Annotated in this window: 37 protein-coding genes and 1 pseudogene (1 of these 38 only partly in view); 20 read left to right on the forward strand and 18 right to left on the reverse strand. The window is 72.7% G+C overall.

Going from position 1 to position 42353, the window contains the following annotated elements:
- From NOD94_RS06285 to NOD94_RS06300, 4 genes are all read left to right on the forward strand, one after another.
- Nucleotides 1–289: the 3' portion of an MFS transporter gene (locus NOD94_RS06285; RefSeq protein WP_281204709.1), read on the forward strand. The gene continues 974 nt to the left of window position 1, outside the view; the window shows 289 of its 1263 coding nt (coding positions 975–1263); its start codon lies beyond the left edge, outside the window; the stop codon is at nt 287–289.
- Nucleotides 286–2187 (forward strand): alpha/beta fold hydrolase, encoded by a 1902-nt coding sequence (locus NOD94_RS06290; protein WP_281204710.1) that lies wholly within the window; start codon nt 286–288, stop codon nt 2185–2187. Before NOD94_RS06285 ends, NOD94_RS06290 begins: the two co-directional genes overlap by 4 nt.
- A 263-nt stretch (nt 2188–2450) precedes the next feature.
- The gene (locus tag NOD94_RS06295; RefSeq protein WP_281204711.1) at nt 2451–4352 is read left to right on the forward strand and encodes a RiPP maturation radical SAM C-methyltransferase; all 1902 of its coding nucleotides are present in this window, start codon (nt 2451–2453) and stop codon (nt 4350–4352) included.
- A gap of 24 nt (nt 4353–4376) precedes the next feature.
- Nucleotides 4377–5036: a DUF5825 family protein gene (locus NOD94_RS06300; protein ID WP_281204712.1), complete on the forward strand. Its 660-nt coding sequence runs from the start codon at nt 4377–4379 to the stop codon at nt 5034–5036.
- A gap of 46 nt (nt 5037–5082) precedes the next feature.
- On the opposite strand, the gene NOD94_RS06305 is transcribed toward NOD94_RS06300, so the two are convergent.
- The 3 genes from NOD94_RS06305 to NOD94_RS06315 form a co-directional block, all read right to left on the reverse strand.
- Nucleotides 5083–8832, reverse strand: a complete 3750-nt coding sequence (locus NOD94_RS06305) for a CHAT domain-containing protein (RefSeq protein ID WP_281204713.1) — start codon at nt 8830–8832, stop codon at nt 5083–5085.
- Complete coding sequence (locus tag NOD94_RS06310) at nt 8829–9794, reverse strand: hypothetical protein (RefSeq protein WP_281204714.1); 966 nt, start codon at nt 9792–9794, stop codon at nt 8829–8831. Before NOD94_RS06310 ends, NOD94_RS06305 begins: the two co-directional genes overlap by 4 nt.
- Nucleotides 9795–9934: 140 nt before the next feature.
- Nucleotides 9935–10204, reverse strand: coding sequence for a hypothetical protein (locus NOD94_RS06315; protein WP_281204715.1), 270 nt, complete (start codon nt 10202–10204; stop codon nt 9935–9937).
- A gap of 159 nt (nt 10205–10363) precedes the next feature.
- Here NOD94_RS06315 and NOD94_RS06320 point away from each other — a divergent pair, with 159 nt between their 5' ends.
- The 4 genes from NOD94_RS06320 (at nt 10364) to NOD94_RS06335 (ending at nt 14112) form a co-directional block, all read left to right on the forward strand.
- A complete protein-coding gene (locus tag NOD94_RS06320) occupies nt 10364–10990 on the forward strand; it encodes a hypothetical protein (protein WP_281204716.1) in 627 nt (208 codons plus the stop codon).
- Between the two features lie 85 nt (nt 10991–11075).
- Complete coding sequence (locus NOD94_RS06325) at nt 11076–12173, forward strand: AI-2E family transporter (RefSeq protein WP_281204717.1); 1098 nt, start codon at nt 11076–11078, stop codon at nt 12171–12173.
- Between the two features lie 245 nt (nt 12174–12418).
- Nucleotides 12419–13564, forward strand: coding sequence for a serine/threonine-protein kinase (locus NOD94_RS06330; protein WP_281204718.1), 1146 nt, complete (start codon nt 12419–12421; stop codon nt 13562–13564).
- 122 nt (nt 13565–13686) lie between these two features.
- Entirely contained in the window at nt 13687–14112 is a 426-nt protein-coding gene (locus tag NOD94_RS06335) for a DUF6003 family protein (protein ID WP_281204719.1), read from the forward strand.
- A gap of 36 nt (nt 14113–14148) precedes the next feature.
- On the opposite strand, the gene NOD94_RS06340 is transcribed toward NOD94_RS06335, so the two are convergent.
- Nucleotides 14149–16566 carry a bifunctional serine/threonine-protein kinase/ABC transporter substrate-binding protein gene (locus NOD94_RS06340; protein ID WP_281204720.1) on the reverse strand — a complete coding sequence of 806 codons (2418 nt, stop codon included), beginning with the start codon at nt 16564–16566 and terminating at the stop codon, nt 14149–14151.
- 564 nt (nt 16567–17130) lie between these two features.
- On the opposite strand from NOD94_RS06340, the gene NOD94_RS06345 reads away from it, so the two are divergent.
- The 5 genes from NOD94_RS06345 to NOD94_RS06365 are packed head-to-tail and all read left to right on the forward strand — an operon-like array spanning nt 17131 to nt 21348.
- On the forward strand, nt 17131–18537 hold the full coding sequence (locus NOD94_RS06345; protein ID WP_281204721.1) for an ATP-binding protein: 1407 nt from the start codon (nt 17131–17133) through the stop codon (nt 18535–18537).
- Nucleotide 18538: 1 nt separating this feature from the next.
- A complete protein-coding gene (locus NOD94_RS06350; RefSeq protein WP_281204722.1) occupies nt 18539–18946 on the forward strand; it encodes a roadblock/LC7 domain-containing protein in 408 nt (135 codons plus the stop codon).
- Complete coding sequence (locus NOD94_RS06355) at nt 18943–19299, forward strand: DUF742 domain-containing protein (protein ID WP_281204723.1); 357 nt, start codon at nt 18943–18945, stop codon at nt 19297–19299. Before NOD94_RS06350 ends, NOD94_RS06355 begins: the two co-directional genes overlap by 4 nt.
- Nucleotides 19280–19903, forward strand: a complete 624-nt coding sequence (locus NOD94_RS06360) for an ATP/GTP-binding protein (RefSeq protein WP_281204724.1) — start codon at nt 19280–19282, stop codon at nt 19901–19903. The genes NOD94_RS06355 and NOD94_RS06360 overlap by 20 nt, the downstream gene beginning before the upstream one ends.
- Nucleotides 19900–21348, forward strand: coding sequence for a cytochrome P450 (locus NOD94_RS06365; protein ID WP_281204725.1), 1449 nt, complete (start codon nt 19900–19902; stop codon nt 21346–21348). The genes NOD94_RS06360 and NOD94_RS06365 overlap by 4 nt, the downstream gene beginning before the upstream one ends.
- An 83-nt stretch (nt 21349–21431) precedes the next feature.
- On the opposite strand, the gene NOD94_RS06370 is transcribed toward NOD94_RS06365, so the two are convergent.
- From NOD94_RS06370 to NOD94_RS06380, 3 genes are all read right to left on the reverse strand, one after another.
- Nucleotides 21432–22463: a hypothetical protein gene (locus NOD94_RS06370; protein ID WP_281204726.1), complete on the reverse strand. Its 1032-nt coding sequence runs from the start codon at nt 22461–22463 to the stop codon at nt 21432–21434.
- A gap of 291 nt (nt 22464–22754) precedes the next feature.
- On the reverse strand, nt 22755–24557 hold the full coding sequence (locus NOD94_RS06375; protein WP_281204727.1) for a methyltransferase: 1803 nt from the start codon (nt 24555–24557) through the stop codon (nt 22755–22757).
- Between the two features lie 139 nt (nt 24558–24696).
- Nucleotides 24697–25911: a 4-hydroxybenzoate 3-monooxygenase gene (locus NOD94_RS06380; protein WP_281204728.1), complete on the reverse strand. Its 1215-nt coding sequence runs from the start codon at nt 25909–25911 to the stop codon at nt 24697–24699.
- Between the two features lie 243 nt (nt 25912–26154).
- Between NOD94_RS06380 and NOD94_RS06385 the strand changes: the two genes are divergently transcribed.
- Nucleotides 26155–26661, forward strand: a complete 507-nt coding sequence (locus NOD94_RS06385) for a hypothetical protein (RefSeq protein WP_281204729.1) — start codon at nt 26155–26157, stop codon at nt 26659–26661.
- A 74-nt stretch (nt 26662–26735) separates the two neighbouring features.
- Here NOD94_RS06385 and NOD94_RS06390 read toward each other — a convergent pair whose 3' ends face one another.
- The gene (locus tag NOD94_RS06390; RefSeq protein ID WP_281204730.1) at nt 26736–27584 is read right to left on the reverse strand and encodes an aldo/keto reductase; all 849 of its coding nucleotides are present in this window, start codon (nt 27582–27584) and stop codon (nt 26736–26738) included.
- 465 nt (nt 27585–28049) lie between these two features.
- Between NOD94_RS06390 and NOD94_RS06395 the strand changes: the two genes are divergently transcribed.
- Nucleotides 28050–29795: a putative Ig domain-containing protein gene (locus NOD94_RS06395; RefSeq protein WP_281204731.1), complete on the forward strand. Its 1746-nt coding sequence runs from the start codon at nt 28050–28052 to the stop codon at nt 29793–29795.
- Between the two features lie 149 nt (nt 29796–29944).
- Here NOD94_RS06395 and NOD94_RS06400 read toward each other — a convergent pair whose 3' ends face one another.
- A complete protein-coding gene (locus NOD94_RS06400; RefSeq protein ID WP_281204732.1) occupies nt 29945–32797 on the reverse strand; it encodes a helix-turn-helix transcriptional regulator in 2853 nt (950 codons plus the stop codon).
- A 329-nt stretch (nt 32798–33126) separates the two neighbouring features.
- The gene (locus NOD94_RS06405) at nt 33127–34038 is read right to left on the reverse strand and encodes a CDP-diacylglycerol diphosphatase (protein WP_281204733.1); all 912 of its coding nucleotides are present in this window, start codon (nt 34036–34038) and stop codon (nt 33127–33129) included.
- Nucleotides 34039–34387: 349 nt separating this feature from the next.
- On the opposite strand from NOD94_RS06405, the gene NOD94_RS06410 reads away from it, so the two are divergent.
- Nucleotides 34388–34705: an STAS domain-containing protein gene (locus tag NOD94_RS06410; protein WP_281204734.1), complete on the forward strand. Its 318-nt coding sequence runs from the start codon at nt 34388–34390 to the stop codon at nt 34703–34705.
- A gap of 431 nt (nt 34706–35136) precedes the next feature.
- Complete coding sequence (locus NOD94_RS06415) at nt 35137–35466, forward strand: STAS domain-containing protein (RefSeq protein ID WP_281204735.1); 330 nt, start codon at nt 35137–35139, stop codon at nt 35464–35466.
- 156 nt (nt 35467–35622) lie between these two features.
- Here the strand turns inward: NOD94_RS06415 and NOD94_RS06420 are convergent, their stop codons facing one another.
- On the reverse strand, nt 35623–36093 hold the full coding sequence (locus NOD94_RS06420; protein ID WP_281204736.1) for a hypothetical protein: 471 nt from the start codon (nt 36091–36093) through the stop codon (nt 35623–35625).
- A 113-nt stretch (nt 36094–36206) separates the two neighbouring features.
- On the opposite strand from NOD94_RS06420, the gene NOD94_RS06425 reads away from it, so the two are divergent.
- On the forward strand, nt 36207–36338 hold the full coding sequence (locus NOD94_RS06425) for a hypothetical protein (RefSeq protein WP_281204738.1): 132 nt from the start codon (nt 36207–36209) through the stop codon (nt 36336–36338).
- Nucleotides 36339–36368: 30 nt separating this feature from the next.
- Here NOD94_RS06425 and NOD94_RS06430 read toward each other — a convergent pair whose 3' ends face one another.
- The 4 genes and pseudogenes from NOD94_RS06430 to NOD94_RS06445 all read right to left on the reverse strand — a co-directional run bounded on the left by NOD94_RS06430 (nt 36369) and on the right by NOD94_RS06445 (nt 39690).
- Nucleotides 36369–36803: a nucleoside deaminase gene (locus NOD94_RS06430; protein WP_281204739.1), complete on the reverse strand. Its 435-nt coding sequence runs from the start codon at nt 36801–36803 to the stop codon at nt 36369–36371.
- Nucleotides 36800–37014 (reverse strand): annotated as a pseudogene (locus NOD94_RS06435) (LLM class F420-dependent oxidoreductase); the annotation flags it as partial. The pseudogene NOD94_RS06435 and the gene NOD94_RS06430, both read right to left, overlap by 4 nt.
- A 99-nt stretch (nt 37015–37113) precedes the next feature.
- A complete protein-coding gene (locus NOD94_RS06440) occupies nt 37114–37836 on the reverse strand; it encodes an SGNH/GDSL hydrolase family protein (protein WP_281204740.1) in 723 nt (240 codons plus the stop codon).
- A gap of 255 nt (nt 37837–38091) precedes the next feature.
- Nucleotides 38092–39690: a sensor histidine kinase gene (locus NOD94_RS06445; RefSeq protein WP_281204741.1), complete on the reverse strand. Its 1599-nt coding sequence runs from the start codon at nt 39688–39690 to the stop codon at nt 38092–38094.
- Nucleotides 39691–39837: 147 nt separating this feature from the next.
- Between NOD94_RS06445 and NOD94_RS06450 the strand changes: the two genes are divergently transcribed.
- The gene (locus NOD94_RS06450; protein ID WP_281204742.1) at nt 39838–40617 is read left to right on the forward strand and encodes a response regulator; all 780 of its coding nucleotides are present in this window, start codon (nt 39838–39840) and stop codon (nt 40615–40617) included.
- A gap of 9 nt (nt 40618–40626) precedes the next feature.
- Here the strand turns inward: NOD94_RS06450 and NOD94_RS06455 are convergent, their stop codons facing one another.
- From NOD94_RS06455 to NOD94_RS06465, 3 genes are all read right to left on the reverse strand, one after another.
- Nucleotides 40627–41064, reverse strand: coding sequence for an ATP-binding protein (locus NOD94_RS06455; protein WP_281204743.1), 438 nt, complete (start codon nt 41062–41064; stop codon nt 40627–40629).
- A 300-nt stretch (nt 41065–41364) separates the two neighbouring features.
- Nucleotides 41365–41718 (reverse strand): PRC-barrel domain-containing protein, encoded by a 354-nt coding sequence (locus tag NOD94_RS06460; protein WP_281204744.1) that lies wholly within the window; start codon nt 41716–41718, stop codon nt 41365–41367.
- A gap of 99 nt (nt 41719–41817) precedes the next feature.
- Nucleotides 41818–41979, reverse strand: coding sequence for a hypothetical protein (locus NOD94_RS06465; RefSeq protein WP_053676175.1), 162 nt, complete (start codon nt 41977–41979; stop codon nt 41818–41820).
- A 204-nt stretch (nt 41980–42183) separates the two neighbouring features.
- Between NOD94_RS06465 and NOD94_RS06470 the strand changes: the two genes are divergently transcribed.
- On the forward strand, nt 42184–42353 hold a 170-nt coding region (locus NOD94_RS06470), incomplete at its 3' end, for a CsbD family protein (protein WP_281204750.1).

Below are 42353 nucleotides of genomic sequence, written 5' to 3' on the forward strand. Positions count from 1 at the left end.
CTGGACCTACGGCCTGCTGCTGAGCGGGGTGTCGCTGATCGTGCCGTCCGTCGTGGTGGTACTCCAGACCCGGGCGGTGCTGGTCACCCCCGACCGGCTGCTCGCCCGGATGGGGACGGTACTGGGCACCGCCGGTCAGGGCGTCGCGGTGCTCGCCCCGGTGGCGGCGGGGGTGCTGGTGGCGGAGTACGGGGGACGCGCCGTGGCGTTGGGCTGCGCGGGAGCGTTCGCCGGGCTGGCCCTGTACGCGACCTCCAGAGCCCGTCTCGTCGTCGGGGAGGCGCTGTGACGCCGCCCCGGCCGACGGCGGCCACGCGCACGTACGGCGTCTACCGGCCCGTGCTGCCGGTGACCAGCCCCCGGAACCCGGACCGGATGGTCTACACGGGGGACGCCGAAGGCCGGTGCGAGATCTTCACGTGGGACCGCTCCAACCGCACCGGACGACAGCTGACGGACCGCCCGCACGGCACACTGCTGTGCGCCATCGACGAGGACGAGGCCGTCTGGTGGTTCGACGAGGACCCGGCCGGCAGCGGCGGCTGGCGCACCCAGGACTTCGACGGCGGCCCGGACCGTCCCGCGCTCGCCGGCGTGCCGAGCGGGCGGCCCGCCGGACTGGCGCTGGCCGCCGGGGGCCTGGTGGCCGTCGGCATCCGGACGCCCGAGGGACTCGGCGTCCACCTGGGGCGGCGGGGCGGCACCGCGGCATCCGTGCTGTGCGCGAAGGGCTCCGGGACGCTGTGCGACCTGGCACCGGACGGCGGGCTCCTGGCCGTGTCCGGACCCGCGCACTCCGACCGGGCCGTGACGCTGCTGACCCCGGACGGGACCACCGTCGCCGTGCTGTCCGGCACCACGGAACGCACCTGGGCGCTCGGCTTCGCACCCACGGGCGCGCCGTTGGCGGGTACACCGCCCTTACCCGGTCCCACACCGTTCCCCGACGCGCCTACGGCCCCCGGCCCGATGCCCTCGCCCGGCCCGGAACCGACGCCCGGCCGCACCCTGCTCCTGGTCCTGCGCGAGCGGGCCGGCCGCTACCACCTCGGCACCTGGGCCCCCGACCGGGGACTGGAGCTGCTGCCCTGGTGCTCGTTCGACACCGAGACCACCGCCCGCTGGTACCCCGGCCCGGGCCGCACCCGGATCCTGCTCCGACAGGACCGGCACGGCCGCAGCAGGCTGTTCACCGCCGATCTGGACCGCGGCGAACTGACCCCGGTGCCCACCCCGGAGGGCAGCATCCTGGACGCGGCACCCGCCGCCGACGGTGACGTGCACTTCATCTGGACCGACGCGGTGAACGTGCCGCGCGCGCTGTCGCTGTCGGGCACGCCCCTACCAGGGCAGAGCCGGTGGCGACTCCCGCGGTTCGGCCGGCGCCAGGACCTGTGGACCCCCGGCCCCGACGGGCCGGTGCACACACTGGTCACCACACCCGCCGACCGTCCCGCGCCACATCCCCTGGTCCTCCTCGTCCACGGCGGCCCGGCCGACCACGACCGCGACGCCTACGACCCCATGGTGCAGGCCCTCGTCGGATCGGGTTACGCCGTGGCGCGCGTCAACTACCGGGGCTCGACGGGCTACGGGCCGCGCTGGCGCTCCGCCTACACCGAGGGAGTCGGCCACACCCAGGTCGCCGACCTGGTGCGGGCCCGCGCCGAGCTGCTGGCCAGGGGCATCGGCCGTGAGGGGGCCGTGGGCCTGTGCGGCACGTCGTGGGGCGGCTACCTGACCCTGCTGGCCATGGGAACCCGTCCGGACCTCTGGGACGCCGGGGTGGCCGTCAAGCCGCTCGCCGACTGCGCCACGGCCTTCCGGCACTCCACGCCCGCCCTCCAGGCCCTCGACAGCAGGCTGTTCGGCGGCACCCCGGACGAGGTGCCCGACGCCTACACGCACGCCTCCCCGTCCACGTACGCGGCCGCCATCCGCTCCCCGCTGCTGGTCGTCGCCGCGCGGCGGGACGCCAAGTGTCCGCCGGAACAGGTCGAGGCGTACCTCGACGTCCTGCGCGCCGCCGGGGTGGCCCACGAGCTGATGTGGCTCGACTCCGGACACGACGGCTACGACGGCGCCGACCACCTGGCCGTGATCCGGCGGTCCCTCAGATTTCTCGGTCGCGGGCTGCCCTCGGCGCCCGCGCGGGCCGAGCCGTCCCCACACCCGGAGAGGAGGTGAACAGCATGCAGAAGGACATCATCCACGGCGACCCGCTGGAGGGCGACGAGGAGAGCCGCAAGCCGGGCGTCGGTGTCGTCGTCTACCTCCGCTCCGCGGAGGAGATGGAGGACGAGGACAAGTAGTCGAGCAGCACCGAGGGGCCGGCCACGCACCGAGTGCGCGACCGGCCCCACCGGCCCGGCCGGGAGCCCGACGGCTCCCGGCCGGACACCCGGCGGACCACCGTCACCGCGCACCGATCACATGAGAAGAGGCCAGCCATGCGCGTACTCCTGGTGAACATGCCCTGGGCCCCGATCGACCTTCCGTCGCTGGCTCTCGGAATTCTCAAGCGCAGCGTGGACGAGCGCGTCCCCAACGCCACGGCGGACGTTCTCCACGCCAACATCGAATACGTGGACTGGATCACCAAGAATACGGAATTCACCCTTGAGGACTACTCCTACTACTCGCTCGGATCCTATTTCCTGGGCTGCGGCGACTGGGTGTTCTCCTCCGCTCTTTACGACGACCCGAAGTGGCGGGTCGCCGAATTCACCGAAGCCATGAGAAGTCGGGTGCGCGGACCCCGGATGGAGATGACGAAGGCGCTGCACGAGACCGCGCCCGATTTCGTCCGACACATCGCCGAGCGCATCGTCGAACTCGCACCGGACGTGGTCGGATTCACCTCGACCTTCCAGCAGAACACGGCCGCCCTCGCGGCCGCCAAGTACGTCAAGCGCCTCGCCCCGCACATCGTGACCGCCATGGGCGGCGCCAACTGCGACGGCAAGCAGGGCGAGGCCGTCCACCGCAACTTCCCCTTCGTCGACCACGTCCTGCGCGGCGAGGGCGAGGTGTCGTTCCCCGCGCTGCTCAGGGCGCTGGACGCCGGCGAGTCGCTGTCGGAGGTCCCGGGGCTGTGCCGGCGCGACGCGGACGGCGCCTCCGTGGTCAACGCCATGAGCACCAAACCCCTGCCGCCCGCCTCGATCCTCCCGCCGGACTACGCCGGCTACTTCGAGCGCCTCGCCTCCTCCCACGCGCGGAACTGGGTCGAGCCCAAGCTGGTGGTCGAGGGCGCGAGGGGCTGCTGGTGGGGCGAGAAGCACCACTGCACCTTCTGCGGGCTGAACGGATCGTTCATGCAGTTCCGCAGCAAGAGCCCGGACGTGTTCTACGAGGAGATCATCGAACTCGCCCGCAAGCACCGGGTCCTGGACATGTACGTCGTCGACAACATCCTGGACATGGGGTACGTGAAGACGGTGCTGCCCCGCATCATCGACAGCGGCTTCGACCTGCGCATGCACATCGAGATCAAGTCCAACATGCGCCAGGGACAGCTCCAGACCCTCGCCGACGCCGGCCTGATCTTCGTCCAACCGGGCATCGAGAGTCTCAACAGCCGGGTGCTGACCCTGATGGACAAGGGCGTGACCGGCGGCCAGAACGTCCGCATGCTCCGCGACGCCGCCACCGTGGGCCTCTCGGTGGCCTGGAACTACCTGCACGGCTTCCCCGGCGAGGACGCCGAGGACTACACCGACGTGGTGGCCCAGATGGCCGCGCTGGAACACCTCAACCCGCCCGTCGGACCGTCCTCCAGGATCGCCATCGAGCGGTTCAGCCCCTACTTCAACAACCCCGGTCTCGGCTTCTCCGAACTGCGCGCCGCCGAACCGTACCGGCTCACCTACGACCTCCCCGACGCCGAGATGTTCGACCTGGCGTACGTCTTCGACGTGCCGCCGCGCGGCATCGGGGAGGACGTCGTCGAACGCCTCGACGCGGCCATCTCGCACTGGAAGCGGAACTACGCCGGCAGCCGGCTCACCCACTGCGATCTGGAGGACCGCATCGTCCTCGTCAGCAAGCGCCGCGCCTTCGACTGGACGCACCTGGAACTGACGGACCCCTTCGAGATGGCCCTGTTCCGGCTGCTCGACCAGCCGCACACGGTCAAGGCGGCCGCCCGCAAACTGCACGACGACCACGGCAGGAGCGAGGACGCCCTACGGCAGGTGCTGGCGCGATGGCGCGCGCTCGGGGTTGTCTTCGAGGACAGCGGACAGTTCGTGCAGATCGCGCCGCCCGCGCTCAACGAGGAGTTCCTGCGGATCGACTTCATGCGGCACACGTCCGCCCGCGACTCCGAACTCGCCGCCACGACCGCCTGACGACCGCCGGACAGAGGGACGACGATGACTCCAGCACTCACCGGCACCGCGCCCTTCACGGTGACCGCCTCACGGGACTACGACCCCGAGGTCGGCGCGCTGCCCAGCATGTTCCTGGGCCGCTACGAGATCGACCTCACCGGCGGTGAGGCGGCCCGTCGGCTCTTCGCCGCCGGGGCCCGGCACGTCACGCTCCCGCGCCCGGTCGACGTGACCGACCCCGCCGACGCGGCCTGGTCGGTCAGGGCGCTCAGCTTCGTGGGCGACCTGTCCAGCCTGGCCATCTCCGTCGACTGGCAACTCCATACGGGCCCGGACCCCGACGCCTGGCGCCACTACGGCCATCTCCACCCTCCGACGGCCGTCCTCGGCACCGCGGACCCGGTGGCGACGGCTCTCGCCTGGCGCAACGCGTACTACATCTGCAAGTGCGTCTTCAGGTACGGCCCCGGGTTCATCCAGGTGCGCGACCGGCGCTACGGCGAACTGCGCCGCTTCACCATCGACGAACCGGAGTACCACGACGCCATCACCGCCCTCACCGACGGCGCCCGCGCCGACGCGATCCCGGGGCCGATCCTGGACGACCTCATGGGGGAGACCCTCGTCGTCCGTCTCGGCGACCACCTGTGGTGGGCCCCGTACCGGGTCCGCCGCTGGTCGGAGGCGCCGCTGGTGATCTGACCCCCGGCCCGGCCCGCCGGGCGTCGCCGGGCCGGGTCCGGGGTGTTCAGCGGCCGACGGCCACCAGTCCGGCCCACAGGGCGGGGTCGGCCGGGTCGTGACCGGAGGCCCGCAGCGCGGCCAGCAGCTCGCGGACCGCCTCGCGGACGGGGGCGGGGAAGGCCCGCTCCACGCTCCGCCCGGGGTCGGCCATCCACAGTTGGGCCGCGCGCAGGGCCCGTACGGGGGCGTCCCCCTCCCGCATCCGGTGGTGGAAGAGGAGGTCGACGAGTGCCGTGGCGTGCAGCCGGACCGGCCACAGGGAGCCGAGGACGCTGGAGGCCCCGGCCGCCAGGAAGGCCGCCGCCATGGTGAACGACTCGTCGTGGTGGCGCCGGGCCAGGTGGTTGACGCACGAGGCCAGGGACACGCACAGCCCCGGCCCGCCGGGCGCGACGGGGAACCGCTGGGTCGCGATGGCCTGTGCGGAAAGACGGTCGGCGGCGGGGTCCGGCCCCTGGGCGCGCTCCCCTTCCGGGCGGCCGAAGGCCAGGTAGGACCGCCAGGACTCCGAGGGGTCGGGCATCAGGTGGGCGGCCACGTCCACCGTCCCGTGCTCCCGGCAGGCCCGGTGGATCTCCTGGAGCACCGTTCCGGGCCGGGTGTCCGTGTCCGGTTCGCCCCCCGGGACCAGCAACCGGCCCCGACCGCCGTACAGGAGGTACAGCCCGCGGCTGGAGGAGGCCCGTGCCTGTTTGCCCGTCAGACCGAGTACGAGCAGGGCCGATTCGCCGGCCCGGGCCGCGGGCCGGGCGGCCGCGACGGTGAACATCCGGGCCGACGGGACGGTGGACAGCACGAGCCCCTCCACCGCGGGCCGGCCCCGCCCTCCGACGGAGGGACCCGCGGGGGCGGCGGTGGCTGCCGCCCACGGCACGGCGGCCAGCGAACCCAGCGGCACGAGGACCAGGTGCGGCGGACCGGTCGGGGACGGACCGGTCGGGCCGACCGGCATCGGCCCGCCCCGGCGCCGCCCCGACACGGCGACGCCCAGAGGGCCGGTCACCGCCGAGCCGGCCCAATCGCAGAGGCCGCCGAGCGCGAGCCGCCACGTCCGCCGGGCGGACACGGACTCCGGGGAGGCCAGCCATGCCTCCAGTGCCCCCAGGTAGCCTTCGAGCACGGAGGGGTCGCCCAGCCCCGGCATCGGCTCCCACCGCACCCGCCCGTCGGAGCCGACCCGCAGCGCCCCGGCCGAGCGCGGCCCGGAGTCCGCCGGCAGCAGGTAGACCAGCTCGTCCGCGCCGGTGGCGCGCAGCGCGGCCGCGATGTCCGGCACCGGTACCGGCGCCAGCAGCCCGTCGAGCGCGCCGTGTTCCTCCAGGACGGTCCGGACCTGGACGCCGAGCTGCTCCGGCACCGGGTACCGCGCGTACGCGTCCCACGGCCCCGCCGCCTCCTCGGGCTCGGGGGCCCGATCAACCCGGCTCGCCCGCCACTGCTGCCACTGCTCCGCGAGGTCGCCCCGGCCGAGTTCCCTGAGGCGGTCCGCCACGTCGACCGTGGCCATCTCGGCGTGCAGGGCGAGCGCCCGGCCGCCCTCCAACACCTCGACGGCTTCCGCGTACGCGCCGTCCTCGACGCACCAGACCGCCACCTCCCGCGCGATGCGCCCCGCGCTCTCGGCGGTCAGGACCGCGTCGCCGGGAAACTCCTGTGCCAGCGCCCGGGAGGCCAGCATCCGCAGGACGGAACGGCCCACCTCCCGGGCGCGGGTGGCGTCGGACGCGGAGGGCCGGGAGGCTTGCGCCGGCACGGGGACCGCGAGCAGGTTCAGCAGGTGCCCGAGCGGTCCCTCGGCCACCACGGGAGTGGGGGCGGCCGTACGGTAGGCGCGCGCCAGGTGCAGGCGCAGTTGGACGGCGGCCGGGTCCACCGAGCGGGGTCGCTCCGCGCAGCGGGCCTCCAGACCGCGCAGCACCTCGGCGCGACGGGCGGTGCCCGCGCCGCCCGCGGCGGGGGCCAGTGTCGCCGAGGCGTGGGCGAGGATGCCGCGGACGATCGTCCGCAGCTCGGGCCGGGACGCGACGTCCGCGCGCTCGGCGAGACGGCCGAGGGCTTCGGTGCAGGCGCGGACGGCGGCCGGGTCCGACCCGTGCTGGGCCTCGACCGTCGCGGCGATGAGGTGGTGCATGTCGCGCCCCGCGCGGTGGGGGGAGGCCGGGTCCGTGCGCTCGCAGGCCTCCCGCAGGGCGGCGCGGGCCTCCGTGACGAGCGGGAGCCGGGCCGCCCCGCGGTGCGGCCCGGCGCCGGGTCCGTCGGGGTAGGTGGCGCCGAGCAGCAGCGACTGCCCCAGCGCCTCCAGGACTAGGGCCAGGGTCTCCGGCGCGTGGTCGGTGCGTTCGGCCGCGAGTGCCCGCGCCGTCGCCAGGTGCAGGCGCAGTTGCTGGTGCGCCCGCGCGGAATGCCCCTGCCGCTGCTCCGGGGAGGCGCCCTCGTCGCCCGTCGCGGTGCAGTCGGCGTCGTCGGCGGCCGTGTGGAAGTGGAAGCGCAGGTGGGCGGAGGCGAGGACGGTGTCGATGTACAGACGGCTCAGGGGGTCGGGGAGTTCCTCCTGGCTGATCCGGCGCAGCAGCGCCAGTCCCGAGCGGATGTCGCCGATCGATCCGCTGTGGTCGGCGCGTCGGGTGAGCAGCTGCGCGAGCGCCATCAGCAGGGGGACGAGCAGTTCGTGCCCGGGCGGCAGGACGGCGCGGGCCGCGTCGAGAGCGCGGATCGCCTCGTCCAGCTCGCGCTGCGGGCTCGTCTCGACCGCGAGGAGCTGTGCGTGGACGAGTGCCCGAACGGCTGCCGTCTCCGGGAACTCGGCGGTCTCGGGGTCCATGTCCCGCACGGCCTCGTCGAGGGCGTCGGCGGCGTCGCGCAGGACCAGGCCGGGCACCGTCGAACCGAGCTGGACGGCCCGCCACAGGTTGCCGCCGAACCGGGCGGCGGCGTGCGGGTCTCCTCCTGACTGCTGCCAGACGGCGCGGTCGCGCAGGACCAGCGCCTCGATGTCCGTCGCCCTGGACGCGTCACCCCTGGTCTTCTGCCGGGTGGCCGCGGCCGCCCCGATGGAACGGGCGAACGCGCGCTGGTCATCGTCCAGGACACTGCCCGGCTCCGCCAGGACGTCCGCGCGCGCGAGCGCCTCGTCGATCGCCGCGTCCCCGGGGCCCTCCCCGTACTCGGCGAGGCGCACGGTGGCGAGGGCGTGCCGGAGCAGCCACTGGTCCCGACGCAGGTCCCCGACGGGCAGCACGTCCAGGGCCTCGGCCGCCAGCGCGCGGTGCGCGGCGCGGCCCGTCGAGAAGCGGGCGTCCGCGTCGCGGGGGTCGATGCCGTCGCGGCGGGAGGACAGGTGGCGCCGGTGCCGGTCGGTCTCCTCGTGGACCTGGTCCAGCCAGGCCAGGAGGTCCAGGTAGAGCTCGCGGGCGCTGCCGTCGTCCGCGTCGACCGCGTCGCCGCCGTCACCTCGACGCGGGGGCAACAGGACCCGGAAGGGGGCGAGGCAGTCGTGGGCCCGGCGCAGCCATGCTTCGAGGGCGTCCAGGCGGGCGACGGCGGGTCGGTCCGCGCGCGCGTGGGAGGCGGCGCAGGCGGCGCCCACCTGCCCCACGACGTCGTACCAGTCCTCCAGGACGCGGAAGTCCTCGTCGGAGGACGGGACGTCGAGGCGGAGGACCGCTTCCGCCCGCATGCGGCTGCGGGCGAGCGTGGCGGTGAGGTCCCGATCGGGATCGGGCTGCCCGGAGGCCGGCCGGGTGTAGTCGATCACTGCGGGCTCTCCTCGGCTGCTGGTTCGGGGCGTTCGAAGACCACCGTGAACGGATCGAGATCCTTGCGCCCCAGATGGGCGGTGAGCGTCGCCCCGTCGGCCCGCTCGGCCGTGGTGTCGGGGGGCAGCGGCCAACAGGCGGCCCGGTAGAGCGGATCGCGGTGACGCAGCACGGCGGCCTCGACCGTGTCGGCGTAGTCGTCGACGCTGTTCCCGAGGCCCTGGAGCAGGATCAGCGCCACCGCGCCGGCGGCGCCGGCCGCGATGGCCGCGGGCAACGCGTCGACCCGGTCGAGGAAGGCGCAGGCCACGGCCGCCAGTACGGTGATGAAGGACCACAGGAGGTTCCGGGCCCGGCCCAGAACCTGCTCGGACGTCTGTTCCAGCTCACGTCGAGCCGGGTCGTCGAAGACCTGCTGGAGGGTGGGCCAGCAGAGGTTCACGTCGAGTCCGTGCCGTGCCCGGACGCGCTCGGACATCGCGGCGAAGCTGTTGCCGATCCGGGTCGGCAACACGGTGTCGTCGCGTTCGGGCATCCGCCGCAACGTCCCGAGCGCCCGTGCCACCGAGGCGGCCGACGCCGGGCGCGCGTCGCCGCTCTGGCCGGACAGGCGCAGCAGTCGTCTCTTGCGGGCCATGCGGCCGGCGAGCAGCAGCGCGCCCGGGGGCCCGAGCGGAACGAGGGTTCCCGACAGCAGCCGCAGCAGGGGGAACGCCAGCGCGGACACCACGAGCGAGGCCCCGACGGCCGCGACCAGCAGCAGTACGGCCGCGGCGGTCAGCGCCGCCGCGCCGCCTCCACGCAGGTCGCACGCCGCGCGGGTGAGGCCCGTCCCCGGGCAGACGCCGACCGGCGGTACCCAGGGCCGCAGCAACAGGACGAGTACGGCGGCGAAGGCGTACGCGCCACCGCTGATCAGGGCGGTCCAGCGTTTGGCCGGACCGGACGCGAGTACGGACATGACGCCCATGGCGGGCCCCCTCCATGCCGGCTCCCGTGCCGGCTCCGTGCTGTGGCTGTGCCGTGTCAGTGCCGTGCGGTGCCGTGGCCACGACGTGTCCGTGCGGTGCCTTCGCTACGAGGCGTGCGGGCCGCGGGACCTCATGCCGGCCGCCGGATCCGGTACGCGAGGGCGCCGTGGGAGCAGGTCCCGTCGCCGTGCTGGGGGAAGTCGATGCTGCCGGGGACGTCCACGACGCAGCGGTTCGGGTCGGCGAGGTCCAGCTTGCACTGCCAGCTGAAGCGGGGGCCGGCGGCCGCGGCCGAGGGCGGGGGAGCCAGGGCGAGGTGGCCGTCGGCGGCGTCAGGGTCGATGGGGCCGCCGAAGGGGCCGTCGTCGGCGAAGGGGTCGTGCTCCGGGGACTGGTCCACTGGCTTCCTCGCAGTCGGTCGACCGGGTTTCCGAGGGAAGTGTCCCCGACCATCAACTACATGGCTCATGAAGGGGAATTGGGGGCGAGGATTGCACTACGATCCTGCGCCGTACGGGTCGATCCTCTCGCCCCGTCGGGCTGAACGGGGGCTTTCCTCATGGCTGTTCCGGATCCGGCGAAGCCCGACGACGTCGTCGAGGCGATCCTGCTCACGGTGTTCGGGGGCGACAGCCTCGTCCTCCACGCGTTCGTCATCGCCTCATGGGCGCTGGCCTGGTACGCCCTGGCCGCCTCCGCCCACCGGCACGCCCGCGGCATGTACACGAGGGTGTCGCGGACCCCGGCGGCGGTGCGGTCCGCCGCGGCGGTCCGGACCGTGATCACGGCGCTGGTACAGGCGGTGTACCTCGGCCTGAGCTTCTTCGTCGCGGGCCACCTCAACCATACGATCCGCGAGACGGAGGGGCCCGGCGACGTCGACCTGACCACCTGGTTCACACCACCCGCGGACCCGCTGGGCGACCCCGTGTTCTGGATGTGGTTCACCGTCGCGGGAATCCTCGTATGGTGCGGCTGGTGGAGCGGTGTGGGCATGGACGGTGACATCACGCCCTTCCATCCGGTGGCGTGGTTCCTGTTCGCGTGCGGCGGGGTCGCAGTCCTGGTCCTGCTCCCCGTCCACAGGGAGATGGGGGTGCTGGCCCTCGTCTACGTCGTCAGCGCGGTCCTGTCCCTGTACCTGCCGAGGTCGTGCACCCGCGTATGGGGCCGACGCCCCGCCTGACGTCGGGGCCGCTCCCGCCCTTGCGGTGTTCCCCGCGCGGGGCCGGAGGGTCGGGCCGTTCGAGGGGGTGCTTAAGGTGACCCCCATGTCTGTCACATTGAGCTCCGGAAGAGCCGCCGCCGCTCTTCGCACGTCGGCACGCGTCAGTGCCGAGTCGCTGGTGGTGCTGGCGATGGCGGCGGTCACCCTCTGGATCCTCGGCCGCATGTGGTCGGTGGTCTGGCCGCTCATAGTCGCCCTCTTCCTCACCACCCTCACCTGGCCCCTGGCCTCCTTCCTACGGCGCCGCGGATGGCGGCCCGCGCTCGCCGCGACCGCGGTCACCCTGCTGTTCCTCCTCGTGGCCGCGGGCATCGTCGCGCTGATCGCCGTCCCCGTGGCCTCCCAGTCGGGCGAGCTGGTCGAAGGCGTGCGCCAGGGCATCCAGCAACTGCGGGAGTGGGCCGCCGGGCCGCCGCTGAACATCGGCGACGACCAACTCACGGGCGCCTTCGACGCCGCCATGGCCCGCCTCCAGAACAGCGTCGGCAGCGCGGTCTCCACCGTCGCCACCGGCGTCAGCACCGTGTTCAACGGCCTGGTCGCCGCTGTCCTGGCGCTCTTCCTGATGTTCTTCTTCCTCAAGGACGGCCCCCGGTTCCTGCCCTGGCTCACCCGCCAGCTCCCCGGCCGGTTCGCCACCGACGTCCCTGTCGTGGCCGCCCGCAGTTGGGACACCCTGGGATCGTTCGTGCGCTCCCAGGCCTTCGTCGGGCTCCTCGACGCCGTGTTCATCGGACTCGGACTGTGGATCGTGGGCGTGCCGCTGGTGCTGCCGCTGGCGGTGCTGACCTTCGTGTCCGCGTTCGTACCGATCGTCGGTGCCCTGTTCGCCGGACTGGTGGCGGTGCTCATCGCCCTGGTGTCCAACGGGCTGACGGACGCGCTGATCGTGCTGGCGATCATCATCGGGGTGCAGCAGCTCGAAGGAAACGTGTTCCAGCCGATGATCCAGAGCCGCAGCCTCGGCCTCCACGCGGCGGTGGTCCTCCTGGCGGTCACCCTCGGCGGCAGCCTGGCCGGCGTGGTGGGCAGCCTGCTCGCGGTGCCGGCGGCGGCGCTCATCGCCGTCTTCTGGAACTACCTGCGCGAGCAGCTGACCGAAACCGAACCCCCGACGGTGGAGGCGGCGCCGGCGACCTGAGCCGTCGACCGGGGCGGCCCGACAGGCCCCGGTCACCGGCCCTCGGCCCCGCCGCGAAGGACCCCGGTCGTCGGACCGGGGTCCTTCGCCGTTCCCACCGGTCGCCGGAACGCCGCGCCGCTCCGGCTGACAACGGCGTGCGCGGGCCACGCACCCGCCCGGCCACATCCCCGCCGGGCCGGGGGTGTTGGCCCCGCGTACCGGGGTAAGCGCGCGACACCGCCCCGAGTGGAGGAGGACCCCGCATGCCGGCCCGGCTCGTCCCCGCGTACGGAGTACAACCCGGACACGACACCCTGCTCGGTGGCCGCTACCGGCTCCGGGCGCCCATAGGATCCGGCGGCACCGCCGACGTCTTCCGCGGCACGGACGAGGTGCTGGAGCGTGACGTGGCCGTCAAGGTGTTCCGGGCCGACACGGACACGGTCACCGTCGACCGCTTCTGTGACGAGGCCCGCACCATGGCCCGGTTGTCCCACCCGGCGCTCGTGACCGTCTACGACGTCGGCTGCCACGGCCGAGCGGCCTTCATGGTCACGGAGTTGATCGACGGCGGCACCCTGCGCACGCGCATGGAGGCCGGTCGCCTCAACACCGTCCAGGTCACCCGGCTCGGCGCCGAACTCGCCTCCGCCCTCGACCACGTCCACTCCCACGGCATCATCCACCACGACGTGACACCCTCCAACGTCCTCCTCCGCGACGGTGGCGCCCCCTTCCTGGCCGACTTCGGGTTGTCCCGGGCCGTGCACGAGCGGCCGCGCGACGCACCCGACCTGCTGGTCGGCACGCTCGCCTACATGGCCCCCGAGCAACTCCTCGGACAGGGCGCGACCACGGCCAGTGACGTCTACGCCTTCGGACTGACCCTCCTCGAAGCACTCACCGGCCACCGCGAGTACCGGGGGACCCCCGTGGAGGTGGGCACCGCCCACCTCCTGCACCCGCCCCGGATCCCGGAAGGGCTCCCGGGCGAACTAGGCAGGCTGCTGAGGGCGATGACGGACCACGACCCCGACGCGCGCCCCGACGCCGCCCGCGTCCATCTCGGCCTGCGGGGCCTGGCGTGCGCGTCGGCCTCCCGGGCCGCCGCCACGGGCGGGGCCCGCGCGGAAGTCCCCCCGCGCCGCACACCGCCGACGCCCCTCGCGGTCGCCCGCTCCCACAGGCGGACCGCCCCGGCGGGGAGGAAGCCCTCCACCCGCCGGCGCGGGACCGCCATCGGCCTCGCGGCGGCGACCGTGGTCGGTGCCTGCACCCTGCTGACGGGCGGCGTCCCGGCCGGGGAAGGCACGCTCCCCGACGCGACGTTCCGTCATCGGCCGCCGACCCCGGAGGTGGTGGAGGCCGCCGACCGTGTCACCCCCGGCGCCCCGAACGGCGCGCCGTGACTCCCGCGGCCCTGAGCCGCCGCGCGAGGTCCCCGGCCGCGGAACGCCTGCTTGATCGCGGAGGCACGGGGTAGACGGTGGGCGATCGAGTGCGGCCCCGTGTACCAGGAGAGTGACCCACGATGACGGACGACGCCTACCTGTTCCTCGCGACCCCCACCGCCGGCTGGCAGGGGACGCCCCTGATCCTCGTCGGACAGCTGGAGTGCCTGGACACCCCGGCCGTGCGGGCCTGGTTCACCGCCCAGAACGTCAGTCCCGCGTCCGCCGAAGTCCGTGTGGTTCCCCCGGAGGAGACGACCCTCATCCCCGAGGGCGCCGAGCGGCTCCCGATCCCGTTGGCGGCGGAGGAACTGGAACGGGTCCGCCGCGCGGCGGCCACGGAGACCGTCGCGGGTGTCGAGGAGGACCTGGCCGCGTTCCGCGACAGCGAGGACAACCGGGACGACCTGCTGCGCCGCGCACTCGCCGCCGGAGTCCCGGCCCACAGGATCGTCGAACTCTCCGGCGTGGACCCCACCACCCTCTCCTCCGTCTCGGGCGGCTGAACGCACGGGGGAGGCGTAGGGGGCAGGCGTCAGGCGTCAGGGAGTGCTCACGCCGCTCTTCACGGCGGTCCAGCCGCCGCCCCGCACCGCGTACACCGTCAGCCGCCGGTCGAGCGTGTCCCCGTACGCGTCGAATGCGACGCGGCCGGTGACGCCGTCGAACGACAGCCCCGCCACGGCCTGCGGCATCTTCGACCGGGCGTCCGCGGGAAGGCTGCCGGCGGCGGCCACGACGGCTTTCACGCCCTCGATGACCGTCCAGGCGGCGTCGTACGCGTAGGGACCGTAGGAACCGGCCGGCTCGGGGTAGCCGGCCTCCCGGTACCGGGAGAGGAAGTCCGCTCCGGCGGACAGGTTCTCGGCGGGCACACCGATGTTGGTGGTGAGGTCGCCCTCGGCCTTCGTGTTGGTCGTGAGGAACTGCTGGTCGAAGATGCCGTCGCCGCCCATCAGGGGAACGCTCACGCCCGCCTGCTTGAGCTGCTGGGAGAGCGGCCCGGCCGTGGCGGAGTAGCCGCCGAAGTACACGGCGTCGGCGCCGGAGGCCCGGACCTTCGCGGCGAGCCCCGAGAAGGTGGTGTCTGCGGGGTCGACGCGGTCCGCGCCGACGACCATCCCGCCGAGCTTCGTGAACTCGGCCTTGAACCCGCTCGCCAGGCCGGTGCCGTAAGGGCTGTTGTCGTCGATGAGGTACAGCTTCGACTTGCCGGCCTCGCCGTGGAGGTACCGTGCGGCGAACGGCCCCTGGTCGACGTCCGTGGCGACGGTCCGGAAGTAGGACGGGTACGGACGGGATTTGCTCCCGTCGGCCCAGCGCGGGCCCAGCGTCAGCACCGGATCGGTGTTGCCCGGTGACACGTTGACCAGGTTCGCCTGGGCGAGCGGCGCCACCATGGTCCGCGCCACGGACGAGTTCAGCGGACCGACGACGCCCAGCACCTTCGCGTCGGAAATGAACAGGGCTGCGTTCGGAGCGCCCCTGGCGGCCTTCGCCTCGTCGTCCAGGGCCTTGATCTCGAACCGCACACCGGGCACGTGACGGGTCCGGTTGGCGGTCCGCACCGCCAGGTCGGCGGAGTTCTTGATGCCGACGCCCCAGGAGGACAGGTCCCCGCTGAGCGGTGCGTCGACGCCGATCACCACCGTCACGGAGGAGGACTCGGAGCCGCTGCCGGAACCCGGGCCGTCGTCGGGCGGGTCGTTGCGGACGAGGGAGTAGGTCAGGGCCGAACCGCCCGCGAGCGTGGCCACGGCCAGGCCCACCAGCACGGAACGTCGGGCAAGGGGCCGCCCGGCGGCGGGCCGCCGCCCGGTGGGCCGCTCAGCCACGGGACCGCCGAGCGCGGCGGTCGCCTCGGCGGGCCGGGCCGTGCTCCCGGAGTCCCGGGCCGTGCTCCCGAAGTCCCGGGCGGTCGCCCCGGAGCCCCCGACCCGGGAGTCCCCGACCCCGGAGTCCGCGGCCCCGGAGCCCGGGACCTCCGCGTCGGGGGCCGCCGGCGCGGTGTCCGCCACCGTGGGCGTCGGCCGGGCGTCCGGCTGCGCCACCCGCTCCGTCGGGGTGGGCTCCGTCCGCGTCGGCGCCTCCGGCCCGGGCCGGTCGGCCCCGGTGGGCGTACCCGCCGGGGGCCGGAGCGAGCCCAGCACCGACGCCAGCAGCTCGGCGGCCTCCGCGGCGCCGGCGCGCTCCGCCGGGTCCTTGGTGAGCAGCGCCTCCAACACGGGAGCCAGCGGACCGGCGTGGACCGGCGGCCGGTGGGGACGGGTGAAGACGGCCACGGCGAGGGCGTGCAGCCCCTCGGCTTCGAACGGCGGCCGCCCCTCGACGGCGTGGTAGAGGGTGGCGCCCAGTGCCCACAGGTCGTTCGCGGGAGTCGGGCGCTTGCCCTCCAACTGCTCGGGCGGCATGTACTGGGGGGTGCCGATGACGATGCCGCTGTGGCTGAGCTTGGTCGTGGCGTCCGCGAGGTGGGCGATGCCGAAATCGGTGAGGACCACGCGGTCCTTGGCCAGCAGCACGTTGTCCGGCTTGATGTCGCGGTGGACGATCCGGGCGTCGTGCGCCTCCACGAGCGCGTCGAGCACGGCGGCGCCGATCTCCGCGACCCGCCGTACCGGCAGCCGTCCCTCCTGCCGGATGACGGCGGCGAGGGACTGCCCCCGGACGAACTCCATGACGATCACGGGGGCGCCGTGGTGCTCCACGACGTCATGGATGGTGATGATCCCCGGATGGCTGAGCGTGACCGCCGCCCGGGCCTCGGCGGTGAAGCGTCCGAGCAGCGTCGCCCGGTCGTCGTCGGCCAGCCCCGGCGGGAAGAGGATCTCCTTGACCGCGACCTCGCGTCCGAAGAGCTGTCGGTCGACGCCCCGCCACACCCGGCCCATGCCCCCTTGGCCGATACGTTCGAGGAGCTGGTACCTGCCGGCGATGAGTTCGGGGTTCTGCTCGGTCACGCGCACACTCTAGGACCTGATCGGCCGAACAGGTGACGAGCCGATCGGCGGCCGCGCGAGCGACGCACCCGCTCGGCCCTCAGTGCACCCACCGGGCAGGCGTACGGGGGCCGGGACGGGGCACGTCCGAACGGACGCCAGAACGTGATCGTTTCATAGCATCTTGGGTACCTCGATTGGTCGTTTATGGGCCCGGAATAACCGGTGCGGGCTGTCCTTACCGCAAGGTCACATGGCGAACCCGAACTGACTATGCTCCCCGATGTGTTGCGCTGCGCTCACAGCGAGTCATGGACGCTGTGGTGCGCTGCGGATGGACCGTGGCCGCACAGGGGAGTGGCATCGGCGCGTTCCCGGAGTGACCCGTCGGGACGTCATCGAGCACGCGTGCGAGCGCGGGTGCCGTCCGTTGTCCCTTTCGGTGCATCGCAACACCTCAGTCCGCTCATATCAGACTGGTAGGGGACCTTGATGGTTCGTGCAGGTGCAATTTCCAGATCCCGGCCAACCGCAGCAGTCCGGGAGTGGCTGCTCCCTCCCGGAGTCCTGGCCGGAGCCACCGCGATGGCGTTGCTCCTTTCCCCTGCACACATATGGACGACGGTTGCCTGGTGCGGCGTCGCCGCCGTGCTGCTGACGGTCATCACCTCGGCCGAGACCGTGCGCCGTCTGCGCTCCGCCGAAGTCGCCCGCCGGACACAGGCGCGGGCCGAGGCGGAAGCCCACTACGCGCAACGCGAGGCCGCGCTGCTCGGGCGCCTGGCGGACCAGCGGGCGACCACCGTCTGGCTCGCCGAGGAACTGCTCCCCGCCGCGGTCGCCCGTCTGCAGAAGGGCGATTCCGCATCGGACATCCTGCAGGCCGTGAGCTTCGGGACCCATCTGGACCCGGAGTTCACCGAAGCGCTCGAAGGAGCGCTGCAGACGCTCCTGGAAGCCGTGGAGGCCGAGGAGCACACGCGGGACGCCTCCCAGCGCGCTCTGGTGGCCGTCGCGCGCAGGGTCCAGTCGATCGTGCACCAGCTCGCCAGGGACCTGCGTTCCATGCAGATCATGCACGGCACGGACGTCATCGTCTCCCGGGGCCTGCAGGACATCGACCACCGCAACGCGCTGATCGGCCGCCTCGCCGCCAGCATCGCGGTCCTCGGCGACGCCCGCCCCGGACGACAGTGGTCCAAGCCGATCCCGCTCTACGACGTCCTGCGCGGCGCCATGTCACGCATCGTGGACTATCCCCGCGTGCGACTGCAGGCGGTGGCGGAGGTGGCGGTCATCGGCCCCGGCGCCGAACCGCTGATCCACCTGCTCGCCGAACTCCTGGACAACGCGACGACGTTCTCGCCGCCGCACACCCCGGTGGAAGTGACCGCGAGCGAGGTGCCCTCCGGCATCGCGATCGAGATCGAGGACCGCGGCGTCGGCCTCACCGAGGAGGTCCGGGAGCACGTCGAACGCGTCATGGCGCGGGCGGTCACGGGCATCAACCTGGCGGGCCTGGGCGAGGTCACGCAGCTCGGCCTGCCGGTCGTCAGCAGGCTCGCCCACGAGCACGGCTGCGAGGTCGACCTGCGCACCTCCGCCTACGGCGGTGTACGGGCGGTGGTGCTCGTGCCCAGGCGTCTGATCACCACGGTTCCGCAGTCCATCGTCAGGCGGCCCCAGGAACCCGTGCGCAAGCGTCAGGGAGGCCCCGCGCTGTCCCGCCCCATGCCGGTGCGCGACGTCGCCGAGGACGCGGCCGAGGCCAGGAAGACCCTGGGCGGACTGCCTCAACGACGACGCGAGTCACCCGTCCCGACACCGGTCGTACTGGCCACCCCCACGCCTCCCGTCGCTCCGGTCATCTCCTGGGGCACCTCCGGCAGCACCCGTCAGCCGGGTCTGATGTGGGAGGCGTTCAACGGCGAGAGGCGATCGGGCGCCGAACCTTCCACTTCCCACAGCGAGCCGTCAGATGAGGTTGAGTAACATGCAGCCACTGCCCAACATGGACTGGATGCTCAAGGAGCTCGTGGGCGGTGTCCCTTACGTGCGACACGTGGTCGTCCTGTCGTCGGACGGCCTGTGCATCGGTCAGGCGAACACGGCGCCCGACACCGCCGACGCCCTCGCCGCCGCCTGCTCGGGCATCCAGAGCCTGGCGAGGGCCGTCGCGCAGATGTTCCCGCACGGGGACGGCTCGACGCGGATGGTCGGCATCGAGGCCGACGGCGGGTACTTCTCCTTGATGGCGGCCGGCCCCGGAGCCGCCCTCGCGGTGCTGGCCGACGAGGAGGTGGACGCCGGACTCCTCGGCGACCGCATGAGGACGTTGGTGGTCCGGATCGGTCAGCACATGACCAGCCCGCCCCGTGAGGATGTCGGGCAGGCGATGTGACATCAGAGAATCCGGACCCGTGGGATGAAGGCACCCCCGTTCCGCTCTACGTCATCACCGGCGGCCCGGCATCCGCGGCGAAGACCTACGACCTGGTCACCCTCATCGCGGCGAGGTCCGAGCCCGACCCCTCGATGCAGCCCGAACAGGCCGCCATCCTCTCCCTGTGCACCTACCCGCTCTCGGTGGCCGAGGTGTCGGCCTACCTGAGCCTGCCGTTCAGCGTCGTCACCGTACTGCTGTCCAAACTCGTCGACGAAGAGCGGCTCGAAGCCATCGCACCCGTACCGGTGGCTGCCTTTCCCGAACGCGGCCTGCTGGAGGCGGTGATCCATGGACTACGCAAGCTCTGAGGTGCCCGGCGCCGGCCGGCGCGACGCCGGCATGCTGCTGCCCCACGGCGCCAGGGGAGTGAAGGTGGTGGTCGTCGGCGGCTTCGGGGTCGGCAAGACCACCATGGTCGGCGCCGTGAGCGAGATCCCACCGCTGACCACCGAGGAGACGATGACGCAGGCGGGCGTCGGGATCGACCACAATCCCGGCGTCTCGGGCAAGAACACCACGACCGTCGCGATGGACTTCGGCCGGATCAGCATCAACCAGGAGCTGATCCTCTACCTGTTCGGGACACCCGGACAGGAGCGCTTCTGGTTCCTGTGGAACGGCATCTTCGAAGGCGCGCTCGGTGCCGTGGTCCTCGTCGACACCCGCACGATCGAAGTCTGCTTCGAGGTCGTCACCCGTCTCGAAGACCGCCGCGTCCCGTTCGTCGTCGTCGTCAACACCTTCCCGGAGGCCCCGCAGTACCCCCTGCCCGACCTGCGCACCGCCCTGGCCCTCAGCGACTCCGTGCCCATCGTCACCTGTGACGCACGGGACCGGGCGTCCTGCCGCGACGCCCTGCTCTCGCTGATGGTCTACCTGTGCACCCTTGCAGCCGCCCAGGAGACCGCATGACCTTCCCACCCCCCGAACACGCCACCGAGTACGGCGGTTCGGTCCCGCCCCCGGGCTGCCCGGCCCACACCGCCACGGGACCCGGCGGAGCCACCCGTCTCTACGGCCCCGCCGCGGAGACGGACCCCATGGGCCTGTACGAGAAACTGCGGGCCGAGCACGGTCCCGTGGCGCCCGTCCTCCTCGACGGTGACGTACGCGCCTGGCTCGTCCTCGGCTACCAGGAGAACCGGGACGTGGCCAGCCGCCCCACCCAGTTCTCCCGCGACCCCCGCGTCTGGCACGGCTGGAGGAGCGGGGAGATCGACCCCGCCACCTCACCCCTGGTCCCGATGATCGGCTGGCGGCCCGACTGCGTCTGCGCGGACGGCGAGGAACACCAGCGCCTGCGCGGCGCCGTCACGGCCGGCCTGAGCCAGTTCGACCACCGCGGGGTCCGCCGCCACATCACCCGCTTCTCCCACCAGGTGATCGACACGTTCAGCGAGAGCGGCGAGGCCGAGCTGGTGGGCCAGTTCACCGAGCACGTGCCCATGCTGACCCTCACCCACCTGCTCGGCATGTCGGAGGAGGACGGCCCCGGGCTCGTGCACGCCGCCCGTGACCTCTTCAAGGCCACCGAGACCTCGCTGGCCAGCAACGCCTACGTGCTGCGCAGCCTGGAACGGCTCGTCATCGCCAAGCGGACCCGCCCCGGCCAGGACATCGCCTCCGCGCTGCTGGCCCACCCCGCCCGCCTCACGGACGAGGAGGTCCAACACCACCTGCGGCTCATCCTGCTCGCCGGTTACGAGACGACCGCCAACCTCATGTCCAACGTCCTGCGGATGGTCGTCACCGACCCCCGGTTCCGCGGTTCCCTGGCGGGCGGCCAGATGACGCTCCCCGAGGCCGTCGAGCAGGTGCTCTGGGACGAGCCGCCCCTGATGGTGTGCCCGGGGCGCTGGGCCAACGGCGACACCGTCCTCGGTGGTCGACAGATCAGGGCCGGGGACATGCTCCTGCTGGGCCTGGCCGCCGGGAACGTCGACCAGACGATCCGCAGGGACCCCTCGACGCCCGTGCATCACAACCGCGCGCACCTGGCCTTCAGCGCGGGGACGCACGAATGCCCGGGTCAGGACATCGGCCGCATCATTGCCGACACGGGCATCGACATCCTGCTCACCCGGCTGCCGGACATCACCCTGGCCGTCCCCGAGGAAGCCCTGACCTGGCGCTCCTCCACCTGGGCCCGGCACCTGACGGCGCTGCCCGTGACCTTCGCGCCACGCGCTCCGCGGCCGCACGACGCCCCCGCCCCGCTACCGGCCGCTCCCGTCCGGAGCGGCGCAACCCCACAGGCGGCGCCGCCGCGACCCGTGGCCGAGCCCGTGGTGTCGCACCGGCTCCAGCCCCGCGCCTCCTGGTGGGCGCGTCTCACCGGCCTCCTGAGGGGGCGGTAGGCGAAACGACCGCGCACCGCGCGCACGGGGGAGGGGCGCCGGCAGCATTCGGCGCCCCTCGGTCGACACCGGCCCCGACACCGTCACTCCGGGAACGGCTCGTCCGCGGAGGCGTAGCGGGGCGCCCCGGTGTACCAGGCGTGCAGACCGGACAGGAAGCCGCAGGCGCCCCGTAGCCACACCTCCAGTTCCGCCCGCTCGTCGCGGTGCAGTCCGGCCCGCTGGACGAGCTGGGCGAGGTCCGTCCGCCTGAGGTGCTCGAAGTCCCGCAACCGGGCGTTCACCAGGTTCAGGGCGCCGGGCACGGCCTCGTGGAGTCCGATGCCCAGGGAGGAACCCACCACCAGCACGAGGTTGTTGACGTCGCGTTCCTCGTGCACCTCCCGCTCGTAGGACGCGATGTCGTTCGCCAGCCCCATGAAGTCCATGAAGGCGTCGAGCAGCGCCCGGACGGTCCGGCTGTGCCGGATCTGTTCGGGTATTCGAGCCCCGGTGGCCAACTCCACGGAATAGGGCGCGGTGTGGGCGGCGAAACTGTCGCGCCGGAACGAGGCGTAGTCGATCAGATGGGGAACGCGACCGCTGAGACTGTTCGCGAGTTCCTCCACCCCCGCGTCGACGTACCGCACGAGGTGCTGGTTGAACTCGCGCCGCCAGTGCGCCAGCCTCGGCGGGAACAGGCACCCCTGGAGGTCGGCGATGCCCCGCTCGACGGCGTTCGTCGGTTCCGGGAGCCGAGCGCCCGGCTCCGGACGCAGGAACTCGTGGAGCCGGGCGGTGAACACCACCGCGCCGGCGAGGTCGCCGGTCTGCTTGAAGGTGGTGGCGAAGTAGTCGTCCCAGGCCAGGGCCCAGACGTTGAAGCGGTGGTTGAGCCGCAGGTCGGCGAGCGGGGCGTCGGGGAGGGTCCAGGCGGTCAGCTGGTCGACGGTCATGGCATGGAACTTGGGCCGCGTCCAGATCGGGCGCGCGCCCGCCGGCCCGTCGTGGCCCTCCAGCATGCCCATCTCGCGCGCCCAGGACTCGTTCTCCGCGTGCAGGGCCGGCAGGTGCGGATTCACCCGCAGCGGATGGGGCATCCACAGTTGCGGGAGCTCGACGGTACGCACGGTCATGGGACCAGACTCCTTCTCTCTCCGGCCCGCACGGCTCTGCGGACCACCACGCGGGCGGCCGACCGGGGGAAGCCGGGCCGCCGCCCGGTCGTACTCACCTGGCTGCTGTGCGCCGGCGCGCGCCCTTCGGGCGGCGTGGCTGAGGGATGCGGGACGCCGCACATGTGCCCGCATGTGGTCGAAACGTCCCTTCTTGAGGCCGGATCGTGTCCATTCCGGAGCTCTCCACCCCTGCCCGCCGCGAACGGCCGGCAACCCCACAACGGTCCCTGACCTGCGGTCAGGACGTATTCACCGCCCGAACGGAACGAATTCCCCAGGAGAGACTTTTCGGACGTCCGCGCGGACGCGCTCCGCCGGCCGGGCGTGCAGGGTGTGGGCACCGAGGGGGAGGGGGGTGTGGCCGACGAGCCGGAGACCGCAGTCGGACAGCAGGCGGGCGTAGTGGTCCGCCGTACGCTCCTGGCCGCCGGTGTTGCACATCATGTGCAGGTCCCAGGCGGTGGCGAGCGACGGGGAGCCGTCCGTCGGCAGCAGACGTTCGACGATCAGGAGGTCGGCGTCCGGGGACATGGCGTCGGCGCAGTACCTCAGGATGCTCCGACACCGGTCGTCGTCCCAGTCGTGCAGGACCCGGGAGAGCAGGTAGACGTCACCCCCCGGCGGCACGTCCGCGAAGTCACCCGCCAGGTAGTCGCACCGGGCGCCGACGGAGCCCGCGGTGAGCCGGGCCCGGGCCGCGGCGAGGACCCGGGGGCGTTCGAGGAGGGTGCCGCGGAGGCCGGGGTGACGCGTCAGGACCCGCTCCAGCAGTTCCCCGGTCCCGCCCGCGATGTCGACGACGGTGCGCTCGCGACCGGTCGCGTCTGCGGCGGCGGTGAGGACGGGGTGATCGGGGAGGGGGTCGAACATGGGGGCCGAGGCCGCCATGGACTGGTCGAACAGCGCGGACAGTTCGGGCCTGTGCGCGAAGTGGTCGAAGTGGTTCTCGCCGTACAGGTGCTCGAAGCCGGGCTGACCGGTCCGCACGGTACGGGTCAGATGGGCGAAGGACTGGTAGAAGGGACCGCCGTACATCAGGGCCAGGGCCCGCATGGAGGAGGGGGCCCGCCCGTCCAGGAGCGCGCCGGCACCGGTCAGGCGGTACCCGTCCCCGTCCTCGGCCACCACGCCCAGCATGGCCAGGTAGCGCAACAGGGTCGCCAGACCTTCCGTACGGGCGCCGACCTCCCGCGCCAGCTCCGCGGTACCGATCCCGGGCCGCCGGCCGAGGGCCTCCGGGAGCCGCAGTTCCGCGCACGTCGCCAGGGCCTGGGTGGTCCAAGCGCCGGTCAACATCCGCAGGAGCGATTCCGCGGGCCCCTCCGCCGCGTCCGTCCGGTCGGCGAGGTGCTCGTCCAGAACGTCGCGGTGATCGCCGCACGCGTACAACTCCACGCGCCCGTATGCCGTCTTGGTGCCGGCGGGGGCGGTGAAGTAGAACACGGTTCCGTTCTCGTGCGGGTTGTAGCCGCCACCGTCGGGTGCGGCCCCGTGCCTGGCGAAGCTCGCCAACAGCCCGCGCAGTACGAGCGGATCGGGGCGCACGACGTCGAAGGCAAGGTGGGCCTCGTGGTCATGACGGCGTTCCCGCTCGGCGATCCGGTCGGATCCGGATCCCGGGGTCAGTGCCAGGGCGAACACCTCGACCGCCCGCTGCTCCCCGTCCGGGCCGGCGACCGCGGGCCGGAGAATCCTTACGTCAAGATCGGCGGGGTCGCGGTGGTGCCGCGCGGCGAGGCGGTCGCGGACGACCACGCTCGGCTGCGCCGCGCCGTCGCAGGCCAGCCCGCAGTCCGCGAGCCGCGCGCGCAGGGCGCCCTCGTCGGTCGGGAAGACGAGCAGGGCGGCGTGAGCGAAACGGCACCGATCGGTCAGGGCCCGCAGTTCGGGGCCGTCGAGGCCGGGCAGTACGCGCGCCAGCAGGACGGAGGTGTCCTGCTCGCGAACGAAGTCGGCCGCGGCACTCAACCGCGCCGCGTCGTCGTCGACGAGCGAGGGGGGCGCGTCGGTGGTGGGCATGGTGGGCATGGTGGAGCGGTCGTCGGAGTACATGCGGTGTCCTTGTCGGAGGAGGAGGGCGCCCCGGATTCTCGGCGCGGCCGCGATCGCGACCGCGACCGCGGGCCGCGACGGGTGCCGAAGTGGGCGTGCGAAAGGACCCCGGAGGGTCGGGCCGGGCTCCGGGGGTGGGTCAGATGCCGACGTAGTGGTCGGCGAACCAGTCCTGGGTCGTGCGGGAGTCGCGCAGCGAGGCGATGCGGGAGGACCGCAGCCGCTCCTGGAAGGGTGCGGCCGCGCCCTCCGCCCCTGGCGCCCCGTGCAGGAGGTCGATCATCCAGTGGGAGAACTCCTGGGCCCGCCAGATGTGGTCCAGGCACCGGTCCGAGTAGCGGTCGAGCGCTTCCGGGTCGCCGTGGACGAGTGCGTCGGTCAGGGCCCTGGCCAGGATCTCCGCTTCCAGCACCGCGAGGTTCGCCCCCTTGGCGGCCGCGGGACTGATCAGGGCCGCGGCGTCGCCCACCAGGAACAGCGAGCCGTACCGCAGCGGTTCGAGCACGTCGGATTCGAGATCGACGACGGCCCGCTGGAGGATCCTGCCGCGCCGCAGGGCGCCGTACTCGGCCGCGCCCATGCGGAGGGCGAGTTCCTCCCAGATCCGCTCCTCGCTCCACGCCCCGGAGTCGTGCCCGCGTTCGCACTGGAGGTAGTAGCGGGTGATCCCGGTCGAGCGCGCCATGTGCCCGGCGAAGCCGCGCGGGTGGACCGCGTAGCCGACAGCGTCCATGCTCGGCGGTGCCTCGGCGAGCAGGCCCAGCCATGACACGCCGTGGTCGCGGTGGTGACGGCGGACCGCCCCGGCGGGGAGCGAGCGCCGCCCCGCGCCGTGTCGGCCGTCGCAGGCGGCGACGTACCGGGCCCGCCAATGCCCGGTTCCGCCGTCCCGGTCACGTACCGCAACCGAGGGGTTCGGGCCGTCCGCGCCGGTGACGGCCGTGGCCTCGGCGCCGAACCGGACCCGGCCGCCGGCGTCGATGAACTGCCCCAACAGATCGCGGACCAGCTCGTGTTGGGGGTAGACGGTGTGCGGCTCGCCGCGGCCGAGCCGGCCGTAATCCAGGCGGAAGCGTCCGTCCTCGGTGCGGAACTCGCAGACGCCGTGCTCCTGCCCGCGCCGACGCAGCCCCTCGTCCAGGCCGTTGCGGGCCAGGACGCGCACGGTGTGGGCGGCGAGGAAGCCGGCCCGTGCCCGGTTGTGGAGGTGCTCGCGTTCGGCGCGTTCCAGGACGACGCAGTCGATTCCGCCCCGGAGTAAGAGGTTCCCCAGCACCAGCCCGGCGGGGCCGGCGCCGACGATCACCACGTCGGCCGAGTTCTGCGGGACTCGGGCGTGCTTACTTTCTGTCACGGAGTTGGATCTTAGGGACTGTCCGGGGGACGGACCGTCGAAGATCACCCGTATGGCCCGGCCGAAGAGAAAAGGATTCTGCCGCAGGGGCGAACGGAGGTCCGACCGAAGGCGGGGACCGCGCCCCCGGCCCCGTCACACGGTGCGGACGTCGTCGACGGAGCGTCGGGCCGGCATCGGCCCCGGCCCGTGGTTCCGTGGGGGACGCCCGTGGAACCAGTCGGAAGACAGGCAGAGTTCAGCATGCACACCAGTCGCAGGTACGCCACCCTCATCGCCGGCGCGTTGGCGGCCGTCGCCGGCGTGGCAACCGTCATCGCGCAAGCCGCCCCCGCGAGCGGCGTGTCCGCCCCCTCGGCCTGCCGCCCGGCCAACCACCTCGCGAAGATCGCACCGGACCGCGCCGAATCCGGGCACCTCCACTTCCGCGTCACGCTGACCGCGCCGAAGGGATACGCGGCGTGCCGGCTGGTCGGTTCACCGACCGACGTGGCCTTCGCGCACCACGGCACTCCGCTCGGCATCACGCCCGGACGGTACGGCGACCAGAACACCATCGTGACCTTCGGGCCGGGACGCCCCGTCCACTTCGACATCCGGGTCCCCCACCAGAGCCACGGCGCCCCGGCGGACGAGGCGTCGTTCACGCTCGGCGCCCCGGGTGGCGCGATCCCGGGCACGTCCGTGGCCGAAGGACGCTTCGAGGTGACCGCGGGCACCGTCATCGGCCCCGTCCGCCCCGGCGCCTGACAGCGGCCTCCGGCCCGCCACCTTCACGCCTGCCCGTCGCCCCCCACGACGCCGGCCGGGCGCGAAGGTGGCGGTCAGTCACCCAGGACGTGGGTGCCGAGCCGGGCGACCATGGCGGGATCGCGATGGTCGAAGAACAGGGACTCTCCGGTGTCGAGGGCGGCGACGGCCGCCATCTCGTCGGGGGTGAGCTCGAAGTCGAAGACGTCGAGGTTCTCCGCCATCCGCTCCGGCCGCACCGACTTGGGGATCACCACGACACCGCGCTCGACGAGCCAGCGCAGCACGACCTGCGCCACCGACTTGCCGTGCGCGGCCGCGATCCCACCGAGCGCCGGATGGGAGAAGAGGTTGTTGCGGCCCTCCGCGAAGGGCCCCCAGGACTCGATCTGCACCCCGCGCTCGCGCATCAGCGCCTGGTCGGAGGCGCGTTGGTGGAAGGGGTGGGTTTCGACCTGGTTGACCGCCGGAGTGATCTCGTTGTGGTCGATCAGGTCCACGAGCCGGTCGCCGTGGAAGTTCGAGACACCGATGGCCCGCACGAGTCCCTCACCCCGCAGGGCCTCCAAGGCACGCCAGGAGCCGTAGACGTCCCCGTATGGCTGGTGGATCAGGTACAGGTCGAGGTGGTCCAGGCCGAGTTTGCGCAGTGAGGTGTCGAAGGCGCGCGCCGCCTTCTCCTCACCGGCGTCGGACACCCACAGCTTGGTGGTGACGAACAGGTCCTGACGGGGAATGCCGCTGGACCTGATCGCCCGGCCGACGGCCTCCTCGTTGCCATAGGCGGCCGCGGTGTCCAACGACCGGTAACCGGCGGCCAGTGCGTCGCTCACGGCCCGCTCGGTCTCCTCGGGCGGGATCTGGTACACGCCGAAGCCGAGGACGGGCATCTCGACGCCGTTGTTCAGTGTGACGTTCTGCATGTGGTGGGGTCCTTGTCCTTGTCGACATCGGGGGACGGGCCAGGGGAGCGGATCCCGGCGCGATCCGGCGAGGGCCCCCGCCGGCCGCGCAGGACCGTCCTCGTCCACGCCTACCCGCTGTCGGACGCCGCCTCCCGCCCCGTACTCCACGTGGGTCCGCCGCGCGCCGCTCCGGGCCGGCGCCCCGGAGCGGCGCCCCCTCCCTCGACGGGTCCGGAGCGATGCAAGGGATCTCCCCGCTGTTCACCGCCCCGACCGACCCCCGAGGCTGTGCCCATCCCGAGCGGGGCCATCGGTCGACCCACCGCCGACCGGCCCCCGGGACACCGCACCCGCGACCCACGAGGTCGGGCGTGCGGTGTCGCGGAGCGGCCGGTCCATCGCCCACCCGAGCGAAGCGGCCCTCCGGCGGATCCACACCGGTGCCCTCCACACCGACCCCCTTCGTGAAAGGGAAAGACCCCCATGCGTCGACTACGAAATCACCACGTCCTTACGGGAGTTGTCGCGGCCACCGCCCTGATGGGGCTCGCCGCGCTCCCCGCCCACGCCGGATCCTCCCCGGGCCCGACGTCACCGGATCCGGCGGCGTCCGTACCGGCCGGTGTGCGGGCGGCGATGGCCCGCGACCTCGGCCTCTCCCCGGAAGGCGTCCGCGGCCGAATAGCGGACGAGCAGGCGGCGGACCGGACCGCGACGGCGGTCCGCGCCACGGTGGGCGACCGCGTCGCCGGAATCTGGTTCGATGCCGCCGACGGCCGTCTGCACGCCGCGGTCACCACTGCCGCCGACGCCGACGCGGTCCGCCGCGCCGGAGCCGTCGCCGAGCGGGTCGACCACTCCGCCGACCGGCTCGAAGCGGTCACCCGGCAGATCGGCGAGTGGGCCGGGAACGCGCCGGGCCTCATGGCCTGGGGCCCCGACGCCCGCGCCAACCGCGTCGGCGTCGTCCTCGATCCGACCCGGGCCACCAGCGCGCTCCGCACCCGCCTCGCCGCGTTCGAAGACCTCGTGGACGTCACCGAATCCACGGACACCCCCCGCCAGCAGGGCGGCAACATCGTCGGCGGCGAGAAGTGGGTACCCGGCGGCGAGAGCCCCTGCTCGATCGGCTTCCCCGTCACCCGCACCAGCGGCGGCACGAAGGCCTTCCTGACCGCCGGCCACTGCACCAACGACGTCAACCAGGCCGCCTACGGCAAGGACGGCACCCGCGTCGGAACCTCCAACAAGAACGGCACCGGCAGCGTCAACGCGGCCGAGGGCGACTTCGGCATCGTCGACGTCGACCAGGCAGGCTGGGAGCCGACCCCGACCGTGTCCGGATGGGGCAAGGGCGACGTCACCCTCACGGGTACGGCCGAAGCCGTGGTCGGGACCGCCGTCTGCCGTTCCGGCCAAACCACCGGATTCCAGTGCGGCGAGGTCACCAAGACCAACCAGAGCGTCGACTACGGCAACGTCGTCATCAACGGCCTCTCCTACTCCAACGCCTGTTCCGCCGGCGGGGACTCCGGCGGCAGCTACGTGACCGCCTCCGGAGGCAAGGCCGTCGGCCTGCACTCCGGAGGCGGCAGCGCCACCTGCAGCGGCGGGAGCGGCGAGAAGTTCACCATCTTCCAGCCCGTCAACGAAGCCCTCGCCAAGTTCGGCGCCGGACTGACCACATCGACCCCGCAGCCCGGCGAGGTCACCGTGGCCGCCGTCTCCGCCAAGTCCCACCCCACGGGCAGCCCCGTCGAGCTGAAGAACAGTGCCGAAGGCGGCACCGCCCCCTACACCTGGTCGGCGACCGGCCTCCCGGCCGGCCTGTCGATCGCCTCGACGACCGGCACGGTCTCCGGGACCCCGACCGCCGCCGGCACCCACTCCGTCACCGTGACGGCCACCGACAGCGCCGGCAAGAAGGGCAGCGCCTCCTTCACCTGGACCATCACCACCACCGGTTCGGGCAACCCGACCCTCACCGGCCCCGGCAACCAGAACCTTTACGTCGGACGCCCCGTCAACCTGCCCCTGACCGTCACCGGCGGCAGCGCTCCCTACACGTTCACCGCGACCAACCTGCCCACCGGCCTCACCATCAACGCGGCCACCGGCGTCATCTCCGGGACCCCCACCGGCTGGGGCTTCCGCAACGTCACCCTGACGGTCACCGACGCGGCCGGCGGGAAGTCGACGGTCACGGCCACCTTCACCGTCTGGTCCTGACCGGCCCGAGCGGCCCGCGGTCCCGGCGCGGGGGGACGGGACCGCAGGCCCGGCCGTCGCCCGCTTCCGGATCCCGGCGGCGGGCAACGGCGCGGGGTTGCTGCGGGACACCCGCGGACCGTGGCACGGGGGCACCGGCCCGGTTCCCGTCAGGTGTCCCGGGAACCCGCCCGAGCGGCCAACTCGGTGCGGTTGCGGACACCCACCTTGCGGTAGATGCGGCTGAGCATCGCCTCGACCGTCTTGCGGGAGACGAAGAGCCGGTCGGCGGCCTCGGGATTGGTGCTGCCGCTGGTGACCAGGTCGACGAGGTGACGTTCGCGTTCCGTCAGTACGGCCGCCGGCGTTCCGTCGCCACGCGACAGAGGCCGGCGAACCGCGCCCGATGCCCCGGGAGCCGGGTCCGCCGCCGCGCCCGACAGGCGGTCGAGGTGACCGCCGACGAGCGCGGTCCACGGACGGGCCTCGGCCGCCGAGAACAGGGCGGCGGCCGCCTCCCACGCCGCCTTGGCGGCGCCCACCCGCCGCCGGCGCCGCTCGATCCGCCCCAGGGTCAGCAAGGTACGGCCCTGCTCGACGGGGCGGCCCATCGCGGCGAAGGCCGCGGCGGCCTCGTCGAGGAGCTCCACGGCCCGGCCCGGGTCCCCTTCCCGCGCGAGGCACACGGCACGGGCCCGGGTGACGGTGGCCCGCACCATCGCGTGCGACGCGTCGCAGGTCACCACCTCGTCGAGGGCCGCCAACAGCGCGTACGCCCGGTCCAGCAGCCCCGCCGCCGCGAAGGCCTCGACGGCGTCCGGCTGCCACCGCAGGACCGCCGGATCCCCGCCCCTCGAAGGGCCCTCGATGTCGCCGATCTCCTCGAAGACCGCCACGGCCGGATCGATCCGGCCGCTGTGCAGATATACCGCTCCCGCGACCCACAGGCTGCGGGTCGTGTGCAGTACGTCCCCCTCGGCACGGGAGACGTCCAGGGCCCGCCGCGCGTAGTCCAGGGCCCGGCCGAACGAACCGCCGCAACTCTGGACGAGCGCGGAGGTGTACCAGGCGGGACCCGGCGAAAGATCCGCCTCCCCGGTGTGGGAGCGGGCGCGGTCCGCCCAGACGAGCGCGCCGGCACACGCACCGAGCCCGGCCTCGACCTCCGCGAGGCTGCGGCACAGGTCCGTCAGGCCCTCGGCACCTCCGGCTGCCCGCGCGAGGGGCAGGAGCTCCAGGAGTACGGCCCGGGCCCGCGACAGGTCACCGTCGAAGACGGCGTGCCGGGCGACCAGGTACTCGGGGCTGTTTGACACACCGAGCGCGGCGGGCGGTACGCCCAGGGCCAGGGCGGATTCCAGGGTGGTACGGGCTTCGCCCGGCCGGCCGAGCAGGCGAGCCGTCCGGGCCGCCATCGTCAGCGCCGCCGCCCGCAGACCGTCGTCCCCGGCCGCCCGCGCCAGCGCGGCGGAACGGGTGGCGTGCAGGAAGGAACGGTCGAAGTCCGCGGAGGCGACGTTGGCCGTCACCGAAGCCCTCAACTCGATGGCGGCCAGCAGCCGCGGATCGTCGCGCGCCGCGCCGCGGGCCGCGGCGAGGAAGGACTCGGCCGCGGCGAGGTCCTGGCCGCAGCCGTCGACGACCGCCAGCAGCGCCCGTACCTGATGGGCGGGACGGCCGTGGTCGTCGACGATCCGCCGGGCCGCCCGGTGGGCGGCACCCACGTCACCGGCGGCCGCCGCCTCCTGGGCCGCGTCGGCGAGCCGCTGCGACCTCAGGTCCGCCAACCGGGGCGGGGTCAGGCGCGCCGCCAGCAGCATGAGTTCGGCCGACAGCCCGCGGTCACCGTCCTCCCGCGCGGTCGCGGCCGCCCGCGCCGTGTCCTGCGCCGCGTGCCGGTCCGCGCCCACCACCGCCATGGCCCGGTGCCGGGCGGCGCGTATCGGGTCGGTGACGGCCATGGCCAGAGCCGCGTGGTCGCCCCGCCGCTCGGCGGCGGACCCGGTCCTGGCCGCGGCGTCGGCCAGCGCCCGCGCCGCGAACCGGACGGCACCGGACCGAGCGTCGTCCGATCCCTCAGGGGCGACCAGCACGCCCGCCCGCACGGCGTGCGCGAGGTGCTCGTGGGCCTCCGGGCATCCCGCCCGGAGCAGCAGGTCGGTGTCGGGCCGGTGGGCCAGCGAAGCCACCCGCAAAGTCTTCCGCATGCCTGCCGGCACGGTCCCCAGCCACGTGTCGGCCAGGCCCTCGACCCGCCCGAGCCCGTCCAGCGGAACCCGGCCGAACGGCCGGTCCGTCGCCGGCCGCCGTACGAGTCCCTCACAACAGGCCGCCAACAGCGCACGGTTGCCGCCGCAGTGGTGCAGCACGGCACCGCTCCAACGCGCCGACAGACCGAGTGCCTCCAACCGATCGGAAACCTCCTCCTGCCCGGCGGGTGACACGCGCACGACCGGCGGGTGACCGCCCATCAGCTCGGCCGACCGTTCGGGCCACCGGACCGTCCGCTCCGCCGTCACCGCGCCCAGGACCCCGCGCTCCTCCGACCTGAGCGCGTACCCGAGCACATCGGCGCTGACCGGGTCGAGCCACTGGACGTCATCGACCGCCAACAGGACGGGAGACATCTCCCTCAGCATCCGCGCGACCCGCGCACGCAGCCGCAACCGATCGGCGGGAGCCGCCACGGCGGCGCCGTCCGCCACGAGGCCTTCGTCGAGCTGCATGAGCCCCGAGCAGGGCAGGAGCTCGTCACCGGGCCGGCCGCGCAGGCGCACCACCCGCCCCGTCCAGCGCCCGGCCACGGCGCCGACCAGGGTGGACTTCCCCGAGCCCCAGCCACCGTGGACCGCGACCCGGCCGTGCAGCCCGACCAGCCGGACCGCCGTGTCGACGAGGGCGTCCCAGCCACCGCCGCCGGCTCCGTTGCCGCCGCCGGATCCGGGACCGTGGCCGCCGTCCGGCCCGTCACCGTCACAACCGGGGATCTGCGGGGCCCGGCCCCCGAATGCCGTTGCGCTCACCAGGTGCACGCTAAGTCCCGTGTCCCGCGCGACCAAGCCCCCCGCCGCTCTCCCCCCAGGTACGAGGGATCTCCCCGATCCCCACGAGACCGGGCCCCGACCCGCCGAGGGCGGGCGTGCGCCCGGATACGACCCCCGCGTGGCGCGCCCGTCGGGGCGCGACGTTCGGCGGGCGAGGGGTGACGGGACGACACCTTGCTGGTGTGTCCCTCGTTCCGTCTCACCGGCACGTCCCTGCCGCTCCGAACGGCGCCGGATCACGCGCCGCGGTGACGCGAGAGCGCCGGTCGGGTACGACAGGCCCTGGGGCGGGAGTTTGACGACAGGCTCTAGCCGTACACCAGCAGGTGGTCGCAGGTGTCCGTCCCGTCGTGGAGCGAGGGGTCGCTGTTGAGGACGTAGAAGGATCGCGCGAATCCGACCGGTGTCATCTTCGGCACGACGATCAGGGTCTGGTCCGCCATGTTCAGCCCGAACCGTCTCACCACGTTGTCGTTCAGCAGCGCGAAGAGGTTCTGCGTGAGAGCGCCGAGCCGGAGGATCCGGTAGGTGCGGTCGCCCGATCCCTGCGTTCCCGTGACGGCCGCCTGGTACTGGGGGTCCCCCCAGTTCGACGGCTGGGTGGCGACACGACCCGAGTTCTCGAGCGCCTGCAGCCGTCGCTGCGTGCTGTCCTGGACACCGGCCATGTGGATGTGCAACTGGTTCAGACGCCGGGCGCTCCGCGAGTTGATCCCCAGCCCGATGTTGGCGTATTGCACGGGGACGTCGCCACCGCTACGGGCGTTCTCCCACGCCTCGTGCCAGTAGTTCGCGACGTTGGACGTCACGAGGAACGGGCACTCGATGCCCGTGATGCGGCAGCTCGGCAGGGTGAGGTAGTTGTGCTGGGTTTCGGGCATGCCGTGCAGCACCACGTGGTTGGGGGTCGTCTTGAGGCAGTTCGGCCTCTGCCCGCTCGGCGGGACGATTCCCTGCGTGCAGTACAGGACGTCCCGCCACAGCGGGTCGGTGTCGGTGGGGCTCCCGCAGAGACCTTGCAGACCGGACGGAGGGCAAGGGCTCTGGCCGCCTCCGGGAGGGTTCGGTCCCGTGGGGCAAGGATCGGGGGTGGGGGCCGGACCCGTTGCGGCAGAAGCACTGCCGGCGCCGCCGGCCAGCAGCGCTCCCGCGCCCAGGGCGCCGGACAGCGCCACGAACTGACGCCGGGGCAGACCGTTCGTCCCGCCGATGGCATTCATGTGTGAGCTCCCATGGTCGACGATCGCCACTTCGACGTGCTGGGCCGAGCGTGACGACGACGGTCCCGCCCGTTCGAACCCGCGCTGATCCGCTCACAAATTAGGCGGTGGTCCGCTCTTTTCCCGGCAAGGAAATGGGGCAGCGTCGGGTATTACTCCAGAAGGCCGTCATGCCCCGTCGGCGGACGGCGTTCCCGGGCAAGGCCCAGGTCGGCTCCGGTGGGTCGGCCGGCCCAGCGCCGCCGGTGCGGGGTGTGGCCGGGCGTCGTCGGTCGCGGCCGGGCAGGGAGTACGGTCGCGACGACGGGTGGTCTCGCCCGTCGCGGGACATCGCCGGGAGGTAGTGGGTATGGAATCGCCGCAGGTCACTGTCCGACACGAGGCGGACGGCGTGTGCGTGGTCGTGTGCTCGGGGGAGTTCGACCTGGACACGGCCGGCACGCTGACGGGCGCCTGCGAGCGCGAGGCGGACGCGAAGCTCCTGGTGCTCGACGTCGCGCGGGTCACCTTCGCGGACTCGTCCTTCCTGAACGTGCTGATCCGCCTGCGGAACACCCGCGCGGTCGCACTGGCGGGGCCACTGCCGACGCAGCTGCGACGGCTCCTGGAGATGACAGGAGCCGTGCACCTCTTCGAGTTCCGCGAGGCCCCCGGCGGAGACGGCTGACCCCGGCGGGAGTCGATGGCGAGGGGCCACGCCCTCCACGTGTCCCCGCTTCACCCAGGGGCGACTATTCGGCTGACGAACGCCGAAAATCTACCTTGGCCGAAGTAGACATTGGGTCCCGGTGTGGTTATGGTTTCTCCCGTAGCTCGGAGAGATCGCACCCCGGGTCGGGTCGAACCATCAGCGGTTCAGTTGGTTCGCAGGGCGGTGCGGTGAGGTGGTAGTTCCTTCGGGGCCCGGGAGCCTGATGGCGTCCGGGCCCCTCCGTGCGTGCGACAGGGAGGCGCCTGCCGGTGAAGCCCGCCCCATACCCCGCTGTGCTCGGCGGGCGGGACGGGCCGACGCCGAAGCGGCGTGGGGCGGAGTGTTCTTGTGTTGGAGGGCAGGGCCGTCCGGTTCGGGCCCTGTCCATGATCGATGGGGAGTGCCGGGTGGAGACGCAGGTGCGGGTGTTGCCCGACGTGGACGGTGTCCGTGTGATCGTGTGCGCGGGGGAGTTCGACTCCGACACCGTGGGGCCCCTCAGGTCGGCCACCGAGCAGGCCGTCGTGGACCCGGACCTCCGCCGGATCGTGGTGGACGTGGCGGGGCTGACGTTCGCGGACTCCTCGGTGCTCAACCAACTGATGCGCCTGCTGCGCACAGGCCGTCTGGTGGTGGCCGGCCCTCTTCCCCCGCAACTCGTGCGGCTGTTCGACATCACCGGGGTGGGGCCGGTGATCACGGTGGTGAACGGTGTGGAGGCGGCGCGGTCCCTGTAGCGGTGCGGTCGTTGCCCGGCGCCCATGCCCGGCGCCGATGCCCGTCGGCCCAGGGTGCGAGGGCGCTGCTCCAGGCCGGCTGCGGATCCATGCCGCCGGTCACCCTCCTCGATCTCGTCGGCGGCGGGGCGGCTCTCCGAGGCTTTGGTTCGCGACTCACGTGGACGTCCGCGAGCCGAGGGGCGTACGTCCCGGCCCATGGGGGCCGACACCGGGCGCGGTGCGCCACAGCGGGGCCAGGGCCACGAGGAAGAACAGTGCCCCGAGCGGGAGGAGATCCAGGTCGGCGACCATCGTCCCCGTGCCGAGGAACACCAGCGCGGGGTGCCAGGCACTGATCAGGCGCTGCGCGGCGAGCTGGATCGTCAGCCAGAGCAGGCCGACGTAGAAGAGCGGCGGGCCCACCGTGTACACCACGGGCATCACCCCCGGATACCGCTGGATTTCCTCGAATAGCACCTTCATGGCCGCGTGGTCTTGGGCGTGGAGCCCGACGACGAGGTCGATGACGCCCTGTGCGGTGACGGCCGCGACGCCCAGCAGCCCCAGCGAGGCCGCCGCTCGGGCGCTGAGGCGCGCCGCCCCCTTCGCCGGCTCCGCCAGGTTCAGCAGGCCCGGGAAGATCACGCAGGGGGAGAGCCGGAACGAGCCGTGCGCGACTCGCAGGACCGCCTCGGTCGACGAGACGGACGTCGCCGACGCGGTCGCGACCGTCCTCGCCGGATGAGGGCATCGAGTTCATGCTGCGCGTGTGGGCGACCGTGCCCGGGACGGTGGCGGAGGTGACCACGGCGGTCGAGGAAGTGGTCGGCCGTCCGCCGCGGACCTTCGCCCAATGGGCTGCCGCACACGCGGACCCCTTCCGCCCCTGACGCGGCGAGGACCTCGGCCCCCTGACGCGGCTACGACCGGTAGTAGCCGTCGATGGGGACGCGTGCCTCGCCGAACAGGGCAGGGCCGTCCTGCTGCACCGTCGGCCAGGCGCCCGACTGCGGGTTGAGTTCGATCAACTGCTCTGTGGAGAGCGCGTAGACCACACGGCCGAGTCCGGAGCGCACGATGCCGCCCGCGCACATGCCGCAAGGCTCGCAGCTGGTGTACATGGTGGTGCGTACGGCAGCCTGAGGGCCGAGTTCGCGCGCCGCCCAGACGGCGAGCTTCAGCTCCGGATGGGCGCTGATGTCGTTGTCGCGCCGTACGGTGTTGTGGGCCTCGGCGAGAACCGTGCCGTCAGGGCCCGCCAGCAGGGAGCCGTACGGGGCGTCGCCGAGGGTGACGGCGCGGGCCGCGATGCCGATCGCGCGCCGCAGGAGCTCCTCGTCGGCAGTGGTGATCACGGTGGTGTCCTCCAGCGTGTGGCCACGGCGGTGAGCGCCCGCCGGGCCGCGTCCGGCCGGCGGGTTCCCTCCGGATCTCCGTGAGGGGGATCGAACAGCACGGTATCGGCGCCGAGCTCGTCAGCTGGTCGAGATCGCCGTGCCGCGCGTCACCGAACCGGATGGCGCGCCTGATCCCGGCCTCGCTGTTGCCGCCCACCCGCAGGGGAACCGGGGGCGCCACCGGTCAACCGGTCGGGCCGGCCGTCGCCGTCGAAGTCGGCCCGGGGACGCCTGCGGTGCCGCCCGATTCGGTTCCGGCCCGCGGTGCTCAGGTGCGGGGGGTCCAGCCGTCGGTGACGGCCTGCTCCAGGCCCTCGTGGTAGGCGGCCGCCATCTTCCGGTAGCCGGCCTCGTTGGGGTGCAGCCCGTCGGGGAGCTCTGTGGGCCCGTCCAGGCGCGGGGGCTCGACGTACCGTACGTGCGCTCCACCCGCGGCCCGGGCCGAGACGGCGGTCCGCAGGTCCGCGTTGAAAGTGTTGACGCGGTCGTACTGGCCACCGGTGTCCGGGAGCAGCCCCTGCACGATGACCGCCGTGCCGGGCTTGTTGGACTGGAGGCGATCGATGAGCGAGGTCAGCTCCGCCGCCGCGACGTGCGGATCGGCCTTGTTGGAGTTGAGGTCGTTGATGCCGAGGTGGAGCAGTACGACGTCGGGGTCCGCGGCCGCTTGCCAGCCGTCGATGCCGTCCATGATGTTCCTGATGGTGTAGCCGCTGTGACCCTCGTTGTCGGGATCACCGCCACCGCCGAACGACCCGGACCCGACGAAGTCGGGTGTGTACCGCTTCTGCGCGGAGACCAGGTTCCACAGAGGCGCGCGGTAGCCGGCATCGCCCTTGCTGCCGAGGCCGGCGGTGATGGAGTCGCCGAGCGGCATGATCCGGGTCAACGCGGGCGCGGGCTGAGGAGCCGTGCCGGTCGGAGTGCAGGCCAGGCAGAGCACGGCGGCGCCGAGGGACAGGACGGCCGCCGCGGATACGGTGCGTTTCATTGTGCTGGGGTCGCTTTCGCAAGGGACGGTCGCTGGGGCTCCGACCTGGGGGAGAGCCCCACCGGGAGGACAGGACACCGGCGCAACGGACGACCACCCCAGGACCGTTCCCGTGGGGAAGGACCGAGGCGGTCGGTCACGTGGAGCCGTGCCGCCGGTTGCCGGTCTGCCCGGAATCCCGTCCTGGGCGGGTACCGCTTGCGACCTTGCCGAGGTCGATCCGGCCGTTGCCCTTTCGCCGCCGTTCCGTGCGCGTCACGACGACTGCCCGGGGGTGGCGTCGCTGCGCGTCAACACCTCGGGGACGGTGGGCGGTTCCGGTGCCAGTGTGAAGTTGATGCGGGTGCCGTCCCGGTGGTCGGGGTCGACGGCGATGGTGCCGCCGTGGAACTCGACGATCTTCTTGCACATCGCCAGGCCGATGCCGCTGCCCGAGTAGGCATCCTTGGTGTGCAGCCGCTGGAAGATGACGAACACCTTCTCGGCGTACTCGGGGGCGATGCCGATGCCGTTGTCGGTCACCGAGAACCGCCACAGAGCACCGTCGCGTACGGCGGACACGTGGATCTCCGGGGGAGTCCCCGGCCGGCGGAACTTGATGGCGTTGCCGATCAGGTTCTGCCAGAGCATCCCCATCTGCGTGGGGTCCGCGACCAGCGTGGGCAGCGGGTCGTGGGTGACGACGGCGTCGGCCTCCTCGATGCCGACGCTGAGGGAGGACAGGGTCCGGGTGAGGACCGCGTCGAGGTCGAGGCTCTGGTGGGTGTGGTGGACGCGGCCGACCCTGGAGAAACCGAGCAGGTCGTTGATCAGCGTCTGCATGCGGTTCGCGCCGTCGACCGCGTAGTCGATGTACTGGTCCGCCTTCGCGTCCAACTGCCCGCCGTAGCGGCGCTGCAGGAGCTGCGTGAAGCTGGAGATCTTCCGCAACGGCTCCTGCAGATCGTGGGAGGCCACGTACGCGAACTGCTCCAGCTCGGCGTTGGACCGCTTCAGATCGGCGGCCTGCGCGTCGAGTGCGAGACGGGCCTCCTCGGCGAAGGCGAGCTCCTGTACGAGACGCCGGCGCATGGAGTCGATCTCGGCACCGAGACGGCGCAGATCGGCCGGCCCGGTGGGGGTGATGGGGTGCGCGAAGTCACCCCCGGTGACCCTTCGGGCGTCGGTACCCAGCTGCTCCAAGGGCGTGGTGATGCCGCGTCGCAGCCCTTCGAACACCAGGGCGGCGACGGCCAGCGTCACCAGCGCGATGGCGGCGAAGATCCCGTTGCGCCGGACCATGACGGCAGCGAGGTCATCGCGTGCCCTCTCACGGTCGGCCCGGAGCTGCGCCTGTTGGCCGGACATCGCCGTCCGCAGGGCGTCGAAGGAGGCTTTGCCCTCCTCGGCACGCTCCGCGCCGAGGGGCGATGGAGCTCCGGGCGGTGCGGCGGCGACCGGCCTCGCGATCCGTTCCTGCCACTTGTCCACGGCCTCTTCGACGGTCCGGAGATCCCGCAGCCCCGCCGGGTTGCCGGCCAGGAGCTGGGCGAGTTGGTCGGCGGAGGTCCGCTCGTCGCTCAGCCCCTGCTGGTAGGGGGCCAGGAAGTCCGGGCTGCCGGTGACGCCGTAGCCGCGGATGCCGGTCTCCTGGTTCAGGAGCGCCGTCTCCAGTCGGATCGCCATGGTCAGGGCCGGTGACTTCACGTCCACCAGTTCCTCACTGATGGAGGCTGTCCGGCCGAGGACCCACGCCCCGGTCGCTCCGAGCAGAGCGAGGACGGTCAGGGCCGTGGCCACCCCCACACGCAGCCAGCGCCGTGCGGTCCACGTGGACAGACCCCGGGCACCCGGCAGCCCCTCAACTCCGGTCATCTCCTGCGCCCCTCCAACGTCATGACCGTCCGGGATGCGGTTCGGCCTGCTTCTGCCTGCTTCGGCCTGCACCAGCCTGCACACTGTAGAGGCCTCTGTGACAACACATGTTGTCGAGGGTGGGGGCGGCGGCCTACAGTGCCGGGTATGCCGGGCAGAGACTTCTCCTCGCCGACCGCGCCCCGGAACACGGAAACCGTGACACGGGCGGCAGTCGCCGACCTCGCGCACCGTCTTGCCCACGGGGTGACGGGCGACGCCACGTCACCCCGAGGGGACGATCCCGCCCCGGCCCTTGCCCTTCCACACGTACGCGATCAGGTACGGCAGACCGCCGAACGGCTCCGGCGTGACGCCGCCGCCGCCCGCGCGGGCGCCGGCTACCCACAGCTCGGAGCCGCCTGCGGCATCAGCCGTCAGGGCGCCCGCCGACGATGGCCCGGCCTCTGGGACCACGTGCCCGACGGCAATCCTCACCACCTCACGGAGCTTTCGATGATGACCGCGCCCGCCCGCCCTTACGACGTCCTGCTCGTCGAGGACGACATGGCCGATGCCATGCTCATCGAGGAGGCCCTCTCCGAGCGCGGGACCCGCAACCTCGTCCAGGTCACCGACGGCGTCGCCGCCCTGGAATACCTGCGCGATCCGGACAGCACACGGCCCGACCTGATCGTTCTCGACCTCAACATGCCCCGTATGAACGGCCGTGACCTCCTGCAGATCCTCAAGAACGACGAGAACTTTCAGACCATCCCCGTCGTCGTCCTCACCACCTCCGCCGCCCCCGAGGACGTGGCCGGCGCCTACAGCAGCCACGCCAACGCCTACGTGACCAAGCCCGTCAACCTTGAGGACTTCGAGCGGGCCGTCCAGAGCATCGACGCCTTCTACCTCGACACGGTCACCCGCCTGCCCCGCCCCTGAAACCCGCCCTCAGCGAAGTTTCAGGTGCGCGGTGATCTGCTTGCCGTTGGGGTGCGGGGTGACGGTCAGGTCATCGACGAGACTCTGGACCAGCGGCCAGCCGTAGCCCCCGATCCGGATTCCGGCAGGCGGACTGGTCTGGGCGACGGGGGCTTCGGAGCTGTGGTCGGCCACGGAAACCCGCAGCGCGCCGTCGTGGACGTCGGCGTGAAAGCCGGCGAGGCCGCCGCCGTGCCGGATGGCATTGGTGACGAGTTCGGTGGTCACCATCAGAGCGTCCGCCACGGCGTCCGCGTCATGGGGAAGTTGGGATTGCCTCAGCAGCGCCGCGACCTGGTCGCGGGCATCGGCGGCCGTTGCTGGAAGTGAGGCACCCGGCTTCGCAGGGGTGGTTCCCGTGAGGGGCGGTTGCCCACCCGGCTCATCGCTCCCTCGTGACCGTTCCATGTCTCCGCGTCTGCCCGGTGCCGAATCGACCCCGCGATCCTCGCACACCCCCCTCCGCGCGGCCACGGGGAGGGCGTGATGCCGAATCGCGGGGGTGCCGGACGGGACGCTCACGCCCGGTCAGATGCCGGGCCCTCCCCGTCAAGGCGGCCCGCAGGTCGAGGACCTGGTCCCCCGGGCGATGCCCGCCTGCCCGCGACTGCGGGCCGACTCCGGGTGCGGCACGGGCCGGGGCGGGCAGCCGTGTGGTTGCCCGCCCCGGCCCGTGCCCGCAGTGTCCCCGCGGGGTGCCCGTCGCAATCAGAAGGTGTGCGGCCTGCCGTAGTAGCCGCCGACCAGGCGGTGGTAGTCCTCGTCGCCGAGGTGGGTGTCCCTGTCGAACTCCGGAGCGACCTTGATCTGCTCCTTGGTCCGGTCGACATAGATCTTCTGTTCCTCGGGGTCGACGCGGCTGACCGTGCCGGCGGGGATGAGGACTTCCTTGCCGAAGATCCATGGGCCGGTGTCGACCACGATGTAGGCGGAGCCGATGTCCTCGGAGTGTTTGTCGACCTTGCCGATGGAGCCGTCCGTGGCCTCGACCTTGTAACCCGTCAGGTCGGCACCGGCCAGGTGGCCGGAGGTCTCGCGGTAACCCCACACGTTCTCAGTCATGCGCAATACCCCTTCATCGGTTTCAGTGTCCGCCTGAAGAACTCTCAGGCCTTGAACGACCCTCGCCACCTCACGGGGTCGGGGTCTTGATCGGCACGCCTACCAGCGGTACCAGCGGCCGCTGCCGCCCTTGGGACGGGCGACGAACCCGACCAGCCAGAGCACCAGTACGGCGATGGCGACCCACCAGAGGATCTTCACCGCGAAACCGGCGCCGAAGAGAATCAGAGCGAGCAGAAGAACAAGAAGCAGGGGAACCATGTTTACCTCCGAGACGCCTTCTGTCCGGAACTCGCCTGACCATGCGCGCGGAATGTACTTGTCTTTTGGTAGCGCGGGTGTAGTCGAAGCCGCACCCAATCAGCACCCCTCATTCAACGGATTCGAGAACCGACCGTTTCAAGTCCCTCGGGCGGGACAGGCGAGTGCGGGCAAGGCGAGTTCCTATGACGAGGAGTGATGGTCGTGTCGGCTGACGAGAAGACCCAGGCGAAGACCGAGCAGGCCAAGGGCAAGCTCAAGGAGGCCGCCGGCCGCGCGGTCGGCAACGAACGCCTCACCGCAGAAGGCCGTGGCGAGCAGGCCAAGGGCGATGTCCGCCAGGCCAAGGAGAACGTGAAGGATGCCTTCAAGCG

The organism is Streptomyces sp. Isolate_45 (assembly GCF_024721315.2).
Classification (GTDB): Bacteria; Actinomycetota; Actinomycetes; order Streptomycetales; family Streptomycetaceae; genus Streptomyces.

Excerpts from the sequence above, each read along its gene's own strand:
- NOD94_RS06345 (WP_281204721.1), top strand. The coding sequence starts at position 17,131 with ATGGCGTTGCTCCTTTCCCCTGCACACATATGGACGACGGTTGCCTGG.
- NOD94_RS06385 (WP_281204729.1), top strand. The coding sequence starts at position 26,155 with ATGCACACCAGTCGCAGGTACGCCACCCTCATCGCCGGCGCGTTGGCG.
- NOD94_RS06300 (WP_281204712.1), top strand. The coding sequence starts at position 4,377 with ATGACTCCAGCACTCACCGGCACCGCGCCCTTCACGGTGACCGCCTCA.
- NOD94_RS06465 (WP_053676175.1), bottom strand. The coding sequence starts at position 41,979 with ATGGTTCCCCTGCTTCTTGTTCTTCTGCTCGCTCTGATTCTCTTCGGC.
- NOD94_RS06370 (WP_281204726.1), bottom strand. The coding sequence starts at position 22,463 with ATGACCGTGCGTACCGTCGAGCTCCCGCAACTGTGGATGCCCCATCCG.
- NOD94_RS06445 (WP_281204741.1), bottom strand. The coding sequence starts at position 39,690 with ATGACCGGAGTTGAGGGGCTGCCGGGTGCCCGGGGTCTGTCCACGTGG.
- NOD94_RS06330 (WP_281204718.1), top strand. The coding sequence starts at position 12,419 with ATGCCGGCCCGGCTCGTCCCCGCGTACGGAGTACAACCCGGACACGAC.
- NOD94_RS06375 (WP_281204727.1), bottom strand. The coding sequence starts at position 24,557 with ATGTACTCCGACGACCGCTCCACCATGCCCACCATGCCCACCACCGAC.
- NOD94_RS06320 (WP_281204716.1), top strand. The coding sequence starts at position 10,364 with ATGGCTGTTCCGGATCCGGCGAAGCCCGACGACGTCGTCGAGGCGATC.
- NOD94_RS06295 (WP_281204711.1), top strand. The coding sequence starts at position 2,451 with ATGCGCGTACTCCTGGTGAACATGCCCTGGGCCCCGATCGACCTTCCG.
- NOD94_RS06455 (WP_281204743.1), bottom strand. The coding sequence starts at position 41,064 with ATGGAACGGTCACGAGGGAGCGATGAGCCGGGTGGGCAACCGCCCCTC.
- NOD94_RS06450 (WP_281204742.1), top strand. The coding sequence starts at position 39,838 with ATGCCGGGCAGAGACTTCTCCTCGCCGACCGCGCCCCGGAACACGGAA.
- NOD94_RS06410 (WP_281204734.1), top strand. The coding sequence starts at position 34,388 with ATGGAATCGCCGCAGGTCACTGTCCGACACGAGGCGGACGGCGTGTGC.
- NOD94_RS06325 (WP_281204717.1), top strand. The coding sequence starts at position 11,076 with ATGTCTGTCACATTGAGCTCCGGAAGAGCCGCCGCCGCTCTTCGCACG.
- NOD94_RS06405 (WP_281204733.1), bottom strand. The coding sequence starts at position 34,038 with ATGAATGCCATCGGCGGGACGAACGGTCTGCCCCGGCGTCAGTTCGTG.
- NOD94_RS06390 (WP_281204730.1), bottom strand. The coding sequence starts at position 27,584 with ATGCAGAACGTCACACTGAACAACGGCGTCGAGATGCCCGTCCTCGGC.
- NOD94_RS06335 (WP_281204719.1), top strand. The coding sequence starts at position 13,687 with ATGACGGACGACGCCTACCTGTTCCTCGCGACCCCCACCGCCGGCTGG.
- NOD94_RS06395 (WP_281204731.1), top strand. The coding sequence starts at position 28,050 with ATGCGTCGACTACGAAATCACCACGTCCTTACGGGAGTTGTCGCGGCC.
- NOD94_RS06360 (WP_281204724.1), top strand. The coding sequence starts at position 19,280 with ATGGACTACGCAAGCTCTGAGGTGCCCGGCGCCGGCCGGCGCGACGCC.
- NOD94_RS06425 (WP_281204738.1), top strand. The coding sequence starts at position 36,207 with ATGCTGCGCGTGTGGGCGACCGTGCCCGGGACGGTGGCGGAGGTGACC.
- NOD94_RS06460 (WP_281204744.1), bottom strand. The coding sequence starts at position 41,718 with ATGACTGAGAACGTGTGGGGTTACCGCGAGACCTCCGGCCACCTGGCC.
- NOD94_RS06310 (WP_281204714.1), bottom strand. The coding sequence starts at position 9,794 with ATGTCCGTACTCGCGTCCGGTCCGGCCAAACGCTGGACCGCCCTGATC.
- NOD94_RS06365 (WP_281204725.1), top strand. The coding sequence starts at position 19,900 with ATGACCTTCCCACCCCCCGAACACGCCACCGAGTACGGCGGTTCGGTC.
- NOD94_RS06350 (WP_281204722.1), top strand. The coding sequence starts at position 18,539 with ATGCAGCCACTGCCCAACATGGACTGGATGCTCAAGGAGCTCGTGGGC.
- NOD94_RS06440 (WP_281204740.1), bottom strand. The coding sequence starts at position 37,836 with ATGAAACGCACCGTATCCGCGGCGGCCGTCCTGTCCCTCGGCGCCGCC.